We start from the raw sequence: 55,674 nt of genomic DNA, 5'->3' as shown, positions 1-55,674 counted from the left end.
GGGCCGGTTGCGCAACGGCCCTGGATGACGGAGCGGCCGGCCGATCGGCGCCGTTCTGCGCGCCGCTGCCCTCAGTCCTGGACACAGATCCGCTCCGGCGCACGCTGCGTAGCTGAGCGTGCCGCGAGCAGGCTGCCGTAGCGGTGCATCAGCTGCGGGAACACCTGGCTCCAGTCGTAGTGTTCGGCCGCCTTGCGCCGTGCATTCGTGCTCAGGCGCACCAGGTCGCGCCCATAGATCGCTTCGATGGCGCCGGCCAGGCTGGCCGGGTCGTTCTGGCGCGCCAGGATGCCGGTCTGCTCGTCCACCAGCTCGGCCACGCCGCCGCCGTTGGTGCCCACCACCGGCAGCCCGCAGGCCATCGCCTCGAGCACGATCAGGCCGAAGGTTTCGCAGTCGCCCGGATGCACCAGCAGGTCGCAGCTGGCCAGCACGCCGGCCAGCTCGCACTGGTCGCGCTTGAACGCCATGATGCTCAGCTGCGGATGCTGCGGCAGCGCATCGCCGCCCCCGACCAGCAGCAGGTGGTAGGGCTTGCCGAGCCTGCGCACGGCGTCGATCAGGACCGGCAGCTTCTTGTCGGCGGTAAAGCGGCCGGCATACACCAGCAGGCGCGTGTCTTTGGGCAGGCCGAGTTCGGCCCGCAGGCTGTCGCGCCGCCGGCTGGGATGGAAGATCTCGCTGTCGATGCCGAGCGGCTGGTGCAGCGCATGGGTGACGCCCATGTCGGCCAGCTGGTGCACCATCAGGCGGCTCGGCGCCAGCACGGTGTCGAACTCGCGGTACAGGTGCGCGAGGTATTTGCAGGCGCCCTGCGAGATGGTGCTGCCCAGGCGGTTCTGCACCAGGCGCGGCAAGTCGGAATGGTAGAAGGCGATGGCGGGGATGCCGAGCCGCTGGCGCAGGCGCAACGCGGCCCAGGCGCAGTGGCCGGCGTCGCCCGCCTCGATCAGGTCGGGGCGGGCCGCGCGCAGGCGCCGCGCCGCCGCGGATACCGACACCGGCATGCGGTAGCCGTTGATGCCGGGCAGCGTCACCGCCGGCACCCGCAACAGGCCGGGCGCCTCGTCGTCGACGTTGGGGCTGCAGATGGTATGCCGCGCCCAGCCGTAGCGGGCCAGCCAGCGCGCCTTGGCATTCAGGTAGGTGCTGACGCCGCCACCTTCCGCGGCATAAAACATCGTGATGTCGACAAGATGCATTTAGGAACCTATCCCAGCAGGGAATGCGTCACCCCCAGCTTCCTCCTTCCTACTGAGATAGGTTCGGGATCCGCTGAAAGTATCAACACAACAGCGGTCCGCCGACGAGGCTTGCGCGCACGCACAGGCACCCGCGGAACCCTGATCGGGCGTCCGCCATCAGTTGTCTTTACAGGGGATTATGCGCTGCGGCGATCCAGCATGGCGCGCGCTATCGTGCCGGCGTCGACATACTCGAGCTCGCCGCCGACGGGCACGCCGCGCGCCAGCCGGCTGACCTTCAGGCCGCGCGCCTTGAGCATCTCGCTGATGTAGTGGGCGGTGGCTTCGCCTTCGTTGGTGAAATTGGTTGCAAGCACGACCTCATCGACCAGGCCATCGGTGGCGCGCGCCACCAGCTTGTCGAGATGCAGGTCGCGCGGACCGATGCCGTCGAGCGGCGAGAGCCGCCCCATCAGCACGAAGTACAGGCCCTTGTAGGTCATGGTCTGCTCGATCATCATCTGGTCGGCAGGGGTTTCGACGACACACAGCAGCGTGCGCTCGCGCGCCTCGTCGGCGCACAGCTCGCACACCTCGGTGTCGGCGAAGGTATTGCACATGGCGCAGTGGTGGACCGTGTCCACCGCCTGGTACAGCGCGCGCGACAGCATGGCCGCGCCTTCGCGGTCATGCTGCAGCAGGTGGAAGGCCATGCGTTGCGCCGACTTCGGACCGATGCCCGGCAGGCGCCGCAATGCCTCGGTCAGGAAGTCGAGCGATCGGGACATGTGGGTTCCCGTCAGAACGGCATCTTGAAGCCCGGGGGCAGGGGCATGCCGGCGGTCAGGCCGCTCATCTTCTCGGCGGCGGTGGCTTCGGCCTTGCGGACGGCGTCGTTGAAGGCGGCCGCGACCAGGTCTTCCAGCATGTCGCGGTCGTCGCCCAGCAGCGACGGGTCGATGGTGACGCGCTTGACGTCGTTCTTGCAGGTCATCACGACCTTGACCAGGCCGGCGCCCGACTGGCCTTCGACTTCGATCTGCGCCAGCTGCTCCTGCGCTTTCTTCATGTTGTCCTGCATGGCTTGCGCCTGTTTCATCAGGCCTGCGAGCTGGTTTTTCATCATGGTCGGTTTCTCCAAAAGGTTCTGTATGGGTGATTCAATGGATGCAAGAGATCAGGCCGCTGCGGCCGGCTTCACCGAACCGGGCACGACGAAGGCGCCGAAGGTCCGCTCCATCGCCTGCACGAAAGGATCGGCGGCGACCAGGGCTTCGGCCTGGCGCTGGCGCTCCTCGCGTGCGGCCTTGGCTTCGGCGGCGGCGGTGTACCAGGTCGGGCCGATCTCGGTGTCGAGCGTCACGCGCACCTGCGGGAAGTGTTCTTGCAGCGCGGCGGCAAGCTTCTCGCTGTTGCCGCTGGCGCGCAGCGTGTCGACCGGCACGCGCAGGCGGAAGGTCGCAGCCTGTTCGTGGGCCACGCATTCGATCAGTTCGGTCTGCAGGGCCAGCTGCTGGGCCACGCCGCGCAGCGGCAGGCTGGCGGCCAGGGCCGGCCAGTTGCCGTCCCAGCCGATGCTCGGGACCGGCGTGACGACATATGCGTGCGGCGGCGCAGCCGGGGCCCGCATCTGTGCCGGCGCGGGCGTCGTCACCACTGCCGGGGCATCGGCGGCGACCGCGGTATCGTCGGAAAATTCGGTGACCCATGAGGGAGGCTCGTCATCGCTTGGCGCTGCCTGCATGCGTGCCTGCGGCTGTTGGGCCTGCATCTGCGGCGCCTGGACGGCCGGCGCTGCGGACTGCTCCCAGGGCGGCGTGCCGCCGGGCGCCGGACGTCCGGCCGGGGCGGCGCCCATGGCGGCCGACGGACCCGGCGCCGCCGGCCGGGCCGGCGGTGCAGCAGCGGACGCCGACGGCGCCGATGGCGCTGCTGCGGCCGCGGGCGCTGCCGGTGGCGCCTCCGGGCGCGGCTTTGCGCCGCCGCTGCGGCCGGAGGCCGCGCGTGCCGCTTCGAGCGCTGCGTTGATGGCGGCGCGCGCCGAGGTCATGGCGGGGGCGGGCGCCGACGCTGCCGGGGCCGCGGGCGCCTGGGGCTGCGCCTGGGCCGGCGGGGCCGGGCGTGCCGGCGCCACCGCCGCATGGCTGGCCGCGGCCACCGCCGCGGCGCGCGCCGCCGGCGCATGGCCCGGCGCGCTTGCCGCCGGCGCGGCCGGCTGCAGTTCGGCGCCGCCCTGCCCCGGACGGAAGGCCAGCATGCGCAGCAGGGTCATGGTGAAGCCCGCGTACTCGTCCGGCGCCAGGCCGATCTCGTTACGGCCGTGCACCGCGATCTGGTAGTAGAGCTGCACTTCCTGCGGGTCGAAGGCCTGGGCCAGGCGCAGGATGTCGTTCAGTTCCGGCAGGTCTTGCGGCACCGCCGCGGGCACTGACTGGGCCAGCGCGATGCGGTGCAGCAGGGTGCCGAGGTCTTGCAGCGCGCCGTTGTAGGACAGGCTGCGGCTGGCCATTTCGTCGGCCACCGCCATCAGGTCGGCGCCGTCCTGCGCCAGCAACGCGTCCAGCAGGCGCACCAGGTAGGACTGGTCGAGCGCGCCCAGCATGCCCTGCACCGCTTCCAGCGTCACCTGGCCGGCGGCATAGGCGATCGCCTGGTCGGTCAGCGACAGCGCGTCGCGCATCGAACCGTGCGCGCCTTGCGCCAGCAGGCGCAGGGCCGGCTGTTCGAAGGCCACGCCTTCCTGGCCGAGGATGTTTTCCAGGTGGCCCACGATGTGGCCCGGCGGCATCTGCTTGAGGTTGAACTGCAGGCAGCGCGACAGCACCGTGACCGGGATCTTCTGCGGATCGGTGGTCGCGAGGATGAACTTCACGTGCGGCGGCGGTTCCTCGAGCGTTTTCAGCATCGCGTTGAACGCGTGGTTGGTGAGCATGTGCACCTCGTCGATCATGTAGACCTTGAAGCGCGCATTGCTCGGCGCATACACCGCCTGTTCCAGCAGCTGGGCCATCTCGTCCACGCCGCGGTTGGAGGCCGCATCCATCTCGATGTAGTCCACGAAGCGGCCGGCGTCGATGGCGCGGCAGGCTTCGCACTGCCCGCAGGGCTCGGCGGTGATGCCGCCCTGCCCGTCCGGGCCGATGCAGTTGAGCGACTTGGCAAGGATGCGCGACAGCGTCGTCTTGCCGACCCCGCGCGTGCCCGTAAACAGATAGGCATGGTGCAGGCGGCCCGTTTTCAACGCGTGGGTCAGCGCACGGACGACGTGCTCCTGGCCGACCAGCGTTTCGAAGTTCTTGGGACGGTATTTGCGGGCGAGGACTTGATAGGACATGCCGGGATTTTACCGCAGTTGGCGAGCGCCGCGAACATTCCGCGGCGTTCCCGGATACAACATCAGGCTGCGATGCGGGCCTGGCGGGCATCGAGGCGGAACACGCTCACCACCTCGGCCAGCTCGCGCGCCTGCTGCTCCAGCGCCCCGGCCGCGCCGGCGGCCTGCTCGACCAGCCCGGCGTTGTCGCGGGTGGAGGCATCCATCGCGCGGATCGCCTCGTCGACCGCCGCGATGCCGGCCGCCTGCGCGCGGCTGGCGGAACTGATGCCGGCAATCAAGGTGGACACCTGATGGACGCTATCGACCACCTGCTCCATGGTGGCGCCGGCCTGGCGCACCAGCGCGCTGCCCGCCTCCACCTCGGAGACCGACTCGCCGATCAGCGCCTTGATCTCGCGCGCCGCGCTCGCCGAGCGCTGTGCCAGGTTGCGCACCTCGCCGGCCACGACGGCAAAGCCGCGTCCCTGCTCGCCCGCCCGCGCCGCCTCGACCGCCGCATTCAGCGCCAGGATATTGGTCTGGAAGGCGATCCCGTCGATCACCGCGATGATGTCGGCGATCTTGCGCGAGGACGCGTCGATCGACGCCATCCGCTGCACCGCCCTGGCCACCACCTCGCCGCCCTGCGCGGCAACCGCGGAGGCACTGCCTGCCAGCTCGTTGGCGGCCAGGGCGCGCTCGGCATTCTGCCGGACGGTGGCGGTGAGCTCGGCCATCGAGCGGACGGTGACCCGGATCGACTCGGCTTGCGCGCCGGTGCGCGTCGCCAGCTCGGCATTGCCGGCGGCGATCTGCACCGAGGTGGCGCTGGTGGCCTGCACGCTGTGCTGGACGCTGGCCATCGCCCCCTCCAGCAGCTGCACCACGTCGCGCAGGGCGCGCCCGCTGCCGCTCGCGGCCGGCAGTGCCGCGGCGCGCAGGTCGATCCTGCCGTCCCGGCCCGCCATCGTGGCCACGCTCACGCGCAGCTCGGCCGACTGCAGGGCGTCGCGGCGCAGCACCTGGGCCAGGAAGCACAAGACCGCGGTCTCGGCCACCACATAGCCGGCATGTACCAGTATCATGCCGAATCCGGCCTCGCTCAGGCAGCGCACGCCGAAGCCGAGCTCCTGCAGGTAATTGAAGGACAGGTGGTGCAGCGCCACCGTGGCGGCCGCCATCACGATCACGCTCCAGTCCCGGTAGCACAACAGGAAGGCCAGCAGCACGAAGATCCCGAAATGCAGCTCGGTGCGCCCGGCCGCCTGGTGGATGTGCAGGGCGCAGAACACCATCATCGCCACCGCCACCGCCATGCGCGACAAGCGGGTGCCGCCGGCGACCAGCGTCAGCACGGTCGGGACCAGCGCCGCCGGGAGTCCTACCAGCAGCGCCCAGCGCAGCGTGTCGTACAGGCCGGACAGGGCCAGGGCCAGCGCGAACAGGCACCACAGCAGCCCGCACATGAGCCGGTCGGCCCGCAGGTGGCTGGCCTTCAATACGCTGTCTACGCTGTGCTGTTCCATGGGGATGTCTCGTTAGGCTCAAAGACGACATTCAATCAGATTCAACAATTTCCGCAAGGAAAATTTGATTGAATTAACGGAACAACACCGGTTCGCGCATCGAAAACGCAACACACGCGCAAAATTCGACGAACGTGGTTAGCGTCCGGATGGACGAGAAACAGGAAAAGGGAGGGGTAAAACGGGGAAAAGAGAAGGAGGCGAGCCTGATCTGCGGCACTTGCGGTGAACGGCTTTGGCTGCTTCGTTCCCGACCTGACCAGGTAAACCATGCCGCAATGCGCAGGGGCCCGCCAGCGACCATTATAACCCGGCCCCGGGATTTGTGGGGCCGGATCTTGGCATGGCTGGCGAATGCCTGGGCGCCGCCCCGGACCAGCGCCGCTACAGGCCCAGCTGGCCCCAGATGTCGTCCACGCGCGCCTTCACTTCCGGCGTCATCGCGATCGGGGTGCCCCATTCGCGGTTGGTCTCGCCCGGCCACTTGTTGGTGGCGTCGATGCCCATCTTGCTGCCCAGGCCGCTGATCGGCGAAGCGAAGTCGAGGTAGTCGATCGGGGTGTTGTCGACCATGACCGTGTCGCGGATCGGATCGACCCGGGTCGTGATGGCCCAGATCACTTCCTTCCAGTCGCGCACGTTGACGTCCTCGTCGACCACGACGATGAACTTGGTATACATGAACTGGCGCAGGAAGCTCCAGACTCCGAACATGACGCGCTTGGCATGGCCAGCGTACTGCTTCTTCATCTGCACCACCGCCATCCGGTAGCTGCAGCCTTCCGGCGGCAGGTAGAAGTCGGTGATCTCGCTGAACTGCTTCTGCAGCAGCGGGATGAAGACCTCGTTCAGGGCCACGCCCAGCACCGCCGGTTCGTCGGGCGGCTTGCCGGTGTAGGTCGAGTGGTAGATCGGGTCGCGCCGCATGGTGATGCGGTCGATCGTGAACACCGGGAAGCTGTCCTGCTCATTGTAGTAACCGGTGTGGTCGCCGTAGGGTCCTTCGAGCGCGTGCTCGAAGCCGGACGGGTGGTTGGCATCCGGGTAGATGTGCCCTTCCAGCACGATCTCGCTTGACGCCGGCACCCGCAGTTCGCTGCCGATGGCTTTCGTGAGCGCGGTACGCTGGCCGCGCAGCAGGCCGGCGAACTGGTACTCGGACAGGCTGTCCGGCACCGGGGTGACCGCGCCCAGGATGGTGGCCGGGTCGGCGCCGAGCGCCACCGCGACCGGATATGGCTTGCCCGGATTGGCCAGCGCGTGCTCGCGGAAGTCGAGGGCGCCGCCGCGGTGCGCCAGCCAGCGCATGATCACCTTGTTGCGGCCCAGCACCTGCTGGCGGTAGATGCCCAGGTTCTGGCGCTTCTTGTGCGGCCCCTTGGTGATCACCAGCCCCCAGGTAATCAGGGGCGCGATGTCGCCAGGCCAGCAGTGCTGGATCGGCAGGCGCGCCAGGTCGACGTCCTGCCCTTCCCAGACGATTTCCTGGCAGGAGGCGCCCTTCACTTCCTTGGGCGCCATGTCCCAGACGGCCTTGACCAGCGAGCCCAGGCCCATGATGTCCTTGAAGCCCTTGGGCGGCTCCGGTTCCTTCAGGCGCGCCAGCACGTGGCCGATCTTGCGCAATTCGCTCACATCGTCCGCACCCATGCCGAGCGCCACCCGGCGCGGGGTGCCGAACAGGTTGCCCAGCACTGGAATAGTGTGCCCGGTCGGTTTCTCGAACAGCAGCGCGGGACCTTCGGCGCGCAGGGTGCGGTCGCAGATTTCCGTCATTTCGAGGTGGGGCGACACCGGTACGCCAACATGTTTGAGCTCGCCCATGCGGTCGAGCTGCGCCATAAAGTCCCGCAAATCTGAATATTTCATCAAGTTTTGATCGTTATCTCGTCGGTAGAAGCTGGTTCAAGGCACCATGCCAAGTAGCTGATTTAGCAAGACTTTTCAAAATTTCGGCTTGGCAATCAGAACTAAAAGTAATAAGAGCGGATCGTGCTAGGGTTGACTTGGTATAAAGGAGCCACTAGAATCCGTCCTACTTGATGAGGCAGGCAGTCGTTCCGACATGATTTTAGCTGTTCTCATGCATTCACGGGGTCGGGGCCCCACATGACATTTTGAGGAGTGTTTTCACTGGGCGTCTGCCCACTCCCCCGAGACAGTTGTTGAGCCACTGGTTCTACCCGCACGGGTTTCAAAGCAGCCAGCTGTAGCAAGGCAATGACGGCGTTAGTCGGCCGCGACGCGGCGACCTACGATATTTCTGATGCACGGCAATCAGTAAGCTGAACACAGCGCGACTTCCTTACGAGCGCCGTGACAGGCTTCTTTTCGCCGCGACAAGGGGAATTCGATGATCCATCGTTTCATCACGAGCGCAAGGCTCGTGCAATCCATGGCCAGCCAGCCAGTCACGTGGTCTTCCGTGAGCAAAGCGGCACGCGGTGTACTGAATACCGCACGCAACACCTTGAGCATTTTTGGTCTTTCCGCAGTTGCCATGCTGGCACTGCTCTACACCAACGAAGACGTCGCCAAACGCGTCTCGGACGTGCTGGATCCCCAGCCTGCAATCGTTGCGGCGGCGCCTGCCGCCCCGGCGCCCGTGGTCGCGCACGTTAGCGAGGCCGTCGAAGCCCCGCACGCCGCCACCACGCAGCACCTGGGCGACAGCAAGCAGCAGCAATGGGTCACCTCCTGGCTGAGCAAGCGCTACCGCGTCGCCAGCGACGCCGCCAACATGCTGGTTTCCACCGCCTACATGACGGCGCACGAGGTCAAGCTCGACCCGCTCCTGATCCTGGCGGTGATGGCGATCGAATCGGGCCTGAATCCCTTCGCCGAGAGCCCGATGGGCGCCAAGGGCCTGATGCAGGTCATGGCCAAGGTCCACCACGACAAGTTCGCGGAAGTCGGCGGCCAGCAGGCTGCCCTGAATCCGGTCGCCAACATCAAGGTCGGCGCCCTGATCCTGAAAGATTACGTCAAGCGCACCGGTTCCGTCGAAGGCGGCCTGAAGACCTATGTCGGCGCGGCCGACCTGGAGAGCGATTCGGGCTACGGCGCCAAGGTGCTGGCCGAATACCGGAAACTCAAGCAGGTTGCCCGAGGCCAGAAGGTTCCCACCACGAACCCGCGTCCGCTGCCGGAAACGACCGTCGTCAAGCAGTCGCCGGCCGTTGCCCCGACCGAGGCGCCGGCAAGCGCGCCGAGCAAGACCGAGAGCCACGCCTCGGAAGCGCTGGCGACGCTGTAAGACAGCACACACTCCTCACGAGGCCACCGCACGCGGTGGCCTTTTTCATTGCGGCACGCAGCCCGTACTCAGAACTGCAGGTCGCGTTGCGTAAACGGGACGGCCGGGTCCGTGCCCAGGATGCGCCGCAGGACCGAGTTCATGGTGCTCGGGTCGTTGTCGAAGCCGCCATGCGTATCGCTGCGCGAGACCGCCCCCAGCGGGCCGTTCTCGCCTGCCACCACGATTCCCGGCAGGCCGTCGACCGGTTGCTTCAGCAGCTTGTATACCGTGGCATCTTCATAGGGCAGCAGGGCGAAGCCCTTGTGGCCCAAACCCCGCCCCCAGGAATTCTGGACGATGAAACCCTGGCCCGTGTAGCCGATCAGCGCCACCGCATGCATGGCGTCGGCGCTGCCCTGGCGCTGGATCACCGGCAGCACCATCTTGCGGGCGCCCGCGCCGCCGCCGCCGCGCACGGTGACGGTGTGCGGCCCCGGCTCGCCCCAGCCGGCATGGACCATCAGCGTGACGTACGCGATGCCGACCTCGTTCAGCGCGGCATGCACGTGCCGGACCTGCCTGAAATCGCCCCGGTAATAGGCGCCGCCGGGCGTCTTCATCGCATGCTCGGCGCGCGCCTGGTCCAGGTGGTGGGCGCCATGCATGCCGTCGGGCCACTGCGCCTCGGTGCACACGCCGTGCCGTTCCCATGCCTTCATCGCGCCCCGCGCCGACGAGCCGGCATAGTTCTCGCCCGGCCATTCATCGTAGCGCCGCGCCAGTTCGTAGAGCATGCGCGGGCTGACGGTGCGCTCGATGCCGCCCTGGGCCAGCAGGAAATTCATGACGGCCGCCAGGGCGAAACCGGTGCAGGCGCCTTCCGCCTTCTGGTCGAGGATCGCAGGCACCAGCTGGCAATTGATCAACTCGTCCGGCAAGGCGCGCAGGCTGGGCTGGTACTGCCAGTTCTGCAGGTCGATCTTGTCCGGAAAGGCATCGAGCGTCCTGTTCAGGCGCTCTTCGACGCTGGCCGGCTCCCGATCTGCGCGCCGGGACGGCGAGTCGGGACGGGTGGTTTTCGGCGACGCGTCGGCTGCGCCACGAATCGCGCGCCGCGGACGCGGTGCGACATGGTCGTTTGCCATTGCATTCTCCTGCACGGAAGCGCCCGGATTCCCGGGTCGGTCCCGGCGACGGTGGGTCCGCCGCAGGCATCCGTGACGGCGAACGGAAGAAAAGAAGCAGGCCCGGGCAGCCGTGGCCCAGGCTTGTATTGACGGTACCGGCTCGCGCTGATGAGCCCGTATGTGGATTCCCGTAGCGCTGCATCGACCGGGCGAACAGCGTGAAAACAGCGCAGCGAGCGCTGTGGCGGATTGGCTGCCGGCACACAGGACGGCCAACCGCGCGGAATAGGTGGCTTGCTCAATGCGAGACAGCGGATATGCGCCGAAGTTCGCAAGGCGCTCGGCGCCCAATAAGACAAAAGCCACCGGGCATTGCCACGGTGGCTTTTCAGGAGGCGCTATCGATTAGATGGCGGCCCGGCGGATCAGCGGCGTGCGGCTGCCGCCACTTCGTCGGGGCGCAGGCTCGAGGCCAGCTTGTCCAGCACGCCGTTGACATACTTGTGGCCGTCGATGCCGCCAAACGACTTGGTCAGCTCGACCGCCTCGTTGATGACGACGCGGTAGGGGATTTCCGGATGGTTCTTCAGCTCGTAGGCGCCCAGCAGCAGCACCGCATGTTCGATCGGCGACAGCTCGGTCACGCCGCGGTCGATCAGCGGCGCGATGGCTTCGCGCAGTTCCACCGAGGTGGCGATGGTGCCGTTCAGCAGTTCGCCGAAGAACTCGCCGTCGGCCTTGTCGAAACCGTGCGCGCCGCGGATGTTGGTGGCGACCGTGCGGGCCGGTTCATTGTTCAGCAGCCATTGGTACAGGCCCTGCAGCGCGAACTCGCGCGCGCGGTGGCGCGGCGTACGGTTCTTGCTCGGGTTGGCGTGCGTGGTTTTATCGGTCATGTGGTTCTCTTCCTTCCTTATTTTTAGAGCGCTTGACAATCCCTCAGGGCAAGGCGCATCGTCGAAGACAGTACGCCAGTACGGCGAGACGATGCAACGCCGCCATGGGGGAATTGTCAGGCGCTCTTATTCTTCTTCAGCCTGCAGCTCTTCCAGGGCAAACAGCAGGTTCGACATCTCGACCGCGACGCGGGCCGCGTCGGCGCCCTTCTCGGCCATGCGGACCTCGGCCTGCTCGTCGTTTTCGGTGGTGAGGATGGCGTTGGCGATCGGCATGCCGTAGTCCAGGCCGATGCGGGTGATGCCCGCGCCGGATTCGTTCGACACCAGTTCGAAGTGGTAGGTCTCGCCGCGGATCACCGCGCCCAGCGCGACCAGCGCGTCGAACTGCTGGGTCTCGGCCATCTTCTGCAGCGCCAGCGGCACTTCCAGCGCACCCGGGACCGTGACGTGGAGGATGTCCTCGTCGGCGACGCCCAGGCGCTTCAGCTCGGCCAGGCAGGACGACAGCAGGCCGTGGCCGATGTCGGCGTTGAATCGCGCTTGCACGATGCCGATGCGCAGGCCTTCGCCCGCCAGGTTGCTTTCATAGGTTGGTACCGTCATGGCTGGCCTCTTCTTTTCCGTAGTATGTATATATTAGTGTGGTTTCGTCACGGGACGTCGTACCGGACCCGTCACGCGGCCGGCTGCGGCAGGTAGCCGGTGACTTCCAGGTCGAAACCGGTCATCGACGGCATCTTGCGCGGGTTGGCCAGCAACTGCATCTTGCCGACACCGAGGTTGCGCAGGATCTGGGCGCCGATGCCGTAGGTACGCAGGTCCATCGATGCCGCACGGCTGCTGCGCGGGCCGGTGTCGCGCGGTGCGAACTGGGCGAACAGCTGGTCGGCGGTCTCGCCGCAGTTCAGCAGCACGATGGCGCCGCAGTCGCCCGCCTTCACCGTCTTCATGGCAGAGGCCAGGTCCCACGAGTGGGTCGAGGCGCAGTTGCCGAGCACGTCCAGGATCGAGACCGGCTGGTGCACGCGCACCAGGGCCTCCTTGTCGCGCGACAGCTCGCCGTGCACCAGGGCCAGGTGGGCCTCGCCGCTCGGCTTGTCGCGGTAGGCGACCAGCTTGAACTCGCCGTAGGGGGTGGTCAGCTGGCGCTCGGCCACGCGCTCGACCAGGCTTTCGTTCTGGCTGCGGTAGTGGATCAGGTCGGCGATGGTGCCGATCTTCAGCTTGTGCTCGCGGGCGAATTCGATCAGGTCCGGCAGGCGCGCCATAGTGCCGTCTTCCTTGATGATCTCGCAGATCACCGAGGCCGGGGTCAGGCCGGCCATCTCGGTCAGGTCGCAGCCGGCTTCGGTATGGCCGGCGCGCATCAGGACGCCGCCCTTCTGGGCACGCAGCGGGAAGATGTGGCCCGGCTGGACCAGGTCGTCCGGGGTCGTACCCTTGTTCACGGCCACCTGGATGGTGCGCGCGCGGTCGGCTGCGGAAATGCCGGTGGTCACGCCCTCGGCCGCCTCGATCGACACGGTGAAGTTGGTGCCGAAGGAGGTCCCGTTCTTGCTGGTCATCATCGGCAGCGCCAGTTCGTCGCAGCGCTCCTCGGTCAGCGTCAGGCAGACCAGGCCGCGCGCATGGCGGATCATGAAGTTGATCGCTTCCGGAGTGACGAAGTCGGCGGCAAGCACCAGGTCGCCCTCGTTCTCGCGGTCTTCTTCGTCGACAAGAATAACCATGCGCCCTGCGCGCAGTTCGGCAACGATTTCCTCGGTGCTGGAGATAGACATACGGGTTCCTTGAAACGGGGATTTTGCGTAATCCGCTATTTTAAAGGATTTACCGCTGTTCAACCGCCTTCGGCTTGCCTTTCGGCTGAGCCAAGCAGGAATCCGCACCCAGCACAATGCTGCGAAGACGTCAACCGCCGTTGCCTCAAGGCAACAAAATGCACAGGGTGTGCATGGATTCAGACAAAATTGCTAAGCTGTAGTTTCCTGCACGCAACAACCTAGCGTGCCCACGCATGACTCGATTATGATAAATATATCGCGCCCGGGCGTGTCATCGGGTTTTTTGCCCAGTGATTCCCGGCAAATTTCTGGAGTTGTCATGGCGGTCCTTCCGCGTTCGTTCAGTCGCTGTCCCCTTTCCCCGGAAAGGCGGGACTGAATGGCCACGATCCTGATCGTCGACGACCGGCCGAGCAACCGCGCCTTCCTGCGGGCGCTGCTCGGTTTTACCGAGCACCGGCTGCTGGAAGCCGAGGACGGCGCCCGCGCGCTGGCGCTGGCGCGCGCGCAACGCCCCGACCTGGTCATCACCGACCTGCTCATGCCGGTGATGGACGGTTACGAACTGGTGCAGCAACTGCGCGGCGACGCCGACCTGCGCGGCGTCCGCGTGATCTTCTTTTCGGCCGTGTATGCGGAACGCGAGACGCGGGCGATGGCAGAGCGCTGCGGCGTCGCCACCGTGCTGCCCAAGCCGGCCGACCCGCAGCAGATCCTCGACGCCATCCAGGCCGAGCTCGGCATGCTGCATGATGCCGCGCCGCCGGCGGTGCCGGAGCCCCCCCGGGAAGCCGAGCGCGCCCTCCCTTTCGACCTCGGCGCCCGCCTGGCCGAGCTGGAACGCATGTGCCTGGCCCTGATCGGCGAGCGTCGCGTCGAGACCCTGGCCGCATCCTTCCTCGACGCCGCGCGGCGCGTGCTGCATGCCGACTTTGCCGCCCTGTGCCTGCTCGACCGGGGCGAGCGCAGCGTGCGCCACCTCGACACCTGGGTTCTCGACCCCACCCTGCTGGCCGCGCACGCCCTGGACGAAGGCCGGCTGCCCGGCATGCTGCTGCGCGCCCGCGCGCCGCTGCGCCTGTCCGAGGGCGATCCGCTGCTGGGCGGCATGCCGTCCTGCCATCCGGCCATGGGCAGCTTTCTCGGCCTGCGGGTGCACGACCTGCAGCACCCGCATGGCTGGCTGTACTGCGCGCGCCGTCCCGGCGCCCCCAGCTTCACCGACGAGGAAGAGCGCTGGGCCACGGCGCTGGCCGCCCAGCTGGCGGTGGCCTACGAAAACCTGAACCTGTACGACGTGGTCCAGCGCCACGCCGCCCAATTGCAGCTGGAAGCGCTGGCGCGCGCCGACGCCGACAAGGCCCTGCGCGAGAGCGAGCACCGGCTCGAACTGGCGCGCCAGGTGTTCGACAGCACCCAGGAAGGCATCATGATGACCGACGCCGACGCCAGGATCGTCGCGGTCAATCCGGCCTTCGAGCAGATCACGGGCTTTCGCGAATCCGAGGTGCTCGACGAAACCCCGCGCATCCTGCGCTCGGGACGGCACGATGCCGGCTTCTACCGCGACATGTGGCACTGCCTGGAACACGAAGGCCAGTGGCGCGGCGAGATCTGGAACCGCCGCAAGAACGGCGAGGTCTACCCGGCACGCACCAGCATCAGCGCGGTGCGCGACGAAGCCGGCAAGCTGACCGCCTACGTGGCGGTATCGACCGACCTGTCGGCCCTGAAGGCGGCGCACCACCAGCTCGACTTCCTGGCCAACCACGACGCGCTCACGCTGCTGCCGAACCGCTCGCTGTTCAACGACCGCCTGCAGCAGGCCATGGCGGCGGCGCGCCAGGGCGACGGCCAACTGGCGCTGCTGCTGTTTAACGTCGACCGCCTCTCGCGCATCAACGACAGCCTCGGGCACGCGGCGGGCGACGCCGTGCTGCGCGAAGTGGCGCGCCGGGTCGGCGCCATCGCCGGCCCCACCGATACCCTGGCGCGCCTGTCGGGCGACGAGTTCGTCCTGCTGCTCACCAGCTGCCGCGACACCGAGGACATCATCCTGGCCGCGCGCCGCCTGATCGACGCCATCGCCCAGCCGCATTCGGTGGGCGGGCACGACGTGGTGGTCACCGGCAGCGTCGGCATCAGCATCTTCCCGCGCGACGGCAGCGCGCCCGGCGACCTGCTCAAGGCGGCCGACGCGGCGCTGAGCGAGATGAAGAACGCCGGCCGCAACGGCTTCCGCTTCTTCAAGGGCGAGATGAACGCCCAGGCGCTGCGCTGGCTGGCGCTGGAGACGCGCCTGCGGCGCGCCATCGAGCGCGACGAGCTGGCCCTGCACTACCAGCCGCAGGTCTCGCGCATCGACGGCGCCGTGGTCGGGATGGAAGCCCTGCTGCGCTGGCGCAGCGCCGAGATCGGGGCGGTGCCGCCGGGCGACTTCATCCCGCTCGCCGAGGATACCGGCCTGATCCACCCGATCGGCGAGTGGGTGATCCGCCAGGCCTGCTTCCAGAACAAGGCCTGGCAAAACGCCGGCCTGCCGCCGGTGCGGGTGGCCGTCAACGTCTCGGCCACCCAGTTCAAGGCCGGCTCGGTGAGCGCGATCGTGCGCAAGGCCCTGCTCGAGAGCGGCCTGGCGCCGCGCTACCTGGAGGTGGAGCTGACCGAAAGCGTGATGCTGGGCGACAGCGCCGTGGCCGAGGCCGAGATGGCCGAGCTGCGCGAAATGGGCGTGTCCTTGTCGCTGGACGATTTCGGCACCGGCTACTCCTCGCTCGGCTACCTGTCGCGCTTCCCGCTCGACAAGCTGAAGATCGACCAGAATTTTGTCCGCAACATCACGGTGGAGCAGCGCAGCGCGGCGATCGCCCAGGCCACCATCGCGCTGGCCCAGGGCCTGTCGCTGTCGGTCGTGGCCGAAGGCGTGGAAACGGTCGGCCAGCGCGACTTCCTCGGCCTGATCGGCTGCGACGTAATGCAGGGCTACCTGTACAGCCGCCCGGTGCCGGCCCACGAGATGGCCCGCATACTGGCCAAGGGGCACGTCGCAATTTGACATGCCGCAGTTTTGACATGCCGCAGTTTTGACATGCCGCAGTTTTGACATGCATATACAAGAGCGCAACAGTGCCGCCCGGCGCGCGCGGTAGAATGCATGCTCGTCCTCATGATTGGATCCTGAATGAGCAAGAATTTCGTGCGCGGCCTGTGCTTGGCCGCGCTGCTGTGCGCGCAGGTGCTGGCGGTCGCGCCGCATGCCGCCGCGAAGCCCGCCACGGCGCTTGCCGGCGCGAAGGCTGCGCCCCGGAACCTCGCGCCACTGCGCCTGGACGCCGCCATTCCGGTCGGCCCGCAGGTCAAGGTCGGCAAGCTTGCCAACGGCCTGACCTACTATATCCAGCGCAACGCCCGCCCCGAACGCAAGCTCGAGCTGCGCCTGGTCGTCAAGGCCGGCTCCATCCTCGAAGACGAAGACCAGCGCGGCCTGGCCCACTTCGTCGAGCACATGGCCTTCAATGGCTCCACCAACTTCCGCAAGCATGAGCTGGTCTCCTACCTGCAGTCGATCGGCGTCGGCTTCGGCGCCGACCTGAACGCCTACACCTCCTTCGACGAGACCGTCTACATCCTGCCAATCCCGACCGATAACCCGCAACACGTGTCCAGGGCCTTCCAGGTGCTCGAAGACTGGGCCCACGGCCTCGACCTGGCCCCGGAGGCCATCGACAAGGAACGCGGCATCGTGCTCGAAGAGCTACGCCTCGGCAAGGGCGCCTCGGACCGCATGGGCAAGCAGATCATGCCGGCGATCTTCAACGGCTCCAGGTATGCCGAGCGCCTGCCGATCGGCACCGAAGAGGTGCTGCGCAACTTCAAGCCCGACGCCCTGCAGCGCTTCTACCGCGACTGGTACCGTCCCGACCTGATGGCGGTGGTGGTGGTCGGCGACATCGACCCGGCCCAGGCCGAAAAACTCGTCAAGCAGCATTTCGCGCACCTGGAAAACCCGAAGCCGGCGCGTCCGCGCCCCTATGCCGAGATCCCGGCGCGCCAGGCCACCGAGGCCCTGGTGGTGACCGACCCCGAAGCGACCGGCAACGCGGTGCTGATCCGCTACCCGGTGCAGCCGGTGCACGAAGCCGGCACCATCCGCGCCTACCGCGACGACCTCGTGCAAAGCCTGTTCTCGGCCATGCTCAACCAGCGCCTGCAGGAACTGGCGCAACTGCCCGAGCCGCCTTTCATGGGCGCCAGCAGCTCGCTCGGCAAGCTGACCCCGCGCTACCGCTCCTACAATGCCTCGGCCGCGCTGGGACCGCGCGGCGCCGAAGCCGCCCTCACCGCCCTGGTCGCCGAAAACGAGCGCGCACGCCGCTTCGGCTTCGGTGCGGGCGAACTCGAGCGGGTCAAGAAGAACCTGATGCGCACCTACGAACAGGCCTGGAACGAGCGCGCCAAGAGCGATTCGGGCACCTATGCCGCCGAGTACATCCGCAATTTCCTGCAGCAGGAAGCGATTCCCGGCATCGACACCGAATACCGCTACGTCAAGGAACTGGTGCCCGGCATCACGCTCGACGAACTGAACGCCTATGCGCGCCGCACCATCCCCGCCGATTCCGGCAAGCTGGTGCTGTACACGGGCGTGAGCCGCCCGGAGACGCCGCAGGGCCAACAGCTGCTGGCGGCCGTGGCCGCGGCCCAGCGCGCCGACCTGCAGCCGCACGACGAGAAGGCGGTGGCGGCGCGCCTGATGGAGCGCCCGCCCAAGCCCGGCAGCATCGTGGCCGAATCGCACGACAAGGCGCTCGGCCTGACCCACCTGACGCTGTCGAACGGCGTCAAGGTGATCCTCAAGCCGACCGACTTCCGCAACGACCAGGTGATGATGAGCGCCGCGCGCTTCGGCGGCCAGAGCCTGTTCGGCGACCAGGACATCCTGAACGCGCGCTTCGCCAACGCCATCGTGGCCAGCATGGGCGTGCAAGACTTCACCCCGCTCGACATGCGCAAGATCCTGGCCGGCAAGGCGGCGCAGGTGAACGTCGGCCTGGCCAACTACACCGACGTGGTGGTGGGCGCGTCCGGCGCCACCGACATCGAGACCATGCTGCAGCTGACCTGGCTGAAGTTCAACGGCGTGCGGCGCGACGAGGACCTGTTCCGCTCCTACGTCGGCAAGCAGGCCGAACTGGCGCGCAACCAGACCGCCCAGCCGGGCGCGCGCTTCGGCGACGCGGTCATGTCCGCGCTGTACAACAACCACCCGAGGGCGCCGCGCACCCTGAAGGCCGAAGAATACGAGCAGATCGACCTCGACCGCAGCATCGAGATCTTCCGCCAGCGCTTCTCCTCCGCCCGCGACCTGACCTTCATCCTGGTGGGCAGTTTCGATGCGGCCGCCATCAAGCCGCTGCTGGCGACCTACCTCGGCAGCCTGCCGACGCCCGAGCTCACCGTGGCCTACCGCGACGTCGGCCTGCGCCCGGCGCAGGGCGTGGTCAAGCGCGAGGTGCGCAGCGGCACCGAGCCGAAGAGCACGATCTCGCTGAGCTTCACCGGCGCGGCCGAGTTCAGCGAAGCCGAACAGCTGCGCCTGTCGGCCCTGCTCGAGGTGGTCAACCTGCGCATCATCGACGTGCTGCGCGAGAAAATGTCCCTGATCTACGGCGGCGGCGCTTCTGGCGTACTGAGCAAGATCCCCTACGGGAACTATTCGATCGGCGTAACCCTGCCCACCGGGCCGGAAAACGTGGACAAGGTGATCGCCGCGACCTTCGCCGAGATCGAGAAGCTGCAGCAGGACGGGCCGGCCGCGGCCGACCTGGACAAGGTCAAGAGCAACTGGATCCAGAACCACCGCCGCTCGCTGCGCGAGAACGGCTACTGGCTGGGGCACCTGCAGACGGCGCTGAGCGAAGGGACGGACCCGGGCTCGATCCTGCAGGTGGAACAACAGGTGCAGGCGCTGTCGGCCGAGGACATCCGCACGGCGGCGCGGCGCTACTTCAACGCGCAGAACTACGTGCAGGTGGTGCTCAATCCAGAGGCGCCGGCGGCGACCGCCGTGGCGGCATCCAGCAGCAAACACACCGCGTCGGGCGGTTGATCTCGTAGGCGTGGTCCAGTGCAGTGGACTGGACCACGCTTCGCCGACCGCGGGTCCACTCCTGCGGCAAGTGTGGCTACTCCGGTTCAGGCGCAATGCGCGGCCGGCCGAGCCGGCCACCCTGGCAATTATTTTTGCGCGGACAACATCCGCTCCACGTAGCGCGCAATCAGGTCGATCTCCAGGTTCACCTTCGAACCGGCCCGCAGGTGCTTCAGGGTCGTGACCTCGATCGTGTGCGGAATCAGGTTGATCGAGAAGCGGCAGACCTTGGCGCCTGCCACGGCGAGATCCTCGACCCGGTTCACGGTCAGCGACACGCCGTTGACCACCACCGAACCTTTATAGGCCAGGAACTTGGCCAGTTCCCACGGCGCGTCGATCACCAGCTCGCGCGACTCCCCGACCGGCTCGAAGCTGTGCACCACGCCCAGCCCGTCCACGTGCCCGGACACCAGGTGGCCGCCCAGGCGTTCGGCCAGGGTCAGCGCCTTTTCCAGGTTGACCTCGCCCGGAGTTTCCAGCCCGGCGGTCTTGTTCAGGCTCTCGCGCGAGACGTCCACGGTGAAGCTCTTGTCGGTCTTGGCCACCACGGTCATGCAGGCGCCGTTGATGGCGATCGAGTCGCCCAGCGCGACGTCCGCCAGGGGCAGCGGGCCGGCGTCGATGTCGAGGCGCACGCCCGCAAAACTGCCGCCTTCGAGCGGCTTGACCGACGTGATATTGCCGACTGCGGCGACGATTCCAGTAAACATGTGAATTTATTCCTAGGTAGTGATTTCAGTATGCGTGGGCGCAAAGCGGGCCAGGATGCGGATGTCCTCGCCGACCCGCGCCAGGTCGTGGAAGCGCAGGCGGTGCTGGTCGGCCAGGCGCGCCAGCGGCGGCAGCGCGAACATGCCCTGCCCCGGTCCGATCAGGCTGGGCGCCAGGTAGACCAGCAGTTCGTCGACGCAGCCCTCGCGCAGCATCGATGCGTTCAGTTTCGACCCGGCTTCGACGTGCACTTCGTTGATCTCGCGCCGGCCGAGTTCGCGCATCAGCGCCGGCAGGTCGACCTTGCCTTGCGGGTTGGCCAGCATGATGACTTCATGGCCGGCCGCGCGCAGCGCCGCCGCTTTCTCCGGCTGCTCTGCGGCGGCCACGACCCAGCACGGCTCGCCCTGCAGGATGCGCGCCCCAAGGTCGATCTCGAGGCGGCTGTCGACGATCACGCGCCGCGGCGGCAATGGCGTGTCGATACCGCGCACCGTCAGTTGCGGATCGTCGGCCTTGACGGTGCCGATGCCGGTGACGATGGCCTGGGCGCGGGCACGCCAGGCATGGCCGTCGGCACGGGCGTCCGGCCCGGTGATCCACTGGCTCTCGCCGCTTGCCAGCGCGCTGGCGCCGTCCAGGCTGGCGGCCACCTTCAGGCGCACCCAGGGCAGGCCGCGCCGCATGCGCGAGAAGAAGCCGATGTTCAGCTCATGGGCCTGGTCGGCCAGCAGGCCCGCGCTGACCGCGATGCCCGCCGCCTCCAGCTGGGCCAGGCCGCGGCCCGCCACCAGCGGATTCGGGTCGGTCATGGCCGCCACCACGCGCCCCAGTCCGGCCTGCACCAGCGCATTCGAGCAGGGCGGCGTGCGCCCATGGTGGCTGCACGGCTCCAGCGTTACGTAGGCGGTGGCGCCGCGCACGTCATGGCCGCGTTGCGCCGCGTCGCGCAGCGCCTGGATCTCGGCATGGGCCTGTCCGGCGGGCTGGGTGTGGCCGGCGCCGATCACGCGGCCGTCGCACACGATCACGCAGCCGATACGCGGATTCGGCGCCGTGATGTACATGCCTTTCGCGGCCCAGGCCAGGGCCAGCGCCATGCCGTCGGTGTCGTCGAGAATCTGTGCTCTGTCGTTTGCCAAAGTGTTTCGTTCCGCTGTCGAGGTGCTTACTGCGGCGCCCCCGGGCCGTCGCAGCCATTGTCGCGCGCCGGATTGCAGATCCGCACACGCCCGAGCATGTTGATTTTAATACGGCGGACCTGCCCGCCGTGGAACAGCGAGAGCGTGCCGAGCCGCGCCGCGCTGCTGTTGGTGTCGCTGCAGCTGCGCCCGGCGCCATTGTAGGCGATGTACTGCGGCGGCGCAGACTGGGTGAAGGAAAAGTCGACCCGCAGGCCCGGCGGCAGCGGACCGTGCACGGCCAGCAGCTCGTCTGGCGCGCCCGGCTGGCGGTCGCCGTCGCGGTCGATGAAGACGGTCCAGCCCTGGGTCCAATCGGCCCCAAGCGGGTCGCGCGGCGCCAGCTTGACCTGCTCTCCCCGCGCGATGGCCTGGGCCCGGGTGGCCGCGATGGCGTCCAGCAGTTCGCCGGACGCGGCCTTCAGCTGCTGGCCGGCGACCAGCGCATGCAGGTCCGGCGCCGCGACCGCATAGGCCACGGAGGCGATCGCCAGCACCACGGCGAGCTCGGCCAGCGTGGCGCCCCGGCAGCGCGGACGCTTCATCGGCGCCCCCTCATGGCCAGCAGCGCGCGCCGCTGCCGCTGGCGCCCTGCGCGCCGGTGCTGGCGAGCGTGAGGGTGCCGCAGTCCGGATCGCTGAAGCGGGCGTCGACCTTCGGCGTTCCCGGCCGGGCGCGCAGTTCGATGCACTGGCTGATCTCCTGGCCGTCGCAGGCCTGGGCGTCGAGCTCGTAGGCGCTGTCTTCGGGACGCGCGCCGACCCACCAGCGAAACTGCTCGCCGTCCGCGTCGCTGGCCGAGGCGGAGAATGCCGCGTAGGTATGGTGCAGCGCGCGGTACTGTTCCTGGCGCTGCATGGCCTCGACCAGCGCCAGCTGGGCCTCGACGCGGCGGCTCTTGACCACGTGGCGCGCATACCCCGGGTAGGCCACCGCCGCCAGGATGGCCACGATCGCCAGCACCACCAGCATCTCGACCAGGGTGAATCCGTCTTGTCTCGTCATTGCCGCTCCGCCTTTGCCGACGCGCCCGCTGCCGCTGCCGCCACCGCCTCGTGCCAATTGCCGATTTCGCGCCAGCCGACGCGCATGCCCGGCCCGCCCGGCGTGTCCGGCGCGGGCGCCAGCCCGGGGACCGGGGATTGCGCCGCTGCGCTTGCCGCTCCGGACGGTTCGGCCGGTCCGGCCGGTCCGGCCGCGCCGGGTGCGAGCAGCTTGCGGTAATAGGCCTGCACCGCCACCTGGGTGGTCGCCACGCTGCCGAAGCCGAGCGCGGTCACCCGGTACAGCAGGCTTCCCTGCGCGGCCGGCATGCGTTCGATGAGATAGCGCGGCGCACTGGCTGCGAGCGCAGATTCTCCTGTCGGGATGCGGGTGCCGGTGAAAGTCCCGAGCGCGACCGCCGGCCCTGCTTCGTCCGCCAGTGCGACGAAGATGTCGCCGGCGTCCAGCGCATGCGCACACAGGCCCTCGTAGGGTGCGCCGCCATGGCAGCCGGCGGCGAATGCGTCCGCGGTGGCGCCGGCCAGCGCCGCGGCGCGCGCCGAGGCCGGGTCGGCCCCGCCCTCGATGTCGTGCTCGGCATCCACCAGCGCCGCCATGGCGCCGCTCAGGGCCAGCAGCCGGTCGCGCTCATGGCCCGCGGCACGGGCGCCGCTGGTGGCCGTGCGCGCGCCGGCGATGCTGGTCGCCAGCACCGCCAGCATCAGCAGCAGAGCGGCCAGCAGCGCGACGCCGCACTGCCGCGCCGGTGGCCTTGACTGCCGGGTCGGGGTCTTCATGCTGGCCCTCAGCGGCTGCGCGCCGGCAGCGCGATCGTGGTGCCGAACACCTTGCGGTAGCGCGGCGCATCCGCGCCCGACAAGGCGTCTTCGCCCAGGCGCGTGCCGGCATCGTCGCCGCCCGCCAGCGCGCCGTAGTCGCCCCCGAACAGGTCGTAGACGGCATCGCGTGCGCCGGCCAGGCTGCTGGCCGGTCCGTGCAGCAGCAGCGCCACCCGCACGCTCGCCACCTGCTTCCAGTGCGTGCGCCGGCGCAGGTCGGCTTCGCGCTCGGCCGCGCTGGCGCCGGCCAGCGCCAGCGCGGCATCCAGCTCGGCCAGCGCGGTGGCGTTCACGTAGCGCTCGGGCGCGCCGTCGGCGTCGCCGTCGAGCCCATACAACACCTGGAAGCCGTCGACCGCGCCCACCACGGCGTCGGCCGACCAGGCGCCGGCGCCGCGGTACTTGCAGCGCAGCTCGGACTCGCCCTGCGCATTGCGGGCCACGTAGAAGATGCTCCAGCCCTCTTCGTTGCGGTGCACGCTGAAGCCGGCGCAGTCGAGCGTGGTGCCGTCGCCGTTGGGCGGCGCGCCGGTGCCCGGAAAGCGCACCGCCAGCACGTCGCTGCCGTTGACGGCGTTCGCGCCGCTGGCGCCGTCGATTCCGAAGCCGGCCTTGCTGACGCTGTGCGCATCGAGGCCGGCCAGGCGCGCAGGCGCCGCCGGATCGGGGCCGCCGCCGTTACCCTCCCAGTCGGCTGCGGCGGACTGCCTGACCGCACGGGCGATCGCTTCCAGCGCGTAGCGTCCGGCCTCGTCCATCGCCGCCGTTTCCGCCTGCGAGGCGAAAGCGCGGTTGGCCCAGATGAACAGGCTGGCGGCGGCCAGCAGCACGCCCAGGCCGATCGTCATCGCGACCAGCAGCGCGGCGATCGTCATGCCGCGCTGGCGCAGCATAGGGATACTCATCGGATCACCCCGACATAGCCGGGGGCGTCGCCGGTGCCCTGCCAGCCCAGCTTGACGACCGGCAGCGCGCCGGCAGCGCCGTCGCAATGCCAGCGATAGCGCCTGGCGCCGCCGTCCCAGGGCGCGCCGTCGCGGCACACGGCGATGCGGCCGCGCGGGAAGTGCGCGTGGACAGCCTGGCGGATCTCGTGCAGGTCGAACTCGGCCAGTTGGGACGGCGAGCAGCCGGCGCTGCCGAAGCAGTGCGCGTCGGACGCGGGCGCGCCCTCTGCAGCATCGTAGGCGAAGGCCAGATAGGGATTGGCGCCGTCGGGCAAGCCGGCGACCGCGGGATTGACCTGCATGCGCGCGCCCAGTGCGGCCGCCAGCTGGGCCGCCTCGGACATCAGCGCCGATTGCTGGCGGGTGCGCTCGGCGCTCAGCTGCGTGGCGCCCGCCCCGACGATGCCGACGGCCAGCACGAACAGCGCGACCAGCACTTCGACCAATGTGAATCCGTGCCAGCCTGCCTGCACTCGCTTGCGCACCATATTCCTCCCCTGTCGGCATCGAGAATCGGGCGGCGCCCCGATACGGACCGCCACCTGCGAGCTGCGAAGTTATCAGGCGAGCAAAGGCGAGCCGTGAGCTGGCGCAATCGTGTCCGGGGAACTGCTGGGATCGTGGGACGGCGCGATGGGCGCAGGCCTGCGGGACTTACTTAGAGAAAATTACTTGCGCGGGTGGCCCACTTCGGCCAGCGCTTCCTGGAACTCGGCCAAGTCCTCGAAGTTCTTGTAGACGGAGGCGAAGCGGATGTAGGCGATCTTGTCGAGCCGCTTGAGTTCCTGCATCACCAGTTCGCCGACATAGCCGGTGTCGACCTCGCGCCGGCCGCTGGTGAGAAGCTTTTCTTCGATGGTGGCGACCGCGGTGTCGATGGCTTCGGCCGCGACCGGGCGCTTCCTCAGCGCCAGCATCAGGCTGTCGCGCAGCTTGTTCGACGAGAATTCGGTGCGGCTGCCGTTCTTCTTGACGATGATCGGCATCGACAGTTCGATGCGCTCGTAGGTGGTGAAGCGCTTGTCGCACTTCGCGCAGCGCCGGCGCCGCCGGATGGCGTCCCCCTCCTCGGACACGCGGGTGTCGAGGACCTGGGTATCTTCGTGCTGGCAGAACGGACATTTCATGGCGCCGGATGCTTCAAAATGGGCCGCACAAGAACATGCGCTGCGCGGCCCAGGGTTGCTTCTTACTTGGCGTAGACCGGGTACTTGTCGGTCAGCTGCTTCACTTCCGCCTTGACGCGCTCGATGGTCGCGGCGTCGTGCGGGTTGTCCAGCACGTCGGCGATCAGGTGGCCCACCTTGACCGCGTCTTCTTCCTTGAAGCCGCGGGTGGTGAAGGCCGGGCTGCCCAGGCGGATGCCCGAGGTGACGAAGGGCTTCTGCGGGTCGTTCGGGATGCCGTTCTTGTTGCAGGTCATGTGGGCCTGGCCGAGGACCGCTTCGGCTTCCTTGCCGGTGAGGCCTTTCGAACGCAGATCGACCAGCATCACGTGCGACTCGGTGCGGCCCGACACGATGCGCAGGCCGCGCTCGGTCAGGGTGTTGGCCAGCGCGGCGGCGTTCTTGACCACCTGCTTCTGGTATTCCTTGAACTCGGGCGACAGCGCTTCCTTGAAGGCGACTGCCTTGCCGGCGATCACGTGCATCAGCGGACCGCCCTGGATGCCCGGGAAGATCGCGGAATTGATCTGCTTCTCGTATTCGGCCTTCATCAGGATGATGCCGCCGCGCGGGCCGCGCAGCGACTTGTGCGTGGTCGAGGTGACGAAGTCGGCGTGCGGCACCGGGTTCGGGTATTCGCCGGCGGCGATCAGGCCGGCGTAGTGGGCCATGTCGACCATGAAGTAGGCGCCGACTTCCTTGGCGATTTTTGCGAAGCGCTCGAAGTCGATGCGCAGCGCGAAAGCGGACGCGCCGGCGATGATCATCTTCGGCTTGTGCTCGCGCGCCAGGCGTTCCATGGCCTCGTAATCGATGTCTTCCTGCTCGGTCAGGCCGTAGGAAACGACGTTGAACCATTTGCCGGACATGTTCAGGGCCATGCCGTGGGTCAGGTGGCCGCCTTCGGCCAGCGACATGCCCATGATGGTGTCGCCAGGTTTCAGCATGGCGAAGAACACGCCCTGGTTGGCCTGCGAGCCCGAGTTCGGCTGCACGTTGGCGGCTTCCGCGCCGAACAGCTGCTTCAGGCGGTCGATCGCCAGCTGCTCGGCGACGTCGACGTATTCGCAGCCGCCGTAGTAGCGCTTGCCCGGGTAACCTTCGGCGTACTTGTTGGTCAGTTGCGAACCCTGCGCTTCCATCACCGCCGGCGAGGTGTAGTTCTCCGAAGCGATCAGTTCGATGTGATCTTGCTGGCGAACGTTTTCCTTCTGGATGGCATCCCACAGTTCCGGGTCGATATTGGCGAGCGTATGATCTTTGGCAAACATGTAAAACTCCAATCGAGAGAAATACCAGGCAACGGGCAGCGCGTAAGTGGCGGGACCGGCAGGCGCACAGGCAGCCCGCGATACGACACGTACCGTTGGTGGCTGCCCAGGCGAACGGCGAATGGCATCTCACGTTCCCCGGTGGGTGTCCACCTTTGCCGGGCGCGGCAAAGGAGCGCAGCGCACGGTGTTTCGCCAGTTACGTGAGACGTAAATTGAGAAGATTGTATGTGATCCGGGCCCCTTAGGGCAAGAAAAGTGCTGTCTGCTTTGCAAGCTCCCGGGCGCGCAATGCGGCGCCAGCAGGCTGGTAGCCATTTCGGCTACAATTTTCAGCTCCTCTGCTCTCCAGGACCCACCATGATCGTCTTCATCACCGGCGCTTCGGCCGGCTTCGGCGCCGCGATGGCGCGCATTTTCGTCCGCAACGGCCACCGCGCGATCCTGGCCGCGCGCCGCACCGAGCGTATCGCCGAACTGGCAAGCGAACTGGGCGAAGCTGCCCTGCCGGTCACGCTGGACGTTACCAGCCGCGCCTCGATCGAGGCCGCGCTGGCCGGACTGCCGGAAGGCTGGCGCGACATCGACGTGCTCATCAACAATGCCGGGCTGGCGCTGAACACCAAGCCGGCGCACGAAGTGCCGCTGGAAGACTGGGACACCATGATCGCCACCAACTGCCAGGGCCTGGTGACCATGACCCGCGCCGTACTGCCGGGCATGGTGGCGCGCGGCAGCGGCCTGGTGATCAACCTCGGCTCGGTGGCGGGCCACTACCCCTACCCGGGCGGCAACGTCTACGGCGCCACCAAGGCCTTCGTCGAGCAATTCACCTTGAACCTGCGCGCCGACCTGGTCGGCACCGGGGTGCGCGCCACCAACCTGGCGCCGGGCCTGTGCGGCGGCACCGAATTCTCCAACGTGCGCTTCAAGGGCGACGATGCGGCCGCCGCCAAGGTGTACGAAGGCACGGTGCCGCTCACGGCCGAGGACATCGCGAACACCGCCTACTGGATCGCCACCCTGCCGCCGCACGTCAACGTCAACAGCATCGAACTGATGCCGACCTGCCAGGGCTTCTCGCCTTTTTCCATCAAGCGCAGCTGATTCCCGGATGCGGCCGCAAGGCTGTCCGCCTCGACACTTTGTTGCCCTCATGTATCGAGCACTCAGCAATTGTGAGAAAGTGTTACAGTAATTGGCCTTTCGGCTATGTTTCACGTCTACTACTGCGCATCAACACTGCTTTTAGTAAAGGCACGCCCGAACCGATTCCCTCCTTACGTTCGTCAGCGTACATAAGGAGGAGAAAAATCGCGTAAAATGTTTCCTATTTTCATTTAATGGCAGGGGAAATGCCTTTAGCTTTTGACTGGACAGTCAGGGTCTATTACGAAGATACCGACGCCGGTGGCATCGTGTTTTACGCCAATTACCTGAAGTTCTTCGAACGTGCGCGCACCGAATGGCTGCGTGCGACCGGCGTCGGCCAGCAGGAATTGCTGGACACCGACGGCGCCGCCTTTGTCGTGAAGAGCGCTTCCCTCGACTACCATGCGCCGGCGCGCCTGGACGATGTGCTGACCATTCGCACGACGGTCGAAAAGCTCGGCCGCGCGTCGGTCCAGTTCGCCCAGCAGGCGTGGAAAGGCGATGTGCTGCTGACCAGCGCCAGCGTCAAGGTCGGCTGCGTCGATACCGCCACCATGCGCCCGCGTGCGCTCCCCGACCATGCTGCTGTTAAAATGCGCGCCGCATAAATACTGAAAATCAGACAACACATCCAGACCCGATGACCGCGACCCAAGACCTCTCTTTCATTCACCTGATCAGCAATGCCCACATCCTGGTGCAGCTGATCATGGCCCTGTTGCTGATCCTCTCGGTGGTGAGCTGGACCTATATCTTCCGCAAGGTGTTCGCCCTGCGCGCGGCGCGCGGCCAGACCGAGCATTTCGAGCGCAGCTTCTGGGCCGGCGGCAACCTGCACACCCTGCACCAGAGCGCCAGCGCACAGCGTGACCAGAGCGGTCCGCTGGCCCGCATCTTCGAAGCCGGCATGGGCGAATTCATCAAGGGCAAGCAGGCCGCCCGCGACGCCAACGACATGGGCCCGGTGCTGGACGGTTCGCGCCGCGCCATGCGCGCCGCCTTCCAGCGCGAACTCGACGCCCTCGACACTCACCTGAACTTCCTGGCCTCGGTCGGTTCGGTCTCGCCCTACATCGGCCTGCTCGGCACCGTATGGGGCATCATGAACGCCTTCCGCGGCCTGGCCAGCGTCCAGCAGGCAACGCTGGCGATCGTCGCCCCCGGCATCGCCGAAGCGCTGATCGCCACTGCGATCGGCCTGTTCGCGGCGATTCCTGCGGTGGTGGCGTACAACCGCTTCACCCACGACATCGACCGCCTGGCCATCCGCTTCGAGAGCTTCGTCGAGGAATTCTCGAACATCCTGCAGCGCCAGGCGCGCTGACCGGGGAGAACGAGGATGGCCTTTTCCAGCAGCAGCATGCGCGGCGGACGCAAGCGCAAATTCAAGTCCGAGATCAACGTCGTGCCCTACATCGACGTGATGCTGGTGCTGCTCATCATCTTCATGGCGGTGCCGGCCAACGAGGTGCCGAGCGTCGTCAATTTGCCCAGCGCCGAGAAGACCAGCTTGCCGCCGGATACCTATATCCGGGTCTCGGTCCAGTCCGACAACCGGCTGTCGATCGGTGTCGGCGGCAAGCAGAAGATCGCGCCGGAAGACGTGGCCGACCGCACCGCCCTGCTCGAGCGCCTGCGCGCCCTGCACGAAGAGCATCCGGACTATCCGGTCCTGATCGAGGGCGACCGCGACAGCAAATACGACGATGTGATCCAGCTGATCTCCGAAGCGAAGAAGATGGGTATCAACCGGGTGGGTCTCGCGACCAAATGACGAACAGATGTCAGCAATGAAGCCTGCCGCCGCCGGCGCGCCCTACCGCGTGCCGCCAGAACCGAGCCGCCTGCCTGCTTTCCTGCTGGCAGTGGCCGTGCACGCCGTCCTGCTCGGTTTCCTGTGGTTCGGCATCAGCTGGCAGAGCAACGAACCGGTTGCGGTCGAGGCCGAAGTGTGGGACATGTCGGTGCAGAGCGCCGCCGCGCCCGAACTGCCGCCGCCACCGCCGCCGAAGGTCGAGCCGCAGCCGGAACCCGAGCCCGCGCCGCCGCCGCGTCCGGTCGAGCCGCCGCCGGTGGAGCGCCCTGCCCCGACGCCGCCGCCGGACATCAACCTGCAGCGCGAGAAAGAGCGCAAGGAACAGGAAAAGCGCGAACTGGCCGAAAAGAAGGAGCTCGAGCAAAAGCGCAAGGAAGAGCAGCGCAAGCAGGAGCTCGCCGAACAGAAGAAGAAGGAGCGCGAGGAAGCCGAGCGCGAGAAGAAAGAGCTCGCCAAGAAGGAAGCGGACGACAAGAAGAAAGCCGACGAGAAGAAGAAAGCCGATAAGCTCGCTGCCGAGAAGGCCGCGAAGGAGAAAGCTGCCAAGGAAAAGGCCGAGGCCGCCAAGCTCGCGAAGATCGCGCAGGACGAGCTCAAGCGCATTTCCGGCGCCATGGGCACGAGCGGCTCGGCCGCGAAGTCGACCGCGCCGAAGGCCGATGCCGGCTACGTCGCCGCGATCACCGCCGCCATCAAGAGCGCCACCGCCTACGGCGGCAGCACCACGATGCCGGGCAATCCGAAGGCGGTGTTCAAGGTCGAGCAGCTGCCGACCGGCGAAATCATGTCGGTGCGCCTGGTGAAAAGCAGCGGTGTGCCCGAGTTTGACAGAGCAGTGGAAAATGGTATCAAAAAAGCATCGCCGCTTCCCAAGAAAAAGGACGGGACGGTGGAACGCACGCTCGACGTCAACTTCTCGATGAAAGACTACGACTGACCAGTTTCAGGAACAGATGATGAAAAAACTCCACTACCTGCTGTTTAGCGCGACCCTGCTGATGGGCACCAGCACAGCACAATTCGCCCAGGCCCAGATCAAGGTCGAGATCGCCGGTGTCGGCAGCAACCAGATCCCGGTTGCGGTGGCCGCCTTCGCCGACGAAGGCATCGCCCCCGCCGACGTGTCCGACATCATCCGCGCCGACCTCGAGCGCAGCGGCGTGTTCAAGGTGATCGACGCCGGCCAGACCATCAGCGACAGCGCCAACGTCGACCTGGCCGCGTTCCGGGCCAAGGGCGCCGACGCCCTGGTGGTGGGCAGCGTCAGCAAGCAACCGGACGGCCGCTTCGCGATCCGCTACAAGCTGCACGACACCGTCAAGGGCGCGCCGATCTCGCAGCTGGGCGGCGAAGTGCAGCCGCAGTTCACCCGCCTGCAGGCGCACCGCATCGCCGACGACGTCTACGAAAAGCTGACCGGCGTGCGCGGCATCTTCTCGACCCGCATCGCCTACGTCAAGGACACCGGCAAGCAGCACGCCCTGGTGGTGGCCGACGCCGACGGCGAGAACGAAATCGTGGCCGCCTTCGGCCGCGAGTCGATCATCTCGCCGGCCTGGTCGCCAGACGGCACCAAGGTCGCCTACGTCTCGCTGGAAGACCGCAAGCCGGTGGTCTACCTGCAGGACCTGCGCACCGGCAAGCGCAACGTGATCTCCAACGTCAAGGGCAACAACTCGGCGCCGGCCTGGTCGCCGAGCGGCGACCTGCTGGCCGTGGCTCTGTCGAAGGACGGCAATACCGAAATCTACACCGTCGGTGCGGACGGCAGCGGCCATCGCCGCCTGACCAACAACCCGGCGATCGACAGCGAGCCGCAGTTCTCGGCGGACGGCCAGACCATTTACTTCATGAGCGACCGCAGCGGCGGCCCGCAGATCTACAAGATGAGCGCCGCGGGCGGCAATGCCACCCGCGTGACCTTCAACGGCAACTACAACATCAGCCCGCGCGTGTCGCCTGACGGCAAGACCCTCGCCTGGATTTCCCAGCGCAACGGCAATTTCTCCCTTTATGCGATGGACCTGGCCAGCGGCCAGGAGCTGCGCCTGGCCGATGGGGCCACCGAACCGAGTTTTTCGCCGAATGGCAAGTACATCATGTATGCGATCAAGGGCGGCGGGCGTGCCTCGCTGGCCGTGGTCTCGGTAGATGGACGGGTCAAGCAGCGCTTGAGCACCAATGCGGGAAACATTCGGGAGCCCAGCTGGGGTCCCTTCATGAAGTAAATAGCAGTAAAACTTTAATAGACAAGGAGAAAAACCATGCGCAACTTCCAGAAATTGGCCCTCATCGCTTCGGCTGTCCTGCTGACCGCCTGCTCGTCGACCAAGCTGCAGGAAACCCCGGTCGTCGAAAAGACCCCGACCCCGGCACCGGTGGCCCAGGCCGAGCCTGAGCGCGTCATCCGCCCGGTGGAAACCGGCAACGTCGATCCGCTGAACGATCCGAAAGGCGTGCTGGCCAACCGCAGCGTCTACTTCGACTACGACAGCTTCGTCGTGCGCGAAGACGGCAAGCCGGTGGTTGCCAACCACTCGGCATACCTGACCAAGAACACCGGCCGTAAGGTCCTGATCCAGGGCAACACCGACGAACGCGGCGGCACCGAGTACAACCTGGCCCTGGGCCAGAAGCGTGCCGAAGCCGTCCGTCGTGCGATGGCCGCCCTGGGCGTGTCGGACGGCCAGATGGAAGCCGTCTCGCTGGGCGAAGAAAAGCCGAAGGCCATGGGCAGCAACGAAGAAGCCTGGGCCCAGAACCGCCGCGCCGACATCGTCTACCAGTAATCCTTCACGATCACGCCGACAGGTTTTAAGACTCGGCTGATTGACAACGGGGCGGACAGCAGTGCAGACTGCATCCGCCCCGTTTTTACTCTGCAACCGGAAAGAACTGACATGATCAAATTGTCCCCGTCCCGTCTTGCCTGCCTGATCCTGGCGGCCTGGCTGCCGCTGCAGGCGCAAGCCGGCCTGCTCGACGACGACGAAGCGCGCAAGGCCATCCTCGACCTGCGCGCCAAGGTCGATGCCATTGCCCGCGACCTGAACGCCCGCATCGAGACCAAGTCGGACAAGACCGTCCAGCTCGACATGCTGAACCAGCACGAGCAGACCATGCAGGAAATCGCGCGCCTGCGCGGCCAGATCGAAGTGCTGGCCAACCAGATCGCCCGCGCCCAGGAAGGCCAGAAGCAGCTGTACGCCGACCTCGACTCGCGCATCAAGAAGCTCGAGCCGCAGCAGGAAACCGTCGACGGCCAGAGCGCCTCGGTGCTGCCGGCCGAGAAAACCGCCTACGACAACGCGACCGCCCTGTTCCAGACCGGCGACTACAAGGGCGCGAGCGCGGCCCTGCAGGATTTCGTGCGCCGCTTCCCGGAATCGGCCTACGCCGCCAACGCCCAGTATTGGCTGGGCAACGCCTATTTCGCATTGGGCGACTACAAGAAGGCGATCGCGGCCCAGGAAGTCGTCACCACGACCTACGCCGGCAGCCCCAAGGTGCCGGACGCCATGCTGAACATCGGCAGCAGCTACGCCCTGCTGAAGGACAGCAAGAACGCCAAGAAGGCGCTGCAGCAGCTGGTGTCGAAGTATCCGGAGTCGAGCGCCGCCAGGACGGCCAAGGATCGCCTGGCTTCGCTGAAATGATCTTTCGGCGCGCCGCCCTGCCGGGCAGTATTTGACAGCGAGCGCGGCGCCCCCTATAATCTTGCTTCTTCGGGTCGTTAGCTCAGTTGGTAGAGCAGCGGACTTTTAATCCGTTGGTCGCTGGTTCGAGCCCAGCACGGCCTACCACGAATACGTAAAAAGCCCACGCATTTCGGTGCGTGGGCTTTTTGCATTGCAGTTCCAGCCTGACCGCGCCGGTCGAGCGCACCTGGCGCCGACCTTGTGCAACGGTCGGCGCCACGAGCGCCTGCGGGTCTTAAATCAGTGCTGCGATCGCCTCTCCCACCTCGGTCGTGCTGGCCGTGCCGCCCAGGTCGCGTGTGGTCGGCCCCTGCGCCAGCACCGTCTCGATGGCTTTCATGATGGCCGCGTTGGCCGCCTGGTAGCGCGCATCGCCGTTGCCGAGGAATTCCAGCATCATCGCGCCGGACCAGATCATGCCGATCGGATTGGCGATGTTCTTGCCGAAGATATCGGGCGCGGAACCGTGCACCGGTTCGAACAGCGAGGGGAAGCTGCGCTCCGGGTTCAGGTTCGCGGATGGCGCAATGCCGATGGTACCGGTGCAGGCCGGGCCGAGGTCGGACAGGATGTCACCGAACAGGTTGGACGCCACCACCACGTCGAAGCGCTCGGGCGACAGCACGAAGCGGGCGCACAGGATGTCGATATGGTACTTGTCCCACTTGACGTCGGCATACGAGGGCGCCATCGCCTCGACCCGCTGGTCCCAGTAGGGCATGCTGATCGAGATGCCGTTCGACTTGGTGGCCGAGGTCAGGTGCTTCTTCGGGCGGCTCTGCGCCAGCTCGAAGGCGTACTTCAGGATGCGGTCGGTGCCCTGGCGGCTGAAGATCGCATCCTGCACCACGAATTCGCGCTCGGTGCCTTCGAACATCTTTCCGCCCACGGACGAATATTCGCCTTCGGTGTTTTCGCGCACCACGTAGAAGTCGATGTCGCCGGGCTGCTTGTTGGCCAGCGGGCAAGGCACGCCGGGCATCAGGCGCACCGGACGCAGGTTGACGTACTGGTCGAACTCGCGGCGGAACTTGAGCAGCGAGCCCCACAGCGAGATGTGGTCGGGCACCAGGTCCGGCATGCCGGCGGCGCCGAAGTAGATGGCGTCGAAGCCTTCGAGCTGCTGGCGCCAGTCGTCCGGCATCATCTGGCCATGCTGCAGGTAGTACTGGCAGTTGGCCCAGTCCATCGTCGTGAACCCGATGTCGAGCCCGAACTTGCCGGCGGCGGCCTGCAGCACGCGCAGGCCTTCGGGCATGACTTCGTTGCCGATGCCGTCGCCGGCGATGACTGCGATATTGTGTTTCTTCATGATTGTTTGCTTTCAAATGAAAAGAGTCGAGCCGGCGCCAGTCAGAACTGATGCCGGATTCCGAGCATGACGCCGGTGCGCCTGGCATGCGCGACATCGGTGACGGGACCGCTGCCCCAGTATTCGGTCTCGCGCCCGACCGCACCGTCGTGACCGTCGTTCACGTCGGCCTCGAAGAACAGGCTGGTGCGCTTGGACAGCGCATAGTCGGCCACCATCGCGAACACGTCGGCGTGGCCGCTGCCCAGCCGGAGCGGGGTCGGCTGGAATTGCGTCGTCACGCCGGCGTTCTGGCCGTAGCGGTAGTAGGCGCCAGAGAGATGCAAGGCGGGCGTGAGCTGGTAGCCCAGCCCGACGAAGGACAGGGAAAAACGGGCGTCGCCGGCGCTTTCCTGGCGCCCCAGGCGCCCAGCGTAGGCAGTCGCCTTGCCGAAGGCATAGGACGCGCCGACGGCGTAGTTGCCCACGGTGTTGCCGCCCTCGGCGGCCGCGCGGCGCCGGTCGTAGGCGAGGCCGAGCGCCAGGCCGTCGCGCTGGTACAGGATGCCGCCGCCGAAGGTCGCGCCGCGCCCGGCGCCGCCGCCGGGCTGCTCCCCAGCCCCGTAGTCGAATTGCACGCTGAGCGGACCGCGCGTGTGCTTGTAGACCACGCTGTTGTCGATCCGGTAGCCCTGCATGAAGATGTCGCCACCCGAGTAGAACGGATCGGACCAGTAGTTGCCCCAGCCCTGGTCGAGCGGATTGAAGGTCCAGCCGACGTTGTTGACGGCGTGGTACTGGCGCCCGACGGTCAGGCTGCCCCAGGACCCGGCCAGGCCCACGTAGGCCTGCCTGCCGAACAGGATGCCGTACTCGGGCTTGCCGCTGTCCGTGCCGAAACCGCTCTCGAGCTGGAAGATGGCCTGGTTGCCGCCGCCCAGGTCTTCGGCGCCCTTGATGCCCAGGCGGCTGCCGCCGATGCCGCTGGCGGTCACTTCGGTTTGATCATTGTGCCGGCCGTCGATATCCGATGTGTACCTGAGCGCGCTGCTGATCACGCCATACATCGTCACAGCCGGATCGGCGGACGCCGGCAGCGCCACCAGCATGCCGGTGGCGAGCAAGGCCCCCGCGGCGGCGCCCTTCCACGTTCCTGGATCTTTCATCACTATCTCCTCCATGGCGACTCGGCCGGCATGGCCGGACCGGTCGCTTGTCTTGTGTTGTTCTGGAAAATTACAGGTCCAGCACCAGCTTTCCGGTCCTGGCGCGCGACACGCAGATCATCATGGTCTTCTGCGCGGCCTGTTCGGCATTGCTGAGGTACTGGTCGAGGTGTTCGGCTTCGCCCTCGAGGATCCGGGTCTCGCAGGTGCCGCATACGCCTTCGCGGCACAGGCATTCCACCTGGACGGTGCTGTCGCGCTCGATCGCCTTGAGGATCGATTCCCCGGCCCCGACCTCCACCACCTTGCCGGACTTCGCCAGCACGACGGTAAAGGCGCCGTCGTGCGCGGAAGCGGACGCCGCAAACTGTTCCCAGTGCACGCGTTCCGGCGCAAGGCCGGCGCCGCTTGCCGCGGCGCGTACCGCCTCGATCAGCCCGGCCGGGCCGCAGACGTACACATGCGCACCGTCGGCCAGGCCCGCCATCAGCGCGGCCAGGTCCAGCTGCTGGCCCAGGCTGTCGACGTAGCAGCGCACCGTACCGGAGGAATCCCGGGCCAGCTCCGCGATCTCCTGGCTGAACGCGCCGTGCTCCGGCGCGCGGAACGCGTAGTGCAGTTCGTGGCTGGCGCCGCGCCGGCGCAGCTCGTGCATCTGCGACATGAAGGGCGTGATGCCGATGCCCCCCGCGATCAGCACGTGGTGCTGGGCATGCTCCGACAGCGCGAACAGGTTGTTCGGAGGCGTGATGGCGAGGAGGTCGCCCTCCTTCACCTGGTCGTGCAGGAAGGCGGAACCGCCTTTCGACGGCGTCTCGCGGCGCACCCCGATCTGGTAGCTTTCCAGCTGCTCCGGAGAGCTCAGCAAGGAGTAGGCATTGCCGTAGCGCTGCGCGCCGTCACGCATCTGGACGATGACGTGGCTGCCTCCGGTAAAGGGCGGCAGCCTGGCGCCGTCGGCGGCGACCAGGGTAAAGCGCTTGATCAGCGGAGTGACGGCATCGACGCGCGCAACCCTGACCGGGATGGTCTGATATGAATTTTCCATTGGTACGATCTCTTCAAACCTCAGCTGCGCCTACACGGCCATGCAGAGATATTTCATTTCCATATAGTCTTCGATGCCGTAGCGCGAACCTTCGCGACCGAGCCCGGACTGCTTCACCCCGCCGAACGGCGCCACCTCGTTGGAGATCAGGCCGGTATTGATGCCGACCATGCCGTACTCGAGCTGTTCGGCCACGCGCCAGGCGCGGCCGATGTCGCGGCTGTAGAAATAGGCGGCGAGGCCGTAGATGGTGTCGTTGGCCATGCGGACGACCTCGTCCTCGCAGCGGAAGCGGACGATCGGCGACACGGGTCCGAACACCTCTTCGTCGAGGATGCGCATGCCGGGCACGACCTCGGTGAGCACGGTGGGCGCATAGAAACCCGGTCCGGCCGCGTGGGCGGCGCCGCCGACCGCCACGCGGGCGCCCTTGCCGACCGCATCGGCCACCAGTTCGGACACCTTGTCGGTGGCCTTGCCGTTGATGAGCGGACCGATCTCGCTGCCGGGTTCGAAGCCGTTGCCGACGCGGAGCTGCGCGACCCTGGCCGAGAACTGCGCCACGAAGCGCTCGTAGACGGCATCGTGCACATACAGGCGGTTGACGCAGACGCAGGTCTGGCCTGCGTTGCGGTACTTGGCCTGCAGGGCGCCCTCGACGGCGGCGTCGACGTCGGCATCGTCGAACACGATGAAGGGCGCGTTGCCGCCCAGCTCGAGCGAGACTTTCTTGACGGTGCCGGCGCACTGCTGCATCAAGAGGCGTCCGACCGGGGTGGAACCGGTGAACGACAGCTTGCGCACCAAGGGATGGCCGGTGAGCTGGCCGCCGATCGCGACGGCATCGCCGGTGACGACGTTGAGCACGCCGGCGGGAATGCCGGCCCGCAGCGCGAGCTCGGCCAGCGCCAGCGCGCTGAACGGCGTCTCGTTGGCCGGCTTGACGACCATGGTGCAACCGGCCGCCAGGGCCGGACCGGCCTTGCGTGCGATCATCGCGGCGGGAAAATTCCATGGGGTGATCGCGGCGCACACGCCGATCGGCTCGCGCACCACCAGCAAGCGCTTGTCCCCGGACGGCGACGGGATCACGTCGCCGTACACGCGCTTGCCTTCCTCGGCGAACCATTCGATGAACGAGGCGGCGTAGCGGATTTCGGCGCGCGCCTCGTGCAGCGGCTTGCCCTGCTCCCAGGTCATGATGGCGGCCAGGTCGTCTTCGTGTTGCAGGACCAGGTCGAACCAGTTGCGCATCAGCGCCGCGCGCTCCTTGGCGCTGCGTGCCCGCCATGCCGGCAGGGCCGCGTGGGCGGCGTCGATCGCGGCCACCGTCTCGTCCCGTCCCATGCAGGGGACGGTCCCGATGCGCCCGCCGCTTGCGGGATCGAACACCGGCACCGTCGCGCCGCCGGCGGCATCGGTCCATCGGCCGCCGATGCAGGCCTGCTGGCGCAGCAGCGTTTCGTCGTTGAGCCGGATGCGGCCCTTCAGATTCGCGTGCTCAGTCATCGCCGTACTCTTTCGCGACCTTGCGGTGGAAGTGCACGATGCCGTGCTCGCTGATGCCGCTGCGCTCGCGGTCGACCATGATGCGGCCCTGGCCGCGATAGCCGCGCGACTTCAGGCCGCGCTGCACGCTTTCCACCAGGTTCAGGTCTTCCGGACGGAACACGTTGCGGTACCACTCGACGAGCTTGGCCTGCTCCTCGGTCAGTTCCTTGTTCAGGAAGTAGATGTCGTAATGCTGCAGCGTGACTTCCGCACTGACGGGGTATTCGTAGATCACGGTCATGAAGTTGGCGCCCGGCGGCACGTTGAACATCGTGCACGGCCACGCCCAGAAGCCGCTGAAGCTCGGATCCTTGATCGATTCGTCGAGCTTGAAGGATTTTTCCGAGGACTTGGCCAGCCCGAACTGGAGCGTCCAGTTGCCGTGCAGCGTGTGGGTGTACTTGTCGACCTGGACCGAGTCGGAAAAGCCCGGGTGCGCCGGTCCGCAGTGATAGCACTCCATGTAGTTGTCGACGATGCTCTTCCAGTTGGCCGCGGTTTCGGTGACGAAGCGCGCGCCCAGCTGCAGCTGGTCGATGACCGGGCAGGCGGCGCGCAGGCGGCTTTCCAGGCCGGGGAGCTGCTCTTCCACGGTACCGGCGTCGAGGTCCATGTTGATGAAGATGAAGCCCGCGTACTCTTCGACCTTCACCGGGACCAGGCTGGCCTTGTCCTTGTCGAAATTGGGCACGTTCTCGCAATTGCGGGCATGGGCCAGCTCGCCGTCCAGCTTGAAAGTCCAGGCATGGTAGGGGCAGGTGATCACGTTGCGCGCCCGGCCGCTGCCGGTCAGCAGCTGGTGGCCACGGTGCGGACACACGTTGTAGAAAGCCCGCAGCACGCCGTCGCGGTCGCGCAGGACCACGATGCTTTCGCCGATCACCTCGCGGGTGACGTAGTCGTTCGGCTCGGCCAGCTCGCTGCGGTGCGCGACGCAGATCCAGCTGTGGGCAAAAATCTTTTCTTTTTCATGCTCGTAGACGGCCGCGTCGGTGTAGTACGACGCGGGCAGGGTCCAGGCGTTCTCGGTATCGGCGCAGAAATCCGCCGGCAGCTTGGTGATGTCGTTCATGTGTATCCTTTTATTTAACGGTTAACCGCTGGTTAACTCGGTGGCAAAAAAAATCGGGAAAATCGGGGCCGTGCTTGCCGCGCTCACTCTGCAACGATGACCTGCTTGGCGCCAGGGGGCCGCTCAGGCGAGGCGGCCCTTGCCTGTGGCGGCGGGGCGCTGCTGGATTCGATCAGGTGGGCCGGCGTATCGCCGTAATCCTGCTTCAGCCAGCGGAACAGGCCGAACAGTTTCACGGCGAGGATGGCCAGGAAGGGAATGGCCGTGAGCACCACCGCGGTCTTCATCGTATCCAGCGACGCCTTGATGAAGAGCATGGCCAGCGGCACGAGCGTCAGCATGAGGCACCAGAACACCCGGCTGGTGGGGGTCGGGTCTTCGCCCTCGCGCAGGTTGCGGGTGGTGGTCGCGGCGACGGCGTAGGCGACGGCGTCGACGTGGGCGGCCAGGAACACGACCATGATGCCCAGGTACACGGCCAGGAAGACCGAGCCGGCCGGCAAGGAATGCAGCAGGATCTGCACCGCCTCCTCGCCGCCCTGTTCCTTCAGGATGCGAGGGACGTCGATCGCGCCCGAGATGAACTGATGCATGCTGTAGCTTTCGAGGGCGCCGAAGAAGAACCAGCATCCGACGCTGCCGCCCAGCAGGAGGGCCGCGATGACTTCCTTGATCTTGCGTCCCTTCGAGACCCGCGCGACGAACATCGCGACACCCGGCGAGTAGGAGACCCACCACAGCCAGTAGAACACCGTCCAGCCGCGGCTGAAACCGCCCTCCCCGGTCGGGTCGGTAAACAGGCTCATGTGCACGTAGTCCTGCAGCATCCGGCCGAGCCCGTTCACGATGTTATTGGCGGCGAACTGCGTCGGGCCGATGACGAACACGACCGCCGCCAGCAGCAAGGCGCCCCAGCAGACCATGTGGCTGAGGCGCTGCATGCCGCCGTCGATGCCGACGTAGGCGCTCAGCGAAAACAGGACCGACACGCCGATGATGACGATGATCTGCATGGTGAAGGTATCGGGCAGTCCGGTCAGGCTGGCCAGGCCGCGTGTCAGGGTCGATGCGGTCAAGGCGATCGAGACGGTCAGCGCGCCGAACATCGTCAGCAGGAAGATCAGGTCGACCAGCCGGCCGACCGGACCGGAGGCCCGGAATCCGGTCACGGCTTCGACGATGGCAGCCAGGTTCAGTCCCTTGTTCTTGCGGACATGGAAATGGTAGGCCATGGCCAGCGATGGCAGTGCGTAAATGGCCCAGGCGCTCAAGCCCCAATGGAAGAACGAATAGCTGATGCTGTATTCCAGCGCGTCGCGGCTGGCGCTGGCGATGTTCAGCCCCGGCGTCTGGTAGTAGTAGACCCATTCCATCACGCCCCAGTACATGGTGGAAGAGCCCATGCCTGCGCAAATGAACATGAAGATCCAGGACAGCGTCGAATATTCCGGCTTGTCTTCTCCCAGCCGTACGTTGCCGTACTTGCTGAACGCGAGTCCCAGGCAGGCCAGCACGCATCCGAAAGCGAGCAGCTGGACCAATGCCCCGAAAGAGCGGGTCGACCATTCGAAGAGGTGGGAGGCGGTGGCGGCTGTTTCGGCCGGCCATAGCGCCAGGGCGACGACGGTTGCCAGCACGGCAGCGATGGTGCAGCCGGTCAGGAACCCATCGCTGCGAAGCGAGGTGTTTTTCATGAAGTCTCCTCCTGTGCGCTTGCGCACGGATTGATTGTTATCCCACATGACTGGCCGGGGCAAGCGCCAATTCGCGGGTGTTGTAAACCCACGGTTTACGGTAAAGTGCGGGTTTACGAACGATTCTATGTAAATTGCATGGCGTGCACAAGCACTATCTGGAAGTTTTTTTCGGCGCAGGATGCGCAGGAAAATGCAGGACTTTCCCGGCCACGATGGTGCCACTGCGACCAGGCTTGGCGAGAATGCAAGCTGCCGTGGAGCGCTGAGCTATACTTTCGGGCGGCAGTGCACCGTGCTGCCCCATCCGGATTGGAGCTATGACAGAAAACAGTTTTGCGTTCCGCCTCAAGGAGCTGCTGGAGCATAAGAACCTGACCTTGCAGGCGGTCGCGAACGTGCTGGGCGTGTCGCGCCCCGCGGTGCACAAGTGGACCAAGGGCGGGGAGATCGATTACGAGAAGTTGCGCAAGCTGGCCGGATTCCTCGGCGTGAACTGGATCTGGCTGCGCTACGGCGAACAGGCGCAGCAGGAAATGGAAAGCGCCACGCTGGTGGACTTGCCGCTGACCGAAGTACGGCGCCGCTATACGGCCGAGCTCATGGCAAACGAAGCGCGCATGAAGCTGGCGCAGGAAGGGGCCGGCATCGTGACCTGGGAATGGGACCTCATCACCGACGACGTCAAGTATTCGTCGAACGTGGAAGCGGTCTATGGCTGGCACGTCGACAGCAACGAGAACTTCTACAAGCACGTGCACGCCGACGACATCGCCATGATGCAACGGATCTACGAGGAATCGATCCGGTCCGGCACCTCGCATGAATTCGATTTCCGCCTGATCCAGCCCGACGCGGCGGTCCGCTGGATCCACTCCAGCGCCACGCCGGTGCGCGAATTCGATGGGCGCGTCATCAAGTTCGTCGGCATCAGCATGAACATCACCGCGCGAAAACGCGTCGAGCAATCCTTGCGCGACGAGCAAACGCGTTTTCGCGCCGTGTTCGAACTGACTTCCGACGGCATGGCCTTGTTCGACGCCGAATTGGGCTGCGATTCCGTGAACGGCGCGCTGGCGGAAATGCTTGGCTATCCGGAGGCCGCCCTGCAGGGCGATGGATTGTCGAAGCTGTTCGCGGACGGCGGCGCGCGCTTGAAAAAGAGTGCATCGTACAAGACGCCGTCGGCCTTCGACGCCGCCCTGAGCTGCTGCGGCGGCGCAGTGCTGCAGGTTAGGGTCCGCACCACCAGCGGACGGCGTGACGACGGCGAGCTGGCCTACCTGATTGCGGCGATCGCGCCCGTGCCGGCGCCGTGACGCCGGGCCGGACGGCCATGCCGCCCAGCCTCGGACGCATCATCCTCCTCCGTGCAGGTGCGTCCTGATTGCCGGCCCCAGCAGGCGTTCCAGGTCGACCAGGTAGACCTCGCTCCCGGCGCAGCTGATGCATCCTTCCAGATAGGGGCAACGCTCGGCCAGCGCCGGCTCCGGGGGGCGAATCGCGGCATAGTCGACATGGACGTATTCCCCGATGCAGTCGACCAGCATGGCGAAGCGGCTGTGCTGGACGTTGGCGACCACCACGCAGCTTCCCATCATCGCCCCTTCCTTGCCCGCAGGCGAACGGAAGTCGACCAGCGGAACGATGCGCCCCTCGTAGGACATCGCGAGCCCCCTGCCGAAGCGCACTGGAGCATGCCCAGGCGCCAAGGCCAGCACGTCGCACAGGCTGGCCGCGTCGAACGCCAGTTCGGTGCCCAGCGCCTGGACCCGCAGCAGGCGGATCGGCGCAAACATCCCGGAAAAGGTCAGCTTCGGCTTGGCATCGTGGAGTGAACGCATGAATGAACAGGATAGAGGTCGAAAACAGGAGCCGGGGGCGGCTCAGGCCTGGCGCAGGCGCAGGAAGAGCCGCAGGGCCCCGCCAAGGTCGCGGATCAGCAGGAACATGGCCAGCGTCATGAACAGCCCGGCCGGCCTGGCGAGAATGGCGGGCGCCAGGGTCGATGCGAGCAGCAGCCCAAGCGCGACCGCATGCCAGCGCCACTGGCGCAAGGCCGAGGCCTCGTCCACGATCGACTTCACGCCGGGCACGCGCTCGCGGCCGGCGCGGGCATCGCACTGCAGGTGGTACCAGACCAGGAAGGGCACGATCTTGTAGAGCATGCCGTTCACCGCCGACATGCCGAAACCGGCGATCACCAGCACTCCGGTCAGCAGGGCGCGCTGGTCGGGCGCGAGCGGGAGGAAATGCACGAGGATCGCCAGCGCCAGGCAAGCCATGGCCAGGCACCAGTAGAAGGTGCCGACATCGGCCTTGCGCTTGCGCCGGCGGAAGAACTGAAAGGTGGTCGCGACGTACTTCAGCATCAGCGCTCCCACGCCGATCTCTGCCGCCAGCTGCAGGCCGGGCAACTGCCGCAACGCGGCGGCGCTCCAGGCCAGCAGCAGCGTGAACAGCAGCACGGGCATGCCCTGCTCCAGCCACCGCGGGTAGGCCGGCGTGCCCTGGAACATGGGGATCACCTGGAACGAGACGGCGGCGGTCAGGGCCACGATCCAGCCGACCAGGCCCCAGGAAGCGTGCACGTCGATGAATAGCAGCACGTCCAGCGTGCCGAGCCCGGCCAGGTACATGGCCAGTGCCCCACCCAGGCCCATGGTCACCGCCAGCCCGGAGATTGCCAGGCGCACGCCGGTCACCAGGGGCCGGGCCGCCGGCACGATCCGCTGCGAGATCGCGGCACCGACGGCGACCAGGACCACCAGCCCGGCAAGGCCGAGCAGACTGGCGGCCGTCACGTAGAATCCGGGACCGAGCCCGAGGCCAAGGGCGCCGGCCAGCACCACCGTTCCCCCTGCCAGCCCGCTCCAGGCGAGCAGCGCCACCGGGCCGGCCAGCTTGACCGCGGCCCCGGCGACCACCGGTAAAATCTGAAACAGCGCCCCGACGATGGTCATCGTCAGGAAGCCCAGGGTCAGCAGGTGCGTCATCGCGAGCGTAACCGGCGTCCAGCGCGAACTCAGTGCGGCCTCGCCCTGCCACATCAGCAGGAGCGCGGCGGCGAAGACAAAGCACGGAGCCGTCAGCAGAAAGGGCAAGGGCACCCAGATCGAAGGCATCGCGCCATAGCTCAGTGTTCGCTGCATGGTCGTTTCTGGATGGTCAGGTCGAACCTGCCGTCGTCGCGCGTGCTCAAGCGGTGGCGATAAGCATGGCGCTCGAGCACCCGGTACAGGGGAAAAGGTTCGCGGTCGATCAGGACCTGCAGGGCCATGTCGGGCGCGAGCGAGGCCAGGGCTTCCAGGATCTGCTCCATCGGCTCGGGCGGCAACAGGCCGGACACATCGAGAAAAACCGGGGCGGCATCAGGTGCGCTCATGAGAGAAACTCCTTGGTATGGGAGACGGGAACGGACGCGGGCAGCAGGTCGGCCAGGCTAAGCCGGTTCAGCTCGGCAAGGTAAGCCTCGGTCGCCTGGGCAAGCGACTGGCGCAGGCGGCAGGCCGCGCCGAAGGGGCAAGCGGCCGTGTCGCCGGCGAAGCACTGCGCCATGTGGAAATTCGGTTCGGTGCGGCGGACGATCTCGCCCATGCGGATGTCGCGCGGATCCCGCTCCAGCCGGATGCCGCCGCAGCGTCCGCGGACCGCCACGATCACGCCATCGGCCGCCAGTTCGTTGACGACCTTGGCCAGGTGGTTGCGCGAGATCCCGTACTGGCAGGCGACCTCGTCGATGGTCGCCATGCGGCCGTGGCAGCTGCCCAGGTACATCAGGAGGCGCAAGGCGTGGTCGGTGAATTCGGTCAGCCGCATGGCGGCCCCTCAGGCGCGCAACTTGAAATCGATGACCACATCGCCGACGGCACGGCGGTGGTAGATGACATTCACCCGCTCGCCGAACACGTCTTCGATTTCATTGAGCAGCGGAACCGGATCGTGATCGTTGCAGAACCTCATCGATTCGCCCGGCAACAGGGTATGCAAGGCGCCAAAGATGGCCGCATGGCGGAAGCGGCGGTCGACGCCCCTGGCGTCGAACACATAGGTGCGGCCCGGGCTCATGGTGACGGAACAATCGTGTGGCATGTCGAACTCCTTTCGTGGATCTTTGTGGATATGCGCGGCCGCCGTGGCGGCCGCATTGCATGGTTCAGGCCTGTGCCGCCACCACGCCGGTGCCGGCCTGCGGCGCGCGCTTGGCGCGCATCAGGCGCAGGGCGAACAGGCTGAGGAACAGGATGCCGATGGCGAACACGATGTCGCCCGGGACCCGCAGCCACACCATGTTCTCCATGAAGCCCGAGTGGACGACTTCGGCCGAACGGGCGTACCACATGCCCTTGGTGATGCTGGCATAAGCCTGGTAGATGCCGGCCGGGACCAGCGACATGAACACCATCATCGCCAGGCCGATGTTGAGCAGCCAGAAGGTCGGACGCAGCAGCGAATCGGACCAGCCGATGCCGGCGCTCAGGCCGCGCAGGCAGAACAGCATCAGGCCGATGCCGAGCATGCCGTAGACGCCGAACAGCGCGGCATGTCCATGCGCTGCGGTCATGTTCAGGCCCTGCATGTAATACAGTGCGATCGGCGTGTTGATCGAGAAGCCGAGCAGGCCGGCGCCGACCGTGTTCCAGAAGCCGACGGCGATGAAGCACAGGATCGCCCACTTGTAGTTGCGAACCCAGGGCGCGGCCTTGGTGCGCTGGTAGTTGCGATACGCTTCGATGCCGATCAGCGACAACGGCACCACTTCAAGCGCCGAGAACATCGAGCCGAGCGCGATGACCGAGGTCGGGGTGCCGGTGAAATACAGGTGGTGCAGGGTGCCGAGGATGCCGCCGAACAGGAACACGATGGTCTCGAGCACGATCGCGCTGTTGGCGGAAGCGGCGCGGATCAGGCCGAGGCGGGCGAACAGCAGTGCGATCACGGCCGTCGCGAACACTTCGAAGAAACCTTCCACCCACAGGTGGACCAGCCACCAGCGCCAGTATTCGACCATCGAGTAATGCGTGCTGCGGCCCCAGGTCAGCGAGGTGGCGTAGAAACCGCCGATGCACAGCGCCGCCAGGAACACCATGGCGATCAGGCCGCGGCTTTCGGACGGCTTGCGCAGCGCCGGCCACAGGCCGCGGCCGAGCAGGAAGGCCCAGAACAGCAGGCCGATGAACAACAGCACCTGCCACACCCGGCCCATGCTGGTGAACTCCAGGCCCTGGTTGCCGATCCAGAAGGAGTACTCGGTGCCGGCGGCGCGCAGGGTGCCGAGCCAGCCGGTGATGGTGGAGCCGACCACGATGAACAGCAGCGCATAGAACAGCACGTTGACGCCCAGCTTCTGGTGCTTCGGCTCGTGTCCGGAGATGGCCGGCGCGATGTACAGGCCGGTCGCCAGCCACGCGGTCGCGATCCACAGCACGGCGAACTGGGTGTGGATGGTGCGGCTGACGGTGAACGGCAGGATGTCGCCGATCGGCAGGCCGAAGAAGCTGGTGCCCTCGACCGCATAGTGGGCGGTGATGACGCCCATGCCGACCTGCGCCAGGATCAGCCCGACCACCACGAAGAAATACTTGCGGGTGGCGCGCATCGACGGCGTCATGCGCAGCGAGGCCAGCGGGTCGCTCTTCGGCGCCGCCGGATCGTCCTCTTCCTTGTGCCGGCCGTGGACGAACACCATCCCGGCAATCGCGCCGATCATCAGGATCACGCTGGCGATCGACCAGATACCGGCGCCGGCGGTCGGCGTATTGCCGACCAGCGGCTCGTGCGGCCAGTTGCTGGTATAGCTCAGGCCGGGCTGGCCCGGACGGTCGGTCGCGGCCGACCACGACGACCAGAAGAAGAAGCCGGTCAGCGCGGCGCGGTCGGCTTCCTGTGGCAGCGAGCCGGTCTTCATCGCATATTGCTCGCGCAGGGCGTCGAAGCGGCTGTCGCTGCCGAACAGGCCGGCGTAATGGCGCGCCACCTGCCGCACGGCTTGCGCACGCAGGTCCGACAGCGCCAGGACGCGCGTCTGCGCATCATAGGTATTCCTGCGCAGCTCCTCGCGTACGCCGGCATCGACCTGGCCCTTCCGGCCCACATCGAGATCGCCGTAGGCACGCCCGAAGTCGCGCAGCGCCAGCAGCTCTTGCAGCGCCAGCGCCTCGCGGTGCAGCCAGTCGGCCGACCAGTCCGGCGCCAGGTAGCTGCCATGGCCCCACACGCTGCCCAGCTGTTGTCCGCCGGCGGCCAGCCAGGCCTGCTGGCCGTGCTGGATCTGCGGTCCTTCGTAGAGCACCTGGCCTTTTGCATCGGTCACGGTGAGGGGGATCGGCGGGGCCTCCAGGTAGATCTCCCTGCCGACCCAAGCGAGTACGGAAAACGAGATCACACAGATGACGGCCAGCCATGTCCAGAGTTTTTTTGTGGCTTGCATGATTGTCCTTGTGAGAGTGAACAGAACGCTTTTGCGTTTTTCTGTCCGGTATCGTAGGCCTCGGTCGCAAATGATGCAAACCATTTACATCTTATAGATAGTCCAGATCAAGAAAATCCGGCTGGGGCCTGCATCGCGAGATTCGAGGCAGGCCGGTGCTCCCTGCCCTCACCCGCCTTTCTCAGATCGTGCGCGAATACGGCATGCGCTGGAGGGGCAGCGCGGTGTCGGCGCCGAGGTAGCGGTCGAACACCATGCAGACATTGCGGATCAGGAAGCGTCCTTCGTCGGTCACCTGCAGGCGGCCCGGGGCGCGTGTGATGAGACCATCCTGCGCCAGCGCGTCGATCCGGGTCTGCTCGCGCGCGAAATACACGTCGAACAGGATGCCATGACGGTCTTCCAGGGCATGGATGTCGAGATCGAAGTCGCACATCAGGCGCTGGATCAGGTCGCGCCGTACCAGGTCGTCGGGACTCAGCTCGATGCCGCGCGCCACCGGCAGTTCGCCGCGATCGAGCGCCGCGTAATAGCGGCCAAGGGACTTCTCGTTCTGGCTGTAGACATTGGCGACCGCGCTGATGGCCGAGACGCCGCAGGACAGCATGTCGGCGTCCGCATGGGTCGAATAGCCCTGGAAGTTGCGGTGCAGCCTGCCGTCCCGCTGGGCCAGCGCCAGCTCGTCGTCCGGTTTGGCGAAATGGTCCATGCCGATGTACACGTAGCCATGCGCCGTGAGGTGGCCGATGCACAGGCCCAGCAGGTCGAGCCTGGTCTGGGCCGAGGGCATGTCTTCCTCGCGGATCAGGCGCTGCGACTTGAACAGGTCCGGCATGTGCGCATAGTTGTAGACCGAGATGCGGTCGGGCGAGGCGGCCACCACCTTGTCCAGCGTGCGCTGCATCGAGGCCACGCTCTGTTTCGGCAGGCCGTAGATCAGGTCGATGCTGACCGAGCGGAACCCGTGGGCGCGCGCCGCCGCGATGGCGTCGAGCGTCAGCGCCTCGGGCTGGATGCGGTTGACGGCGCGCTGCACGTCCGGATCGAAGTCCTGCACGCCGAGGCTGATGCGGTTGAAGCCCTGGGTGCGCAGTTCGGCGATGCGCGCCGCGTCGACCGTGCGCGGATCGATCTCGATCCCGTACTCGCCCTCGCTGTCGGGAGCGAAGTCGAAGCGCTCGCGCAGGTGGCGCATCAAGCTGTCCATCTGCGCGCCGCTCAGGTAAGTGGGGGTGCCGCCGCCGAAATGCAGCTGCTCGACCCGGTTCATGCCGCCGTACAGGGCAGCCTGCATGTCGATCTCGCGCAACAGGTAGCCGAGGTATTCGGCGGCCTTGTCGCGGTCATTGGTGATGATCTTGTTGCAGGCGCAGTAGTAGCACAGCGAGCGGCAGAACGGGATGTGGACATACAGCGACAAGGGGGGACGGCTCGGCGCCGCGCGGCGCCGGTCGACTGCGCTGCGGTAGCCGTCGCCGCCGAAGCCCGGCACGAAACGGTCGGCCGTCGGGTAGGACGTGTAGCGCGGTCCCTGGCGGCTCATGCGCGCGACCAGGTCGGCATTCAGGACAGCCGGCGCGCAGGCGCCCGGCGCCTGGAGAGAGTAGGAATGTGAAGTCATGGAAAATGAAAAAATGGTTGGCCGCGCAAGGCGCGGCGGCCGCATGCAAGCGGGAGCCTTCGGCGCATGCCGTGCGCGGGTGCCGGGCCCTCAGCCCTCGCGCCCGTCGATGCGCGGCCGCGCCAGGTAGGGACCATAGACGGCACAGAACAGCGCGAATGCCAGGCTCCAGCAGGTGGCGGCCAGCACCAGGCCCCATTCGCGCAATCCGGCGCCGCCGAGGGCCGCCGCCAGGCGCGCCAGTACGCCGGCCTGCAGCAGCAGGTACATCGCGGTCTCCGCCCTTCCCGCCTTGAGCATGCGCCCGGTATGGCCGAGCGTGGTGCGGGTGATCATGCCGATGATCAGGCCGCCCATCCCCCCCACCGCCAGCAGGTGCACCGCGGCACTGAGCGGCGCCATGCCGAAGCAGGCCAGCGCCAGCACCGCGAAGCCCACCGGAATCCAGGCATACGACAGGTGCAGGATCCACAGCAGCGGATTGCGCAAGGTGCACAGCGGCTTCCAGCCGGCCATGCGCACCGCCTGCACCGCCGCCGTCGCCAGCGCCAGCAAACCAAGCGGCAGCGACAGCGGCAGCACGGCCCAGGCCAGGCCGGTGGCCGCGGTCAGGACCAGGCTGGCCTTCTCCAGGCGCGGATCGGTCGTGGTGCGTACGCCGCGCACGGCGTTGGCGGTAAAGTTCGGAATCACCCGTCCGCCCAGCACCGATTCGATCACGACGACGGCAACGATCGCCGCATACAGCGGCTGCATCGGCGACAGCGCCAGCCAGCCGAGCACACTGGCATGGAAGGCGGCATTCGCCAGGGCCAGCACGGCGAGCACCACCACCATGACCAGGTTGCGCGTGTTGCCGGCGCGCCGGATCACCCGGTACAGCGGGAGCGTGGCCAGCGGCAGGAAGGCCAGGTCGATCGCCGCTGCCGGTACCGGGGGCAGCGCGAGCATCGCAATGCGGCCGGCCACCCACAGGGCCACGAGGGCGCCGAGCTGCCTGCCGCGCGGCGTCCACAGGCCGGTCCAGTTGCGGCCCGCCGTATACAGGAAGCCGACCACGATCGCGATCACGAAGCCGAACAGCATTTCGTGCATGTGCCACAGGAGATTCAGGCGCGACGAGGCGATCCAGCCCAGGGTCGCGGCGGTCCAGGCCGGAACGGCCACGCCGGCGAAGGCGGCGCCCAGCAGGTAGAACGGACGAAAGCCCAGGGCCAGGAAGGGGTGATTCCGCAAGGGGCCGCCCGCTCGGGTGGCGGCCGGGTCTTCGATGCGCAGCAGTGTCATGATGGTGCTCCCGTGTTGGATGGATGCGGCCGCTCAGCCTTCGTAGGCGCGCAGCCGTTCGGTGTCGAGGATCGTGATGCTGCGCCCGTCGATGGCGAGCATGCCGTGGTCGGCCATGTCGTGCAGCACGCGCGAAAAATACTCGGGCGAGAGGTTGAGGCGCGAAGCGATCATCTTCTTGCTCACCGAGAGCGTCACTTCCTGCCCCGCCACCGGGTCGTCCTTGAGCAGGTAGCCGACGATGCGCTGGCTGCCCGAACGCAGCGAATAGGATTCGACGTCCGAGATCAGGCCGTGCAGGCGGCGGCTCATGCCCGACAACATGCGCCGCGAAAAAGCCGGGTTGCGCTCGATCTCGCCGTAGATTGCCTGCTTCTGCACGTGCAGCAGCATGCAGTCGGTCAGGGCCTCCGCCTGGACGATGTAGGGGCGGTCCATGAACATCAGCGCCTCGCCGAAGCTCTGGTTGGGGCCGAGCAGTTCGACCACCTTCTCGTCGCCCTGGGACGACACGAAGCACAGCTTGACGTTGCCATAGATGATCGTGTGAAAGCCGTTGCACGGATCGCCGCGCTTGAAGATGACGTGGCCGCGCGCGGCATGCACCTCGCTGGTGGCCGCCGCGACGGCGTCCAGCTGCTCGGCCGACAGGTCGGCAAACAGGGGCAGGCGCTTGAGGAACTGGCGCGGTTCGATGTGGTGTCGTGGCATGGTGTGGTGGTGGCCGGCGGCCTGGCTGGACGCGTCGTCGTGTCTCGATAGGAATGGTCCAGATCATAGACTTCTGCCCGCGCGAAGGCTGTAGTTCTTTGTGCGTACGATGGCTAGTCCGTCGTACCGACAGACCGGTGCGGTAGAGCAGCCGGCATGGCGCTTATCGTCATTCCGGCGTATTGCCGGGCTCCCCCTTTCCTTCCGACAATACAGCGGCCTTCCCTGCGGGATGGCGACACGTTTCCGATCAACTGCCATACGAGTACCCATATGCTGAGCGTGCAGGACGCACTCGACCTTCTCCTGGCCCGGGCCCATCCGGTCACCCACACCGAGTCCATCGCTACCCTGGGCGCGGCCGGCCGTGTGCTGGCGACGACCCAATACGCCGCCATCGACGTGCCGCGCGTCGACAACGCCGCCATGGACGGTTATGCCGTGCGCAGCGCAGAGTGCCGCGCCGGCGCCGTGCTGCCGGTCAGCCAGCGCATTGCCGCCGGACACGCCCCCGCCCCGCTGGCCCCGGGCAGCGCGGCCCGCATCTTCACCGGCGCCGGCATTCCCGCCGGCGCCGACGCCGTCGTCATGCAGGAATACTGCCGTGGCGCCGACGACGGCCGCAGCGTCGTCATCGAGCGGCAGCCCGCGCCCGGCGAGCACATCCGCCGGATCGGCGAGGACATCCGCGCCGGCGGCCCGCTGCTGGAAGCCGGCACCCGCCTGCGCGCGCCCGAACTGGCCTACGCGGCATCGAACGGACTGGCCTGCCTGCCGGTGACGCGCCGGCTGCGCGTGGCCATGCTGTTCACCGGCGACGAACTGGTGATGCCGGGCGCAGCGCTGGGACCCGGCCAGATCTACAACGCCAACCGCTACGCCCTCGGGTCGATGCTGTGCGCGCTCGGTTGCGAAATCGACGACTTCGGCATCGTCCCCGACCGTCTCGACGCCACCCGCAGCGTGCTGCGCGACGCGGCCGCCGGCCACGACCTGGTGCTGAGCTGCGGCGGGGCCTCGGTGGGCGATGCCGATCACGTGAAGCCGGCGGTGGCCGCCGAAGGCAGCCTCGACCTGTGGAAGATCGCCATGAAGCCGGGCAAGCCGCTCGCCTTCGGCTCCCTGCGCCGGCCCGGCGGCGCCACCCACTTCATCGGCCTGCCGGGCAACCCGGTGGCCTGCTTCGTGACCTTCCTGCTGTTGGTACGGCCCTTCCTGCTGCGTCTGCAGGGGGTGCGCGCCGTGCTGCCGCGGCCGCTGTCGATGCGGGCCGACTTCAGCGTCGAGCGTCCCGACGAACGGCTCGAATTCCTGCGGGTGCGGGTCAACGAAGCCGGCAATCTGGTGCTGTCCGGCGGCCAGGGATCGGCGCTCATGACTTCTGCGGTGCAGGGCAGCGGACTGGCCCTGCGCCCGCCCGGCCAGCGCATCGCACCCGGCGACACGCTTGCCTACCTGCCCTTCGCCGAACTGCTGGCCTGAGCCCAGGCCCGACTTTTTACTGGTCGGCTGGGGCAGGCCGCCGCGGTCACAGAAAGGCGCGGATCGCCGCAATGGTTTCCTCGGGTGCGCTCAAGTGCGGGCAGTGTCCGGTCGCGGCCATGATCCTGAGCGCGCTGCCGCTGATTCTCTGGTGCAGGTAGCGCCCGACCTCGAGCGGTGCGATGGCGTCGTCGCTGCATTGCAGGATCAGCGATGGCGTGCGCACCAGCGGCAGGGCGTCGCGGCAATCGTTCAGGAAAGTCACGCGCGCGAACTGCTTCGCCACCGTGGGATGCAGGCGGCAGAAGGTGTTGGCCAGCGCCCGTCCCAGTTCCGGACGCGCTGGATTGTTCATGATCAGCGGCGCCATGCTGGCCGACCAGGTGACGAAGTTGTCCTCGAGGGCGCCGAGCAGCTCGTCCATGGCGCTGCGCTCGAAGCCGCCCACATAGCCCTCGTCGTTGAGGAAGCGCGGCGACGGCCCGATCAGCACCAGCCGGTCGAACAGGGCCGGCGCGCGGATCGCCGCCAGGATCCCGATCATGGCGCTGACCGAGTGGCCCACGTAGACGATGTCGCGCAGTTGCGCTTGCTCGCAGAGCTCGATCAGATCCTGGACGTAGCCGTCCAGCGAGGCATATTTTCCGGGGCAGTAGGAAGCCGGATCGGACCCGCCGGCGCCGACGTGATCGAAGCACACCGTCAGGTGATCCGACTCGAAAGCGGGTGCAACCCAGCGCCAGACCGCCTGGTCGCAACCGAAGCCGTGGGCGAAGACGATGGTCCGGTCGCCCGCGCCCGCGAAGCGCACGTTGTTGCGCCACAGGGCCGACTGGGCGCCCGCGCCAGGCACTGCCGATGCCGCGCCCCCACCTTTCAGGAGCGCGTCCATGCCAGCTCCTCGGCCTTGGTGTTGCCCAGCTGGAGGAGCCGGGAACCGCCGGCGGCAAGCCGCTCGCGCACGCCGGCCGGCCTGCGCGTAGCGGCGGTCGCTCGTCCGTCCGCCGCGGGCTCGGCAAGCCGGAACATGTGGACCGTGCGGGTCAGGGCGCCGGCCTGGTCCTGCATCGACTGTGCGGCCGCGGCGGCCTGCTCGACCAGCGCGGCGTTCTGCTGGGTGGCCGCGTCCATCTGGGTCACGGCCTGGTTGACCTGTTCGATGCCGCTGCGCTGTTCATCGCTGGCCGCGCTGATGTCCGCCATCAGGTCGGTCACGCGCTGCACGCTGCTCAGGACCTGGCGCATGGTGTCGGCCGCCTGGCCGGTCAGGCGCGTTCCGTCGGAAATCTTCTCGACCGAATCGCCGATCAGGACCTTGATTTCCTTCGCCGCCGCCGCGGAGCGCTGGGCCAGGTTGCGCACCTCGGAAGCCACGACCGCGAAGCCCTTGCCCTGCTCGCCCGCCCGCGCCGCCTCGACTGCCGCATTCAGGGCCAGGATATTGGTCTGGAACGCGATGCCGTCGATGATACCGGTGATGTCTTCGATGCGCCGCGCGCTCTCGCTGATCGACGACATGGTCGCGCCGACACAGGCCACCGCATCGCTGCCCTCGGCCGTGATCCGCGAGGTCGAATTCGCCAGCGCGCTGGCCTGGCGGACATTGGCCGCGTTCTGCTGCACGGTCCCGGTGAGTTCTTCCATCGACGACGCGGTCTGTTGCAGCGAACTGGCCTGCATTTCGGTGCGCGCGGCCAGGTCGAGGTTTCCGCTGGCGATCTGGCTCGAGGCGGTGGCGATCGTATCCGTGCCCTGGCGCACCTCGTTGACCATGTTGCCGAGATTGTCATTCATGGTCTCGAGCGCCTGCAGCAGTTCGCCGAGCTCGTCGCTGGACGTGATCTCGATCCGGCTGGTCAGGTCGCCGCCGGCCACCGCCTGCGCTACCTGCACCGCCGTGCGCAGCGGCCGCACGATCGAGCGCGCCAGCCAGACCGCGAACGCGGCGCCGGCGCCGAGCGCCAGCAGCCCCAGCACCAGCATCTGGGTGGCGCTGGAGGAAATCATGGCGGCCACGGCCTTGCCACTGTCGCCGGCGCGCCGCTTCTGGTGGGCGCTCAGCGCCTGGACGCTCTCCTGCAGCGCGTCCAGCCGCGGCATGGTCTCGCGCATCACCAGTTGCTGGGCCTGCTCGCGCTGGCCCGATTCGATCATCGCGCTCACCGCGGAGAACGAAGCGACGTAGGCGACCCGCCGTTCGACCACGCCGGCCAGCAGCGCCTTGCCCGATTCGCTCGTGACCAGGCGTTCCAGGGTCTGCAGTGCCTGCGTGATGTCGTTCTTGTTGGCGGCGATCCGGTCGCGGATCCGGGCGCGCTCGTCCGCGCCGGTCACCAGGAACAGTTCGAGCGTACGGCGCGCATTGGCGCGGGTCAAGGTATCGATGGTCGTGGCGGCGTCGGCCTTCACCAGGTCCTCGTCGATGAGGGTGGCGGTGGAATTGCCGATCGCATGAAAGCCTTGCATGCCGATCGACAGCACCAGCACGAGCAGCAGCAGGACCAGGCCGAAGCCGGCGCCCAGGCGGGTGGCGATTTTCAGGTTGGAGAGTTTCACGATGATTAAGTGTTCTGTGATTGGGGCGCGCCTCGGGAGGGGCGCCGGGACCGGGCAAGACCTATTGCCCTTGTGCAATATCGGCAGTCTATCGACCCCACCCCGGTCTGCGAATAGGCCGAAGTGACTACTTCCCTTCCTCCGTCATGCCGACTGTCGCGCCTGCCCAAGCCCCATACAATGAGGGCATTCATGATGACTGGAGCATTGCATGTTGCAAGACCGATTTGGTCGAACGATCGAGTACCTGCGCCTGTCGGTGACGGATCGCTGCGACCTGCGTTGCACCTATTGCATCCCGACCGGATTCAAGGGTTTCGAAGAACCCGCCGACTGGCTCAGCTTCGACGAGATCGAGCGCCTGCTGGGCGCCTTTGCCCGCCTCGGCACGCGCCGCGTGCGCCTCACCGGCGGCGAGCCCTTGCTGCGCCGCCACGTCAGCGATCTGGCCGCGCGCATCTCCGCCATCGACGGCATCGACGACCTGTCGATGTCGACCAACGCCACCCAGTTGCGACGCCATGCGGGCGCACTGCGCGCGGCCGGCGTCAGCCGCATCAACGTCAGCCTCGACACGCTCGACCGTGCCTGCATGCAGGCGATCACCGGGCGCGACAGCCACACCCAGATCATGGACGGCATCATGGCCGGCAAGGAAGCGGGCTTCGAGCCGATCAAGATCAACATGGTGGCCATGCGTGGCGTGAACGAAGGCGAAATCGATCGGATGGCGGAATTCTGCATCGAACACGGCTTCGTGCTGCGCCTGATC

52 protein-coding genes, 1 tRNA gene, 1 other RNA gene and 1 riboswitch (2 of these 55 running past the window's edge) are annotated in these 55,674 nt (G+C 67.0%); of the genes, 15 read left to right on the top strand and 39 right to left on the bottom strand.

The annotated features are described in order from the left end of the window. From AB3347_RS00505 to AB3347_RS00465, 9 genes are all read right to left on the bottom strand, one after another. Positions 1-85: the beginning of a DUF2334 domain-containing protein gene (locus AB3347_RS00505; protein WP_369089815.1), read on the bottom strand. The gene continues 764 nt to the left of window position 1, outside the view; the window shows 85 of its 849 coding nt (coding positions 1-85); its start codon is at positions 83-85; its stop codon lies off the left edge, out of view. Then, the gene (locus AB3347_RS00500; protein WP_369089814.1) at positions 72-1,202 is read right to left on the bottom strand and encodes a glycosyltransferase; all 1,131 of its coding nucleotides are present in this window, start codon (positions 1,200-1,202) and stop codon (positions 72-74) included. Before AB3347_RS00500 ends, AB3347_RS00505 begins: the two co-directional genes overlap by 14 nt. 179 nt (positions 1,203-1,381) lie before the next feature. Then, positions 1,382-1,972, bottom strand: a complete 591-nt coding sequence (gene recR, locus AB3347_RS00495) for a recombination mediator RecR (RefSeq protein WP_369089813.1) — start codon at positions 1,970-1,972, stop codon at positions 1,382-1,384. Positions 1,973-1,983: 11 nt separating this feature from the next. Further along, complete coding sequence (locus AB3347_RS00490) at positions 1,984-2,310, bottom strand: YbaB/EbfC family nucleoid-associated protein (protein ID WP_281913752.1); 327 nt, start codon at positions 2,308-2,310, stop codon at positions 1,984-1,986. 51 nt (positions 2,311-2,361) lie between these two features. Further along, the gene (locus AB3347_RS00485) at positions 2,362-4,518 is read right to left on the bottom strand and encodes a DNA polymerase III subunit gamma/tau (RefSeq protein ID WP_369089812.1); all 2,157 of its coding nucleotides are present in this window, start codon (positions 4,516-4,518) and stop codon (positions 2,362-2,364) included. Between the two features lie 62 nt (positions 4,519-4,580). Further along, entirely contained in the window at positions 4,581-6,026 is a 1,446-nt protein-coding gene (locus AB3347_RS00480) for a methyl-accepting chemotaxis protein (RefSeq protein WP_369089811.1), read from the bottom strand. Positions 6,027-6,222: 196 nt separating this feature from the next. Beyond that, an RNA gene (ffs, locus tag AB3347_RS00475) (signal recognition particle sRNA small type) lies at positions 6,223-6,321 on the bottom strand. 89 nt (positions 6,322-6,410) lie between these two features. Then, the gene (gene ubiD / locus AB3347_RS00470) at positions 6,411-7,895 is read right to left on the bottom strand and encodes a 4-hydroxy-3-polyprenylbenzoate decarboxylase (RefSeq protein ID WP_369089810.1); all 1,485 of its coding nucleotides are present in this window, start codon (positions 7,893-7,895) and stop codon (positions 6,411-6,413) included. A gap of 408 nt (positions 7,896-8,303) precedes the next feature. After that, positions 8,304-8,528 (bottom strand): hypothetical protein, encoded by a 225-nt coding sequence (locus AB3347_RS00465; RefSeq protein ID WP_369089809.1) that lies wholly within the window; start codon positions 8,526-8,528, stop codon positions 8,304-8,306. On the opposite strand from AB3347_RS00465, the gene AB3347_RS00460 reads away from it, so the two are divergent. After that, complete coding sequence (locus AB3347_RS00460) at positions 8,527-9,282, top strand: transglycosylase SLT domain-containing protein (protein WP_369089808.1); 756 nt, start codon at positions 8,527-8,529, stop codon at positions 9,280-9,282. The two genes, AB3347_RS00465 and AB3347_RS00460, sit on opposite strands and share 2 nt — an antisense overlap. 68 nt (positions 9,283-9,350) lie before the next feature. On the opposite strand, the gene AB3347_RS00455 is transcribed toward AB3347_RS00460, so the two are convergent. From AB3347_RS00455 to ribBA, 4 genes are all read right to left on the bottom strand, one after another. Further along, complete coding sequence (locus AB3347_RS00455; protein WP_369089807.1) at positions 9,351-10,409, bottom strand: hypothetical protein; 1,059 nt, start codon at positions 10,407-10,409, stop codon at positions 9,351-9,353. 407 nt (positions 10,410-10,816) lie between these two features. Next, complete coding sequence (gene nusB / locus AB3347_RS00450) at positions 10,817-11,287, bottom strand: transcription antitermination factor NusB (RefSeq protein ID WP_369089806.1); 471 nt, start codon at positions 11,285-11,287, stop codon at positions 10,817-10,819. Positions 11,288-11,413: 126 nt separating this feature from the next. Continuing rightward, on the bottom strand, positions 11,414-11,893 hold the full coding sequence (ribH, locus tag AB3347_RS00445) for a 6,7-dimethyl-8-ribityllumazine synthase (protein ID WP_369089805.1): 480 nt from the start codon (positions 11,891-11,893) through the stop codon (positions 11,414-11,416). 71 nt (positions 11,894-11,964) lie between these two features. Next, on the bottom strand, positions 11,965-13,071 hold the full coding sequence (gene ribBA / locus AB3347_RS00440; protein ID WP_369089804.1) for a bifunctional 3,4-dihydroxy-2-butanone-4-phosphate synthase/GTP cyclohydrolase II: 1,107 nt from the start codon (positions 13,069-13,071) through the stop codon (positions 11,965-11,967). Between the two features lie 382 nt (positions 13,072-13,453). On the opposite strand from ribBA, the gene AB3347_RS00435 reads away from it, so the two are divergent. After that, a complete protein-coding gene (locus AB3347_RS00435) occupies positions 13,454-16,129 on the top strand; it encodes an EAL domain-containing protein (RefSeq protein WP_369089803.1) in 2,676 nt (891 codons plus the stop codon). A gap of 126 nt (positions 16,130-16,255) precedes the next feature. After that, positions 16,256-19,183: a M16 family metallopeptidase gene (locus AB3347_RS00430; protein WP_369089802.1), complete on the top strand. Its 2,928-nt coding sequence runs from the start codon at positions 16,256-16,258 to the stop codon at positions 19,181-19,183. Positions 19,184-19,311: 128 nt separating this feature from the next. Here the strand turns inward: AB3347_RS00430 and AB3347_RS00425 are convergent, their stop codons facing one another. The 9 genes from AB3347_RS00425 to glyA form a co-directional block, all read right to left on the bottom strand. Beyond that, positions 19,312-19,938 (bottom strand): riboflavin synthase, encoded by a 627-nt coding sequence (locus AB3347_RS00425; RefSeq protein ID WP_369089801.1) that lies wholly within the window; start codon positions 19,936-19,938, stop codon positions 19,312-19,314. Between the two features lie 12 nt (positions 19,939-19,950). After that, entirely contained in the window at positions 19,951-21,039 is a 1,089-nt protein-coding gene (gene ribD, locus AB3347_RS00420; RefSeq protein ID WP_369090500.1) for a bifunctional diaminohydroxyphosphoribosylaminopyrimidine deaminase/5-amino-6-(5-phosphoribosylamino)uracil reductase RibD, read from the bottom strand. A 68-nt stretch (positions 21,040-21,107) separates the two neighbouring features. After that, positions 21,108-21,665, bottom strand: coding sequence for a GspH/FimT family pseudopilin (locus tag AB3347_RS00415; RefSeq protein WP_369089800.1), 558 nt, complete (start codon positions 21,663-21,665; stop codon positions 21,108-21,110). A gap of 10 nt (positions 21,666-21,675) precedes the next feature. After that, positions 21,676-22,125, bottom strand: coding sequence for a type IV pilin protein (locus AB3347_RS00410; RefSeq protein ID WP_369089799.1), 450 nt, complete (start codon positions 22,123-22,125; stop codon positions 21,676-21,678). Further along, positions 22,122-22,901: a hypothetical protein gene (locus AB3347_RS00405; protein ID WP_369089798.1), complete on the bottom strand. Its 780-nt coding sequence runs from the start codon at positions 22,899-22,901 to the stop codon at positions 22,122-22,124. Before AB3347_RS00405 ends, AB3347_RS00410 begins: the two co-directional genes overlap by 4 nt. 8 nt (positions 22,902-22,909) lie before the next feature. After that, entirely contained in the window at positions 22,910-23,848 is a 939-nt protein-coding gene (locus AB3347_RS00400) for a PilW family protein (protein WP_369089797.1), read from the bottom strand. Continuing rightward, positions 23,845-24,378: a type IV pilus modification protein PilV gene (gene pilV, locus AB3347_RS00395; RefSeq protein WP_369089796.1), complete on the bottom strand. Its 534-nt coding sequence runs from the start codon at positions 24,376-24,378 to the stop codon at positions 23,845-23,847. The genes AB3347_RS00400 and pilV overlap by 4 nt, the downstream gene beginning before the upstream one ends. A 180-nt stretch (positions 24,379-24,558) precedes the next feature. Then, positions 24,559-25,017, bottom strand: coding sequence for a transcriptional regulator NrdR (nrdR, locus tag AB3347_RS00390; protein WP_277488312.1), 459 nt, complete (start codon positions 25,015-25,017; stop codon positions 24,559-24,561). A 62-nt stretch (positions 25,018-25,079) separates the two neighbouring features. Further along, positions 25,080-26,327 (bottom strand): serine hydroxymethyltransferase, encoded by a 1,248-nt coding sequence (gene glyA, locus AB3347_RS00385; RefSeq protein WP_369089795.1) that lies wholly within the window; start codon positions 26,325-26,327, stop codon positions 25,080-25,082. Between the two features lie 97 nt (positions 26,328-26,424). Then, a riboswitch (ZMP/ZTP riboswitch) is annotated at positions 26,425-26,540 on the bottom strand. 147 nt (positions 26,541-26,687) lie between these two features. On the opposite strand from glyA, the gene AB3347_RS00380 reads away from it, so the two are divergent. From AB3347_RS00380 to AB3347_RS00340, 9 genes are all read left to right on the top strand, one after another. Next, complete coding sequence (locus AB3347_RS00380; protein ID WP_369089794.1) at positions 26,688-27,434, top strand: SDR family oxidoreductase; 747 nt, start codon at positions 26,688-26,690, stop codon at positions 27,432-27,434. 248 nt (positions 27,435-27,682) lie between these two features. After that, positions 27,683-28,087, top strand: a complete 405-nt coding sequence (gene ybgC / locus AB3347_RS00375; RefSeq protein WP_369089793.1) for a tol-pal system-associated acyl-CoA thioesterase — start codon at positions 27,683-27,685, stop codon at positions 28,085-28,087. 32 nt (positions 28,088-28,119) lie between these two features. Further along, positions 28,120-28,803, top strand: coding sequence for a protein TolQ (gene tolQ / locus AB3347_RS00370; RefSeq protein WP_369089792.1), 684 nt, complete (start codon positions 28,120-28,122; stop codon positions 28,801-28,803). A gap of 15 nt (positions 28,804-28,818) precedes the next feature. Continuing rightward, complete coding sequence (locus AB3347_RS00365; RefSeq protein WP_369089791.1) at positions 28,819-29,253, top strand: biopolymer transporter ExbD; 435 nt, start codon at positions 28,819-28,821, stop codon at positions 29,251-29,253. Positions 29,254-29,269: 16 nt separating this feature from the next. After that, a complete protein-coding gene (gene tolA, locus AB3347_RS00360) occupies positions 29,270-30,232 on the top strand; it encodes a cell envelope integrity protein TolA (RefSeq protein WP_369089790.1) in 963 nt (320 codons plus the stop codon). Positions 30,233-30,251: 19 nt separating this feature from the next. Beyond that, positions 30,252-31,523, top strand: coding sequence for a Tol-Pal system beta propeller repeat protein TolB (tolB, locus tag AB3347_RS00355; protein ID WP_369089789.1), 1,272 nt, complete (start codon positions 30,252-30,254; stop codon positions 31,521-31,523). 36 nt (positions 31,524-31,559) lie between these two features. After that, on the top strand, positions 31,560-32,084 hold the full coding sequence (gene pal, locus AB3347_RS00350) for a peptidoglycan-associated lipoprotein Pal (RefSeq protein ID WP_369089788.1): 525 nt from the start codon (positions 31,560-31,562) through the stop codon (positions 32,082-32,084). 111 nt (positions 32,085-32,195) lie between these two features. Next, positions 32,196-32,951: a tol-pal system protein YbgF gene (gene ybgF / locus AB3347_RS00345; protein ID WP_369089787.1), complete on the top strand. Its 756-nt coding sequence runs from the start codon at positions 32,196-32,198 to the stop codon at positions 32,949-32,951. 71 nt (positions 32,952-33,022) lie between these two features. Further along, positions 33,023-33,098: transfer RNA gene (locus AB3347_RS00340), tRNA-Lys, on the top strand. A 130-nt stretch (positions 33,099-33,228) separates the two neighbouring features. On the opposite strand, the gene AB3347_RS00335 is transcribed toward AB3347_RS00340, so the two are convergent. The 6 genes from AB3347_RS00335 to AB3347_RS00310 all read right to left on the bottom strand — a co-directional run bounded on the left by AB3347_RS00335 (position 33,229) and on the right by AB3347_RS00310 (position 40,815). Further along, positions 33,229-34,305, bottom strand: coding sequence for a tartrate dehydrogenase (locus AB3347_RS00335; RefSeq protein WP_369089786.1), 1,077 nt, complete (start codon positions 34,303-34,305; stop codon positions 33,229-33,231). A 41-nt stretch (positions 34,306-34,346) separates the two neighbouring features. Further along, positions 34,347-35,450 (bottom strand): porin, encoded by a 1,104-nt coding sequence (locus AB3347_RS00330; protein ID WP_369089785.1) that lies wholly within the window; start codon positions 35,448-35,450, stop codon positions 34,347-34,349. Between the two features lie 70 nt (positions 35,451-35,520). Further along, complete coding sequence (locus AB3347_RS00325; protein WP_369089784.1) at positions 35,521-36,498, bottom strand: 2Fe-2S iron-sulfur cluster-binding protein; 978 nt, start codon at positions 36,496-36,498, stop codon at positions 35,521-35,523. 30 nt (positions 36,499-36,528) lie between these two features. Further along, on the bottom strand, positions 36,529-38,007 hold the full coding sequence (locus AB3347_RS00320) for an NAD-dependent succinate-semialdehyde dehydrogenase (RefSeq protein WP_369089783.1): 1,479 nt from the start codon (positions 38,005-38,007) through the stop codon (positions 36,529-36,531). Then, complete coding sequence (locus AB3347_RS00315) at positions 38,000-39,121, bottom strand: aromatic ring-hydroxylating dioxygenase subunit alpha (protein WP_369089782.1); 1,122 nt, start codon at positions 39,119-39,121, stop codon at positions 38,000-38,002. Before AB3347_RS00315 ends, AB3347_RS00320 begins: the two co-directional genes overlap by 8 nt. 83 nt (positions 39,122-39,204) lie before the next feature. Beyond that, positions 39,205-40,815 carry a BCCT family transporter gene (locus AB3347_RS00310; RefSeq protein WP_369089781.1) on the bottom strand — a complete coding sequence of 537 codons (1,611 nt, stop codon included), beginning with the start codon at positions 40,813-40,815 and terminating at the stop codon, positions 39,205-39,207. 320 nt (positions 40,816-41,135) lie between these two features. Here AB3347_RS00310 and AB3347_RS00305 point away from each other — a divergent pair, with 320 nt between their 5' ends. Further along, positions 41,136-42,134, top strand: a complete 999-nt coding sequence (locus AB3347_RS00305) for a PAS domain S-box protein (RefSeq protein ID WP_369089780.1) — start codon at positions 41,136-41,138, stop codon at positions 42,132-42,134. A 39-nt stretch (positions 42,135-42,173) separates the two neighbouring features. On the opposite strand, the gene AB3347_RS00300 is transcribed toward AB3347_RS00305, so the two are convergent. The 9 genes from AB3347_RS00300 to AB3347_RS00260 all read right to left on the bottom strand — a co-directional run bounded on the left by AB3347_RS00300 (position 42,174) and on the right by AB3347_RS00260 (position 50,864). Then, the gene (locus AB3347_RS00300) at positions 42,174-42,659 is read right to left on the bottom strand and encodes a chemotaxis protein CheW (RefSeq protein ID WP_369089779.1); all 486 of its coding nucleotides are present in this window, start codon (positions 42,657-42,659) and stop codon (positions 42,174-42,176) included. 42 nt (positions 42,660-42,701) lie between these two features. Continuing rightward, a complete protein-coding gene (locus tag AB3347_RS00295) occupies positions 42,702-43,967 on the bottom strand; it encodes a permease (protein WP_369089778.1) in 1,266 nt (421 codons plus the stop codon). Then, on the bottom strand, positions 43,952-44,200 hold the full coding sequence (locus AB3347_RS00290) for a DUF2249 domain-containing protein (RefSeq protein WP_369089777.1): 249 nt from the start codon (positions 44,198-44,200) through the stop codon (positions 43,952-43,954). The genes AB3347_RS00295 and AB3347_RS00290 overlap by 16 nt, the downstream gene beginning before the upstream one ends. Next, positions 44,197-44,634, bottom strand: a complete 438-nt coding sequence (locus tag AB3347_RS00285; protein ID WP_369089776.1) for an Rrf2 family transcriptional regulator — start codon at positions 44,632-44,634, stop codon at positions 44,197-44,199. The genes AB3347_RS00290 and AB3347_RS00285 overlap by 4 nt, the downstream gene beginning before the upstream one ends. Positions 44,635-44,643: 9 nt before the next feature. Next, positions 44,644-44,907, bottom strand: a complete 264-nt coding sequence (locus AB3347_RS00280; RefSeq protein WP_369089775.1) for a DUF2249 domain-containing protein — start codon at positions 44,905-44,907, stop codon at positions 44,644-44,646. Between the two features lie 64 nt (positions 44,908-44,971). After that, on the bottom strand, positions 44,972-47,245 hold the full coding sequence (locus tag AB3347_RS00275) for a nitric-oxide reductase large subunit (RefSeq protein WP_369089774.1): 2,274 nt from the start codon (positions 47,243-47,245) through the stop codon (positions 44,972-44,974). 181 nt (positions 47,246-47,426) lie between these two features. After that, positions 47,427-48,866: an oxygen-independent coproporphyrinogen III oxidase gene (hemN, locus tag AB3347_RS00270; RefSeq protein ID WP_369089773.1), complete on the bottom strand. Its 1,440-nt coding sequence runs from the start codon at positions 48,864-48,866 to the stop codon at positions 47,427-47,429. Between the two features lie 90 nt (positions 48,867-48,956). Continuing rightward, positions 48,957-50,153 carry an NnrS family protein gene (locus tag AB3347_RS00265; protein WP_369089772.1) on the bottom strand — a complete coding sequence of 399 codons (1,197 nt, stop codon included), beginning with the start codon at positions 50,151-50,153 and terminating at the stop codon, positions 48,957-48,959. Between the two features lie 33 nt (positions 50,154-50,186). Then, on the bottom strand, positions 50,187-50,864 hold the full coding sequence (locus AB3347_RS00260; RefSeq protein WP_369089771.1) for a Crp/Fnr family transcriptional regulator: 678 nt from the start codon (positions 50,862-50,864) through the stop codon (positions 50,187-50,189). A gap of 273 nt (positions 50,865-51,137) precedes the next feature. Here AB3347_RS00260 and glp point away from each other — a divergent pair, with 273 nt between their 5' ends. After that, the gene (gene glp, locus AB3347_RS00255; protein ID WP_369089770.1) at positions 51,138-52,346 is read left to right on the top strand and encodes a gephyrin-like molybdotransferase Glp; all 1,209 of its coding nucleotides are present in this window, start codon (positions 51,138-51,140) and stop codon (positions 52,344-52,346) included. Between the two features lie 46 nt (positions 52,347-52,392). Here glp and AB3347_RS00250 read toward each other — a convergent pair whose 3' ends face one another. Next, positions 52,393-53,238, bottom strand: coding sequence for an alpha/beta fold hydrolase (locus AB3347_RS00250; protein ID WP_369089769.1), 846 nt, complete (start codon positions 53,236-53,238; stop codon positions 52,393-52,395). Then, positions 53,223-54,902 carry a methyl-accepting chemotaxis protein gene (locus AB3347_RS00245; RefSeq protein ID WP_369089768.1) on the bottom strand — a complete coding sequence of 560 codons (1,680 nt, stop codon included), beginning with the start codon at positions 54,900-54,902 and terminating at the stop codon, positions 53,223-53,225. The genes AB3347_RS00250 and AB3347_RS00245 overlap by 16 nt, the downstream gene beginning before the upstream one ends. Before the next feature lie 211 nt (positions 54,903-55,113). Between AB3347_RS00245 and moaA the strand changes: the two genes are divergently transcribed. Then, positions 55,114-55,674, top strand: the 5' portion of a protein-coding gene (moaA, locus tag AB3347_RS00240; protein ID WP_369089767.1) for a GTP 3',8-cyclase MoaA. Its footprint extends 414 nt past the window's final position; the window shows 561 of its 975 coding nt (coding positions 1-561); it begins with the start codon at positions 55,114-55,116; its stop codon lies beyond the right edge, outside the window.

It is taken from the genome of Massilia sp. X63, assembly GCF_041023745.1.
Taxonomy (GTDB): domain Bacteria; phylum Pseudomonadota; class Gammaproteobacteria; order Burkholderiales; family Burkholderiaceae_D; genus Telluria.
The sequence above is the reverse complement of the archived record's forward strand: the minus strand, read 5'-3'. Positions and strand labels throughout refer to the sequence as shown.

Excerpts from the sequence above, each read along its gene's own strand:
- nrdR (WP_277488312.1), bottom strand. The coding sequence starts at position 25,017 with ATGAAATGTCCGTTCTGCCAGCACGAAGATACCCAGGTCCTCGACACC.
- pilV (WP_369089796.1), bottom strand. The coding sequence starts at position 24,378 with ATGGTGCGCAAGCGAGTGCAGGCAGGCTGGCACGGATTCACATTGGTC.
- AB3347_RS00465 (WP_369089809.1), bottom strand. The coding sequence starts at position 8,528 with ATGGCAACTGCGGAAAGACCAAAAATGCTCAAGGTGTTGCGTGCGGTA.
- AB3347_RS00295 (WP_369089778.1), bottom strand. The coding sequence starts at position 43,967 with ATGCAGCGAACACTGAGCTATGGCGCGATGCCTTCGATCTGGGTGCCC.
- ribD (WP_369090500.1), bottom strand. The coding sequence starts at position 21,039 with ATGGCGCTGGCCCTGGCCTGGGCCGCGAAAGGCATGTACATCACGGCG.
- nusB (WP_369089806.1), bottom strand. The coding sequence starts at position 11,287 with ATGACCGATAAAACCACGCACGCCAACCCGAGCAAGAACCGTACGCCG.
- ybgF (WP_369089787.1), top strand. The coding sequence starts at position 32,196 with ATGATCAAATTGTCCCCGTCCCGTCTTGCCTGCCTGATCCTGGCGGCC.
- AB3347_RS00310 (WP_369089781.1), bottom strand. The coding sequence starts at position 40,815 with ATGAAAAACACCTCGCTTCGCAGCGATGGGTTCCTGACCGGCTGCACC.
- AB3347_RS00330 (WP_369089785.1), bottom strand. The coding sequence starts at position 35,450 with ATGAAAGATCCAGGAACGTGGAAGGGCGCCGCCGCGGGGGCCTTGCTC.
- ybgC (WP_369089793.1), top strand. The coding sequence starts at position 27,683 with ATGCCTTTAGCTTTTGACTGGACAGTCAGGGTCTATTACGAAGATACC.
- AB3347_RS00380 (WP_369089794.1), top strand. The coding sequence starts at position 26,688 with ATGATCGTCTTCATCACCGGCGCTTCGGCCGGCTTCGGCGCCGCGATG.
- AB3347_RS00485 (WP_369089812.1), bottom strand. The coding sequence starts at position 4,518 with ATGTCCTATCAAGTCCTCGCCCGCAAATACCGTCCCAAGAACTTCGAA.
- AB3347_RS00325 (WP_369089784.1), bottom strand. The coding sequence starts at position 36,498 with ATGGAAAATTCATATCAGACCATCCCGGTCAGGGTTGCGCGCGTCGAT.
- AB3347_RS00265 (WP_369089772.1), bottom strand. The coding sequence starts at position 50,153 with ATGACACTGCTGCGCATCGAAGACCCGGCCGCCACCCGAGCGGGCGGC.
- AB3347_RS00460 (WP_369089808.1), top strand. The coding sequence starts at position 8,527 with ATGCTGGCACTGCTCTACACCAACGAAGACGTCGCCAAACGCGTCTCG.
- AB3347_RS00435 (WP_369089803.1), top strand. The coding sequence starts at position 13,454 with ATGGCCACGATCCTGATCGTCGACGACCGGCCGAGCAACCGCGCCTTC.
- AB3347_RS00280 (WP_369089775.1), bottom strand. The coding sequence starts at position 44,907 with ATGCCACACGATTGTTCCGTCACCATGAGCCCGGGCCGCACCTATGTG.
- AB3347_RS00250 (WP_369089769.1), bottom strand. The coding sequence starts at position 53,238 with ATGGACGCGCTCCTGAAAGGTGGGGGCGCGGCATCGGCAGTGCCTGGC.
- AB3347_RS00275 (WP_369089774.1), bottom strand. The coding sequence starts at position 47,245 with ATGCAAGCCACAAAAAAACTCTGGACATGGCTGGCCGTCATCTGTGTG.
- tolQ (WP_369089792.1), top strand. The coding sequence starts at position 28,120 with ATGACCGCGACCCAAGACCTCTCTTTCATTCACCTGATCAGCAATGCC.
- tolB (WP_369089789.1), top strand. The coding sequence starts at position 30,252 with ATGAAAAAACTCCACTACCTGCTGTTTAGCGCGACCCTGCTGATGGGC.
- pal (WP_369089788.1), top strand. The coding sequence starts at position 31,560 with ATGCGCAACTTCCAGAAATTGGCCCTCATCGCTTCGGCTGTCCTGCTG.
- tolA (WP_369089790.1), top strand. The coding sequence starts at position 29,270 with ATGAAGCCTGCCGCCGCCGGCGCGCCCTACCGCGTGCCGCCAGAACCG.
- glyA (WP_369089795.1), bottom strand. The coding sequence starts at position 26,327 with ATGTTTGCCAAAGATCATACGCTCGCCAATATCGACCCGGAACTGTGG.
- AB3347_RS00410 (WP_369089799.1), bottom strand. The coding sequence starts at position 22,125 with ATGACGAGACAAGACGGATTCACCCTGGTCGAGATGCTGGTGGTGCTG.
- AB3347_RS00455 (WP_369089807.1), bottom strand. The coding sequence starts at position 10,409 with ATGGCAAACGACCATGTCGCACCGCGTCCGCGGCGCGCGATTCGTGGC.
- AB3347_RS00430 (WP_369089802.1), top strand. The coding sequence starts at position 16,256 with ATGAGCAAGAATTTCGTGCGCGGCCTGTGCTTGGCCGCGCTGCTGTGC.
- AB3347_RS00290 (WP_369089777.1), bottom strand. The coding sequence starts at position 44,200 with ATGAGCGCACCTGATGCCGCCCCGGTTTTTCTCGATGTGTCCGGCCTG.
- AB3347_RS00260 (WP_369089771.1), bottom strand. The coding sequence starts at position 50,864 with ATGCCACGACACCACATCGAACCGCGCCAGTTCCTCAAGCGCCTGCCC.
- AB3347_RS00405 (WP_369089798.1), bottom strand. The coding sequence starts at position 22,901 with ATGAAGACCCCGACCCGGCAGTCAAGGCCACCGGCGCGGCAGTGCGGC.
- AB3347_RS00365 (WP_369089791.1), top strand. The coding sequence starts at position 28,819 with ATGGCCTTTTCCAGCAGCAGCATGCGCGGCGGACGCAAGCGCAAATTC.
- recR (WP_369089813.1), bottom strand. The coding sequence starts at position 1,972 with ATGTCCCGATCGCTCGACTTCCTGACCGAGGCATTGCGGCGCCTGCCG.
- AB3347_RS00400 (WP_369089797.1), bottom strand. The coding sequence starts at position 23,848 with ATGAGTATCCCTATGCTGCGCCAGCGCGGCATGACGATCGCCGCGCTG.
- ribBA (WP_369089804.1), bottom strand. The coding sequence starts at position 13,071 with ATGTCTATCTCCAGCACCGAGGAAATCGTTGCCGAACTGCGCGCAGGG.
- AB3347_RS00415 (WP_369089800.1), bottom strand. The coding sequence starts at position 21,665 with ATGAAGCGTCCGCGCTGCCGGGGCGCCACGCTGGCCGAGCTCGCCGTG.
- AB3347_RS00305 (WP_369089780.1), top strand. The coding sequence starts at position 41,136 with ATGACAGAAAACAGTTTTGCGTTCCGCCTCAAGGAGCTGCTGGAGCAT.
- hemN (WP_369089773.1), bottom strand. The coding sequence starts at position 48,866 with ATGACTTCACATTCCTACTCTCTCCAGGCGCCGGGCGCCTGCGCGCCG.
- AB3347_RS00425 (WP_369089801.1), bottom strand. The coding sequence starts at position 19,938 with ATGTTTACTGGAATCGTCGCCGCAGTCGGCAATATCACGTCGGTCAAG.
- AB3347_RS00335 (WP_369089786.1), bottom strand. The coding sequence starts at position 34,305 with ATGAAGAAACACAATATCGCAGTCATCGCCGGCGACGGCATCGGCAAC.
- AB3347_RS00320 (WP_369089783.1), bottom strand. The coding sequence starts at position 38,007 with ATGACTGAGCACGCGAATCTGAAGGGCCGCATCCGGCTCAACGACGAA.
- AB3347_RS00480 (WP_369089811.1), bottom strand. The coding sequence starts at position 6,026 with ATGGAACAGCACAGCGTAGACAGCGTATTGAAGGCCAGCCACCTGCGG.
- AB3347_RS00285 (WP_369089776.1), bottom strand. The coding sequence starts at position 44,634 with ATGCGGCTGACCGAATTCACCGACCACGCCTTGCGCCTCCTGATGTAC.
- AB3347_RS00315 (WP_369089782.1), bottom strand. The coding sequence starts at position 39,121 with ATGAACGACATCACCAAGCTGCCGGCGGATTTCTGCGCCGATACCGAG.
- AB3347_RS00300 (WP_369089779.1), bottom strand. The coding sequence starts at position 42,659 with ATGCGTTCACTCCACGATGCCAAGCCGAAGCTGACCTTTTCCGGGATG.
- AB3347_RS00490 (WP_281913752.1), bottom strand. The coding sequence starts at position 2,310 with ATGATGAAAAACCAGCTCGCAGGCCTGATGAAACAGGCGCAAGCCATG.
- glp (WP_369089770.1), top strand. The coding sequence starts at position 51,138 with ATGCTGAGCGTGCAGGACGCACTCGACCTTCTCCTGGCCCGGGCCCAT.
- ubiD (WP_369089810.1), bottom strand. The coding sequence starts at position 7,895 with ATGAAATATTCAGATTTGCGGGACTTTATGGCGCAGCTCGACCGCATG.
- ribH (WP_369089805.1), bottom strand. The coding sequence starts at position 11,893 with ATGACGGTACCAACCTATGAAAGCAACCTGGCGGGCGAAGGCCTGCGC.
- AB3347_RS00500 (WP_369089814.1), bottom strand. The coding sequence starts at position 1,202 with ATGCATCTTGTCGACATCACGATGTTTTATGCCGCGGAAGGTGGCGGC.